Consider the following 57,222-nt stretch of genomic DNA (forward strand, 5'->3'; position numbering starts at 1 on the left):
GCCCCGCCTGACCGCCGTCTGGCCCGTCTACGACCGCTACGTGGAACGCGCGGACCGCGAGCTGAGAATCTTCCACCTGACCCCGTCCGCCGCGTCGCACCGCGGCTGAGCTTTCAGCCTGCGCGACGCCCGTGCCGGGTCTCCCGGCACGGGCGTTCTTCTCCGCGTGATGTCTCAGCCGCCGCGGACGGTCTTGGAGAGGCGCCGGCCCAGGAGGAGATAGGTGATGACGACGCCGGTGACGTTGAGGATGACGTCGTCGATGTCGAAGGCGCGGCCCATGACGAGGGCGCCCTGAACCATCTCGATGGCGAAGGAGAACATCCCGGTCAGGAGAGCCAGGCGAATCGGGCCGCGGAGGGTCGTCCAGACGACGGGGAGCAGCACGCCCAGGGGCGCCAGGAGCGCGAGGTTGCCGCCGATCTGGAGGAACGCCTCCTTGGTGGGACGGTCCAGGTAGAAGCGGAGCGAGCGGCCCGGCTCGGTGTTCCCGCCTGCCTGGCCGTTGTCCTGGACGGGCGTCAACGTCATCCTGAAGGCGAAATAGAAGAAGACGCCGAGGGCGCCCAACGCGATGGTCACAACGACCACGCGCAGGACCATGACGTACCAGGGGGCCTTCTCGCCCGGCGCGGGCTGCCACATCTGCGTCAACACCCGGCGCATGGTCCCCGGCCCGTCATCGACCATGCGCAACCGGCGATACGACATGACCGAAACACGGGTTGACGTCGAAACGCCCGCGCCGGGCGAACCCGGCGCGGGCGTTCTCGAAGGGGTCAGACCGCCACCGGCATGGTGGCCGGCTCCAGGGCCAGGTCCAGTACCTCGCGGACGTCGCTCACGGCGAAGACCGTCAGGTTCTCCAGTACTTCGGCCGGGACGTCCTCAAGGTCCGGCTCGTTGCGCTTCGGGACGATCGCGGTGGTGATGCCGAGCCGGGACGCGGCCAGCAGCTTCTGCTTCAGGCCGCCGATCGGCAGCACCCTCCCGGTCAGCGACACCTCGCCGGTCATCGCCACGTCCGAGCGGACCGGCCGCCCCGACAGCAGCGACGCCAGCGCCGTCGTCATCGTGATGCCCGCGCTCGGGCCGTCCTTCGGGATCGCGCCCGCTGGCACGTGGACGTGCACGCCGCGGTCCTTCAGGTCACCGACCGGCAGCTCCAGCTCCGCCCCGCGCGAACGCAGGTAGCTGAGCGCGATCCGCGCCGACTCCTTCATGACGTCGCCGAGCTGCCCGGTGAGCGTCACGCCCGTGTCGCCGGTCTCCTTGTCGGCCAGCGACGCCTCGATGTAGAGCACGTCGCCGCCCGCGCCGGTGACCGCCAGGCCCGTCGCGACGCCCGGCACGCCCGTCCGCCGCTCGTTCCGGCTCAGCTCGACCTCCGGCGTGTACCTGGGCCGTCCCAGGTACTCCTTCAGGTCGTCCGCGCCGATCGACACCGGCAGCTCCGCCTTCTCCATCGCCACGTTCGCGGCGACCTTCCGCAGCACCCGCGCGATCGACCTGTCCAGCGACCGGACGCCCGCCTCGCGGGTGTACTCGGCCGCCAGCAGCCGCAGCGCGTCGTCGCCGAAGCCCACCTCGGACGCCTCCAGCCCCGCCTTGTCGAGCTGGCGCGGCAGCAGGTGGTCGCGGGCGATCGTGACCTTCTCGTGCTCGGTGTAGCCGTCCAGCTCGACGAGCTCCATGCGGTCGAGCAGCGGCGCGGGGATCGCCTCCACCACGTTCGCCGTGGCGAGGAACAGCACGTCGCTCAGGTCGAGCTCCACCTCCAGGTAGTGGTCCCTGAACGTGTGGTTCTGCTCGGGATCCAGGACCTCCAGCAGCGCCGCCGTCGGGTCGCCCCGGTAGTCGGCGCCGACCTTGTCGACCTCGTCCAGCAGGACGACGGGGTTCATCGAGCCGGCCTCGCGGATGGCGCGGACGATCCGTCCCGGAAGCGCGCCCACGTACGTACGGCGGTGGCCACGGATCTCGGCCTCGTCCCTGACGCCGCCCAGGGCGACCCGGACGAACTCGCGTCCCATGGCCCGCGCGACCGACTCGCCAAGCGACGTCTTACCGACGCCAGGAGGGCCGGTGAGCGCCAGAACCGCACCGCTTCTGCGTCCGCCCACAACGCCCAGGCCCCGGTCCTCACGCCGCTTACGCACGGCCAGGTACTCGACGATGCGCTCCTTCACGTCGTCGAGCCCCGCGTGGTCGGCGTCCAGGATCTCCCGCGCGCCCGCGATGTCGTAGGCGTCCTCGGTCCGGTCGTTCCACGGAATGTCCAGCACCGTGTCCAGCCAGGTGCGGATCCAGCCGCCCTCGGGCGAGGCGTCGGACGACCGCTCCAGCTTGTCGACCTCCTTCAGCGCCGCCTCGCGCACCTTCTCGGGCAGGTTCGCCGCCTCGATCCGGGCCCGGTAGTCGTCCTCCTCGTCGGCGGGGTCGCCGTTCAGCTCGGCCAGTTCCTTGCGGATGGCCTCCTGCTGCTGCCGCAGCAGGAACTCCCGCTGCGTCTTCTCCATGCCCTCCTGGACGTCCTTGCGGATCGTCTCCGCGACGTCCAGCTCGGCCAGATGGTCACGCGCCCACCCGATCACCAGGGTGAGCCGCTCCACCACGTCCGGCGTCTCCAGGACCTCGATCTTCTGCTCGTCGGACAGGTACGGCGCGTACCCGGCGTTGTCGGCCAGGGTGGACGGGTCGTCGATCTGCTGCACGACGTCCACGACCTGCCACGCGCCCCGCTTCTGCAGGATCGCGCTGACCAGGCCCTTGTACTCCTTCGCCAGTTCCTGCGCGCGCCCGGACGCCGGCGGCGTCTCGATCGCGGTGCCCTCGACCCACAGCGCCGCGCCCGGCCCGGTCGTCCCGGTCCCGATCCGCACCCGCTGCACGCCGCGGACCACCGCACCCGGCTCACCGCCGGGCAGCCGCCCCTCCTGCTCGATGACGCCGAGCGTCCCGATACCGGCGTACTGCCCGTTCAGCCTGGGCACCAGCAGCACCCGCGGCTTGCTCACCGACCGGATGCCCGGCCCCTTGGACTGGGCCGCCGCCCGCGCGGCCTCGATGGCGGCCCGCACCTCACCGCTCTCGGACAGGTCAAGGGGCACCACCATGCCCGGCAGAACGGCCCCGTCGTCCAGGGGCAGCACCGGCAGCGTCAGGGTCTCGCTCATGCTCAGCTCCAAGTCCGTACGTCCACCCAACATCAAGTTGAGTCATACACACTCAATAAAACGGAGCAGCATTTTGTTTCCTCAGCAACGTTCGCCCAGAGCGATCACCGCGCTTCCTCTGGAAGGTGAGAACCATTCGCCGAGAGCGCTGGATCTGGGAAGCGGGCTGCGCCTCGCCGCAGTTCCGGCAGTGGCCGTCACCGGCGGTGACCGTCCCTTCGCGTGAGACGCGGGCCGTCATGGCGCCGGGATGCCGCGAAAACGGGGTTGCCGGGGGTACGGGCGGCGTGCGATCTTCGGCGGGATGTTCCGGCTCCGGTTCGGGAGGCAGATCGTGTACACGGGTCTCGGCAAGGCCACGACCGGCGCCTCGGCGGCGGAGCGCAGCACGGCCTGACCGGCACCGCGCTCCTCGACGCCGAGGCGAGTCCACGCGGGGTCCGCCCCGCCGACCTTGCCGCGTCGAATCGATGGAGCATCCGTGTCCTCGCATGTCCCACCGCCCGGCCTCAGCCGTCGGGTGATCTTCCTTCTTTCTCTGACCTGCGGCGTCGCCGTGGGGAACATCTACTTTCCGCAGGCGATCAGCCCGCTGGTCGCGTCCGGCCTGGACGTGTCGCCGGGTACGGCCGCGCTGGTGGTGACCGCGGCGCAGTTCGGGTACGCGGCGGGGAACTTCCTGCTGGTGCCGCTCGGGGACCGGTTCCCGCACCGGCCGCTGATCGTGGTGATGCTCGGCGTCACCGGGATCGGGCTGCTGGGCGCGGCGGGCGCCCTCGGGCTGCCGGCACTGGCCGGCGCGAGCGCCCTGGTCGGGATCACCACCGTGGTCGCGCAGGTCATCGCGCCGATGGCGGCCGGGCTTGTGGCCGACGACCGGCGCGGCGCGGTCATGGGGACGCTGCTGTCGGGGTCGATCGGCGGCATCCTGCTGGCCCGCACGTTCGGCGGGATGATCGGCGAGTGGCTCGGCTGGCGGGCACCGTACCTGGTCTCCGCGGCGGTCGCCCTGTGCCTGGCGACGGCGCTCGCGTTCGTGCTGCCCACGACCGTCCCGTCGTCGAAGCAGAGCTATCCCGCGCTGCTGGCCGAGCCGCTGCGGCTGCTGCGCCGGGAGCCGGAGCTGCGGCGGACGTGCTTCTACCAGGCGACGATCTTCGGCGGGTTCCAGGCCGTGTGGACGGGTGTCGCGCTGCTGCTCACCGGTCCGGTGTACGGCCTCGGCGCGCAGGCGGTGGGGGTTCTGGCCCTGGTCAGCGCGGGCACCATGGCCGCCGCGCCCCTCGCCGGGCGGCAGGTGGACCGGCGGGGCTCCGATCCGGTCAACCTCGTCGCCGTCCTCGGGACGATCGCGGCCGCCGGGGTGCTGGCCGCCGGCGCCGCGGGCGGCGTGGCCGGGCTGGTGGCGCTCGCCGTCGGGACGCTCCTGCTGGACGTCGCGATGCAGTCCGGCATGGTCGCGAACCAGTCCCGGATCTTCGCACTGCGGCCGGAAGCCCGGAGCCGGGTCAACACGGCTTATATGACCTGCTCCTTCCTGGGCGGGAGCACCGGTTCCTGGCTGGGGGCCGCCGCCTACTCCCGGGTCGGCTGGACGGGCGTCTGCGCGCTCGTGACGTTCCTGGCCGTCCTCGCCCTGGCCCGGCACGTCCTGCGCCGCCGTCCCGCCGCGGCGGAGCGGGCGCCGGGCAATGCGGAGGCAAAGTCCGCTTCGCGATCTTGATTCTTTGTACCGGGGCCGGTTTACGCCCGCATGACGCGGGGGTACCTAACGCAACGAGATCGTGACACAGGGTGAACGATAAAGCCTCGGGGCGGCAAAGCCCCAGGTCGGGAAGCAGGAGGGATCCGGATGCACCGCACAGAGCGTGAGGCCCGGCCCGTTCCCGCGTCCCCGTCCGGGCACGGCCCGGTCCATGCGGCCGAGGGCGGCCGCGGCGCGCTCCACCGCGGCGGGCACCGTCCCCCAACGGATGCCGCGGCCGGAGCGCGCGGCGGTACACCTCGGGTCCTCGGCCGTACCGGACCGGCCGGGCCGATCGACCATCCCCGGACGCCGGTGCCGCACGCCCCCGCGGCACCGGCGTCCCCCACGAGCCGGGCCGGCGGCATCACCCGAGCCGTGCCGCCGGCCCGGCCTCCGTCATCGGGGCGCCGTGGCGGCGTCCTCCCCCGAGCGCCGGACGGGTCCACCGGCCGGCCGGAGCGGAAGGGAGGTGGGAACCAGTCCCGAGCCGAACCGGCGTGACGCCGGTGAACAGACAGGCGGCCGGAACTCCGTCCGACCCCCGTCCCGGCCGCCGCCGCAGTTGAACATCTTTCGTCCGGCCCGGCGCAAGGCCCGTTACCTGAAGCCGGGCCACCGAGGACGAAAGGCGTTCAGTCAGGGATCACTGCGGATCCGGGCCCGTGGAGGCGTCACGCCCCACGGGCCCGGTTCACAGTTTCCTGCGCCACACCTGCCCGTGGACGACGTCGCCGAAGCGTTCGGCCGGGGGCTCTTCCTCGTCGAGGAAGAATCCGGCCTGTTCGTAGACGCGGTGCGCCGGGCGCTGCAGCGCCGTCGTCCACAGCATGATCTCGGAGTATCCGGCTTCGGTCGCGAAGCGGACGCACTCGCCGGCCAGCGCGGCCCCGATGCCCATGCCGCGGGCGTCCGGCTCGACGTGCAGCAGCCGGAGCTGCGCGACGTCGTCGGTGCGGCGGACGCAGAAGACGCCGCCCACCCGGGCACCGCCGGATTCGGCGATCCAGGCGTTCTCCCGTTCCGGGTCATGGTTCCGCACGTAGTCGGCGACGACCGTGGCGACGAGGGCCTCGTACGTGCGGTCCCAGCCGCACTCCTCGTCGTAGAGGGCGCCGTTGCGTTCCACGACCCAGCCGAGGTCGCCGGGACGCGGCGGGCGCAGGACGAAGCCGTCGCCGCGCGGGCGGTCGCCGAGGATGCCGTGGATGGCGCGCATCGCGGCCAGGAGGCGGTGCCGGTCGCCCGCGGGCAGCCCGCCCAGCAGATCGCGGATCTCGGCGACGGACCGCTCGTCGAGCATGGCGAACACCTCGCGGCCCCGCGGAGTGAGCCGGACGATCTGCCGGCGGGCGTCGCCGGCGGCCCGCTCGCGCTCGACCAGCCCGTCGGTCTCGAACCGGGCCAGCATCCGGCTGAGGTAGCCGGGGTCGAGGTCGAGGGTGCGGCGCAGGGCGAGGACCTCGGTGTCGTCCCGCTGCGCCAGCTCGAAGATCACCCGTGCCTCGGTCAGGGAGTACGGCGTCTGGACGAGCCCCTCGCCGAGCACGCCGATCACCCCGGTGTAGAACCGGTTGAACGACCGGACCGTGCCGATGTCCCCTTCGTTCACCCCCATGTCCGTCCTCCTAACGTTTGACTGAGTCAAACATTAGTGGACGCGGCGGCGGTCATCCAGTGCCGGGGGGACGGCCCGTCAGGCGCTCGCCTCGGCGTTCGCGCCGCCCAGCGCCCGCGCGTCCTGCACGATCCGGCGCTCGACGAAGAACGTCATCAGCGGGACGATGCCGCCGAGCACGATCAGCACCATCTTGCTCAGCGGCCAGCCGGTGCGCCGCCACAGGTCGTACGCGGCCGCCAGGTAGACCATGTAGAGGAAGCCGTGGATGGGCGCCGTGATGCCCGCCAGCTCCGGCATGTCGGTCGGCCCGTACTTCAGGACCATGCCGATCGTGAGCAGCACCAGAAGCGTCCCGACCACCAGGGCCAGGATCCGGTACCTGGTCACCGCGCCTTCCACAGATCACACCTTTCGTCGGCGGCCGGCACGCGGCGGCCCGGCCGTGTCAGCGGCGTCCGCCGCTCTCGGAGTTGAGACGCGCGAGGTAGCGGTTGTAGGCGGCGAGGGCGGGGTCCTCTTCCTCCTGCCGCCGGATGATGTTCCGCGTGATCTCGGCCTCCGCGGGCTCCTCGATCACCTTGGGCGCCGGGGTCGTGCCCGCCCGCTCGTCGCGGATCATCTTGACCCACATCACGATCACGAAGAGCGCGAAGATCGGCCACTCGAAGGTGTAGGCCCAGCTGCGGTCGTTGCCGCTCTGGGCGCGGTCGTACTGCCACCAGCCGAAACCGAGGAACGCGCCGCACAGAACGATCGCGATCAGGTGCAGCGCGAGCCAACCTGGGGTGAGGAACCGTCGCACGACCCCGAGCCTACCCCCGGCCCCTCCGAACGCGGCCACGACCCCGTCCCGGACGCCCCGCGAGCCGGTCACCCGGCGGAAAGCGGCGGCCCGGTGCAGAGGGCGCGGGGACGCCCTCGGGATCGAGGTGGTGGCGCAGCGGGTCGGCCGCGGCGAGCGCGGTGGTTCACGGTCCGGCGCATTGTCGGCGGGGGGGTTGGACTCCGCCCGGCCGCACCGCACCCTCGCAACGTGAGGAGGCACGGCGGTGTTGAAGGAAATGACGGACCCGCATGGGACGCTGAAACACGCTGGGAAGGAGCGCCGCACGATGACCGAGACCCTCGCGTTCGGCACGGTCGACACCGTGCTCGGCCGCCTGCTCATCGCCGAGACCGAGACGGGAGTCGTCTCGCTGCACTTCCACGACACCCCCGCCGCCCGCGCCCGCACGGCCAAGGCGACCGGCCTGCCCGTCGTGGACGCCCCCGGCCGCCCGGCCCCGGCCCTGTCGGCCCTCCGCGACTACTTCGCCGGCGACCTGAAGCGGTTCGAGGTCCCGATCGACTGGCGTCTCACCTCCGACGTCCAGCGGCAGGTCCTCTCGACGCTGTACGAGTCCGTCCCGTACGGGCGGGTCATCACCTACGGCGACCTCGGCGACCGCAGCGGCACCGGCGTCCACGCTCAGGTCATCGGTCAGGTGATGGGAAGCAACCCGATCCCGCTGATCGTCCCCTGCCACCGCGTCGTCGCCTCGAACGGCCTGGGCGGCTACAGCGGCGGCTCCGGCGTCGAGGTCAAGCGCTGGCTCCTCACCCTGGAGGGCGCGCTCCCCGCCACCCTCGACTGGGACCTCACCCGGGGCCCGTGAGCACCCGGGAACTTACCTACGGGTAGTCGGGAATCGTAGGATGGGGCCGTGCCGAGGATCAGTGAGGCGACCGTCGCGGCGCATCGCGCACGGCAGTTGCGGACGCTGCTGGACGCCGCGCGGGCGCTCGTGGCGGAGGAGGGCATCGAGGCGCTGTCGCTCGCGGCGCTGGCGAGGCGGGTCGGGCTGTCGCGGCCGGGCCTGTACGAGTACTTCCGGTCGAAGGACGATCTCGTCGCGGCGATCGTCGAGGAGGAACTGCCCCGGTGGGCGTCGCTCGTCGAGGACGCGCTGACGGATCCCGGTGACCTGGACGGCAAGGTCGAGGCCTACATCCGGGTCCAGCTCGGGGTCATGACCGACGGGCGGCACGCCGCCGCGGTCGCGCTGGCGGAGCACGCGCTCGCGGAACCGGCACTCGAACGCATCCGGGTGGGGCACGCGCAGTTGCTGCGTCCGCTCGTCAAAGCGTTGGAGGACGGCGGCGTCGCCGAGCCCGCGCTGCGGGCCGAGCTGATCCAGGGGCTGGTCGATACGGCCGCTCGTCTCGCGCAGCGTGCGCCGTCGGACGCCGAGACCGTCATCGCGGCGACGCTGGCTCAGGCCACCGTGGGGCTTCGCTAAGGCGTGGCCGCCGCGTAGGTGACGTCCGTGAGGGTTTCGGAGATCTCCCAGAGGCGTCCGGCCTGGGCGGGACGGTTCGCCTGCGGGGGCGTGACCACCTCGGTCGGGGCACCGCGGTACTGAAGCAGGCGGGGGCCGTAGCAGGCGCCGCCGTGGACGTCCGGGGCGGTGGCGGCGTAGAGGGACGGCAGGGCGCCCGCGGCCGCGGACTGGGCCACCAGGGCGTTGCCCATGCCGGCGGCCTTCTCCATGAGCGTGCTGCCCTGCATCCTGGGGCCGGTCTGCTGGAGGTTGGTGGCGGCGTAGCCCGGGTGGGCGGCGACGCTGGTGACCTCGGGGACGCGGCGGTCCAGTTCCCTGGCGAAGACCAGGTTGGCGAGCTTGGCCTGGCCGTAGGCGGACCACTTGCGGTAGCGGCGCTCGCCCTGCAGGTCGTCGAAGTTGAGGCGGCCGGACCAGGCGAACGTCGAGGTGACGGTGACCACGCGGGGGGACGGCGCGGACCGCAGCGCGGGCAGCAGGAGGCCGGTGAGGGCGAAGTGGCCGAGATGGTTGGTGCCGAACTGCATCTCGAAACCGTCGGCGGTGGAGCGGCGCGGGATGGCCATGACGCCGGCGTTGTTGACCAGGATGTCGGCGGGCGCGTCGCCGTACCGGGCCGCGAACTCCCGGACCGACGCCAGATCGGCGAGGTCGAGGGAGCCGAGGACGAGGTCGGCGTCCGGCGCGGCGGCCTTGATCCGGTCGAAGGCGGCCTGGCCGCGTTCGGCGCTGCGGCAGGCCAGCACGACGGACGCGCCGTGCCGGGCGAGCTGCAGCGCGGTGTGGTAGCCGATGCCGCTGTTGGCGCCGGTGACGATCGCCCGCCGGCCGTGCAGATCGGGGATGTCGCCCGTCGTCCATCCGCGCATGAGGCACCTCCACGTCATATCGCGACTTCAAAGTTAGACGTGTGCTCGAATAGAGGACAACAGGTTCGGGATGTGGGGCAATTCACAACGGCCGGGCGCGCCCTCCGGGTGCGGAGGACGCGCCCGTTCTTCGGGCCGGCGGGTTCAGGCCGGCAGGTTCTTCTCGATGGCGGCGACGACCTCGTCCGCCTCGGGCTCGGCCTGGGGCGCGAAGCGCGCCGCGACCGTGCCGCCGGGGGTGATCAGGAACTTCTCGAAGTTCCAGCGGATGTCGCCGGTGTGGCCCTCGGCGTCGGGCACGCCGACCAGGTCCTGGTACAGCGGGTGCCGCCCGTCGCCGTTGACCTCGATCTTCTCGGTCATCGGGAACGTGACCCCGTAGGTCGCCGAGCAGAACTCCGCGATCTCGTCCGCGGTGCCGGGCTCCTGGCCCATGAACTGGTTGCAGGGGACCCCGAGGACGGTGAAGCCGCGTCCCGCGTACCTCTCCTGCAGCCGCTCCAGGCCGGAGTACTGCGGGGTGAGGCCGCACTTGGAGGCGACGTTGACAATGAGCACGGCTTTGCCCCGGTACTGGCCGAGGTCGGCGGGTCCGCCCCGCAGGCCGTCGATCTCTACGTCGAAGACAGACATGAGGCCGATCCTAGGAGATCTCCCTCCGCGACCGGCCATGCCCTCGTTCGATCACCCGCCGGCGCCGCCGGGCCCGCGGCCCGCACCGCCGGCGCACCCTCACGTGCCCAAGGCGTTCACGAAGGCGGCCAACTGGTTGCCCGCCTCGCCGAGCTGGCTGAAGGCGTTGTTGACCACCCCTGCCGCGTCGGTGGGTGAGCTCAGCAAATAGAAGATGACGAACGCGATCGCCACATAGCGGAGGTTCTTCTTCATCCGTACGCCGTCCCTGGTTGTAGCGCAGCGACACAACTGACCCGATCCAATTGTGCCCAGGCGCGTCTGCCCGCAAAGCGCGATTTTACTGTGACGCGGAGGCAACCGCTTGCTGGCCGCGCGCGAAGAAGCCCCGCACCACCCGGGGTACGGGGCCAGGGACCCGCCGCTCAGCTCGGGATGGCGCTCATGAACTGCGACAACGACTCGGCGGCGGTGCCGAGCCCGCTCAGGGCGTTGTTGACGAGACTCGCCGCTCCCTCGGGCCTGCTGATGACGTACCACGCCACGAAGGCGATGGCGGCGATCTTCATGTGCTTCTTGTTCACTTCAACCACCCTCTGCAGTCAATTGACTACGGAGAGTGTTTCCCAGTGACGGCCGAACAGAGATCAACACCGGGCAAAGAGACCGTCAGGTCCCGTTGGCGTGCGCGGTGAGGTACTCGATGTAGAGGGGGCGGAGCGCGTCCGCCATCTCCCCCTCCCCCGCGTGCGTGAACTCCTCCAGCAGCGACAGGCCGTGCAGCAGGTCGAACTCGGCGCGGCCGACCTCCCCCATGGACGCCGCCGCGGGGGGGATCGCGCGCAGCAGGTCCCACAGGAAACCGACGTCGCGCCGCTCCCTCGCGAGGCTCATCGCACGCTCGTACAGCTCCTTGGACGGCAGCTCGTCCAGCTCGGCGGCGCCGCCCGGCGTCACATCGGACATGCTCCGACTCTAACCAGGCGGGCGGGCGCCAATCCCCGTCACTTCTTCTGGATGACGTCCTTCGGGATCGGCTGGTCCTGCTTGAGCGCGTCGAAGAGCTTGGACGCCTTGGCCTTGTCCCAGCTGATGTACGAGCCGACGCCCGCCGCGCTGCCGCCGCCGCCGATCGGGACGGTGGTCGTCACGCCGTCGCCGCCGCTGACGCCCTTCATCGCCCACATCATGCGGACCAGGTGGTGCAGATGGTCGCCGTCGTCCACCAGGAAGTTGCTGGTCGCGTTCTTCGCGAGCGGGAAGCTCTTGAACGGGTTGAGGAGCGTCCCCGGGCTCGCCGCCTTCTTCATCAGCGCGGCGAAGAACTGCCGCTGATTCTCGACCCGTTCGAGGTCGGCGCGCGCGTAGGCGCGGGTGCGCACGTAGCCGAGCGCCTGGCCGCCGTCCAGCGTCTGGCAGCCGGCCTTGAGGTCGAGCCCCGCCTTGGGGTCCTTGATGTCGTCCTTGACGCACATCTCCACGCCGCCGATGGCGTCCACCACGCCGACGAAGCCGCCGAAGCCGATCTCGGCGTAGTGGTCGATGCGGATCCCCGTGGCCTCCTCCACGGTCTGGACGAGCAGCTGGGGCCCGCCGAACGCGAACGCCGCGTTCAGCTTGTTGCGGCCCTTTCCGGGGATCGGGACATAGGAGTCGCGCGGGAGGCTGATCAGCGACGACCCGCCCGAGCCGTAGTGCAGCAGCATCATCGAGTCGGTGCGCCGCCCCGAGGCGAAGCCGGTCTTGAGCTCGCGCTGCTCGGCCTTCGACAGGCCCTCGCGGCTGTCGGAGCCGACGATCAGCCAGTTCGTCCCCGGCGTGTCGGCGACCCGCCCCGGGTAGTCGACCAGCACGGCCTCGCGGTTGAGCCGCGAGTCCAGGTAGAAGTAGGCGCCGGCGACGACCAGCAGCAGGACGACGAGGATGGCGCCGAACACCCGCGGCCCGCGCCGGCGGCGGCGCCGCCTCGGACGGCCCCCGGCATACGGGTCGCCGCCCTGGTCGAAGCCGCCTCCGCGGAGCTGGTCGCCGGCATGCGGGTCGTCGTACGGGTCATAGGAATCGCCGTACGTCTCCCGCCCGTAGGCGGGCTGGTGATGCTCCGCCCGGGCGGAGTGGTGCCTGCTGCGAGCCACGCGGTCGCCCTCCTTGCGTGCCCGGCCTTCCGTCCGGCCGGCGCTCATGCCGTAGACCCTAGACTTCCCGGGCGTCCGCCGCGTCCTTCTCCTGCATGATTGTCCATACGACCAAATCACCGCGCTATGTGACACATGAAGCGGAAACCGTCGTCCTAAGGACGCACACTGCCCTTGGCACGCAGGACGCGCGGAGGGCGGCGCATGGGTACACGACGGCGTTTTTCCCGGCGATTCAGGCTCCGCAGGGCAAACCGGCGCCGCCGCGAGGGCCGTCCCGCGCTCGATCTTCCGGAACTGACCGCGCACACCTGGCACGCGAAGGACCGGGAACTCGCCGAGACAGGTCTGGGCACGGTGGCGCGGCGGCTCCCGGCGGTGATCGTCCAGGCGGCGCGGCTGGCCTGGCGGGCGAGCCCGGCCGACACGGTCGCGACGATCTCCCTCAACCTCCTCGCGGGGATCTTCACGGCGTTCTGGCTGCTGGCGACGACCGGCGTGCTCACCGCGCTGTTCAGCGCCGGGCCCACGCCCGACCGGGTCCGCGACGCGCTGCCCTCGCTCGCGCTGGTGGCGGGCGCGGTGGCGCTGCGGGCCGGGCTGCAGGCGTGCGCGGGCTGGTCGCAGTCACGGCTGGAGCCGCAGGTCCGGCGGCTCGCCGAGCTCCGGCTGTACGAGGCGACGACCTCCGTGCACCTGGCCGCGCTCGACGACTCCGACTTCCTGGACGAGCTGCAACGCGCCCAGACCCGGGGCATGGTGTCGGCGCCGCGCGTCGTCCAGCAGGCGGTGGACGTGCTCACCGGCGTCGTGGGCATGGTCGCGGCGGCCGGGACGCTCGGTGTGCTGCATCCGCTGCTGCTGCCGCTGCTTCTGCTGACGGCCGTCCCGGAGGGCTGGGCGTCCGTGCGCAGCGCGCGGATGCAGTACCTGACGATGCTGACCCTGGTCGAGGTCGCGCGCCGCAAGTGGATCCTGTCGGACCTGATGGTCGAGCGGGAGCACGCCGCCGAGGTGCGGTCGTTCACGATGCGGAGGTTCCTGCTGGACCAGTACGACCGGCAGGCCGCGTACCAGCGGACCGTCGAACTCGACCTCGCCCGGAGGCAGACCATCGCGCGGGTCACCGGGGACATGCTGAAGGGCGTCGCCACGGCGGCCGTCTACATCGCACTGGGGCTCATGCTGTGGAAGGGCGCTGTGCCGCTGGCGGTGGCGGGCACGGCGGTCCTGGCGATCCGGTCGGGCCAGTCCTCCCTGGCCAACCTGGTGTTCGCGGTCAACCAGTGCTACGAGGAGGGCCTCTACTTCGGCGACTACCTGTCGTTCTGCGCGAAGGCGGAGAAGCGGATCCCGCGCCGCGCGCTGCCGCCCGGGGCAGCGCCCCCTCAGATCCCCCTCGGGGACCACTTCGGCCGCATCCGCGTCCGCGACGTCACGTTCACCTACCCGGGGGCGGAAGCACCGTCCCTCAACGGCATCTCACTGGACGTCCGCAAGGGCGAGGTGGTCGCGCTCGTCGGCGAGAACGGCTCCGGCAAGACGACCCTCGCGAAGATCATGGCCGGCCTGTACGACCCGGACGAGGGCGAGGTCCTCTGGGACGACGTGCCGCTGACGAAGGTGGCGCCCCACGACGTGTGGGAACGCATCGCCGTCATCGCGCAGCAGTACACGCACTGGCCGATGACCGCCCGGCAGAACATCACGATGGGACGCGGCCGCGAGCACGCCGAAGGGGACGGCGAGGACCCGGCGATGCTCGCCGCCGCCCGCGCCGCCGGTGCCGACGAGGTCGTCGGCGACCTCGCCCGCGGATACGGCACGCTGCTGGACCGCCGGTTCAAGGGCGGCGCCGAACTGTCGGGCGGCCAGTGGCAGCGCCTCGCCGTCGCCCGCGGCTTCTTCCGCGACGCGCCGCTGCTGATCTGCGACGAGCCGACCGCCGCCCTCGACGCGCGGGCCGAGCACCAGCTCTTCGAACGGATCCGCACGCACGCCGACGGCCGGACCGTCCTGCTCATCACGCACCGGCTCGCCAGCGTCCGCTACGCCGACCGCATCTACGTCCTGGAGCACGGCACGGTCATCGAGGAGGGCGACCACGCCGCCCTGATGGCCCGGGGCGGCCTGTACGCCGACCTGTACTCCCTCCAGGCCGCCGCCTACGGGGACGGCGACGCGCACGCGCGGGTGGGCTAGAGGCTAGAGGTAGGCGCCGAAGCCGAACCCGCCGCGTTCGGGCGGCGGGGCGTCGGGCAGGTCCTCCGGGCGGAGCGTCCCCACCTCGGCGGCCTCGACGCCGCCCGGCCCCTCGTCGTCCTTCGCGGTGATGCGCTGCGCCTGCCGGGAGATCGCCGCCTCCAGCAGGTTGCGGACGAGCCTCGCGTTCCCGAACGAGGAGCCCCGCGGCTGCGCGTCGACCAGGTCCCGGACCGCGCCGACGGTGCCGGGCGCAAGCGCGAACCCCGCCTCCGCCGCCATGAACTCGAAGATCGTGACCAGCTCGTCGCCCGAGTAGTCGGGGAAGCGCAGCACCTTCGGGAACCGGGACTTCAGCCCCGGGTTGGCGTTCAGGAACTGCTCCATCTCGGCGTCGTACCCGGCGACGATGACGACCAGGTCGCCGCGGTGCTCCTCCATCAGCCGCAGCAGCTCGGCGATCGCCTCGTGGCCGAAGTCGCGCCGGTCGCCGCCCGAGGACGACAGCGCGTACGCCTCGTCCACGAACAGCACGCCGCCGAGGGCGCGCTCGACCGCGCCCCGCACCCGCGGCGCGGTCTGCCCGACGAACTCGGCGACGAGGTCGGCGCGGGTCACCTCCACCAGGTGGCCCGACGACAGCAGTCCGAGCCGCGCGTACACGGCGGCGATCAGCCGCGCGATCGTCGTCTTGGCCGTGCCCGGGTTGCCCATGAACACCATGTGCCGGGACGGGGACGCCGGGGACAGCTTGGCGTCGCGCCGCAGCTGCTCGGCGCGGACCTCGGCGACCAGCGAGGACACCTCCCGCTTGATGTCGGCCAGCCCGATCAGCCGGTCGATCTCGGCCAGCGGGTCGCCTGGGACGTCGTCGCGGCCGCGGGTGAGCGTGTCGGGGACGTCCTCCAGCAGGATCTCGTCGAGCGACTCGGTCTCGTCGACGATGCCGTCGGCCAGGACGCGGCGTCCCTGCATCGCGACCGCCCGGTCCAGCAGGTGGATCATCGCGCGGGCGTTGCCGAACCCGCGTTCGCGCGGCGCCGCCTCGGCCAGTTCGCGGACCTTGCCCAGCACCCCGGGCGCCAGCTCGAACCCCGAGTCGGCGGCCTTGGCGGCGAACACCTCGACCAGCTCGTCCTCGTCGAGGTCGGGGAACCGGACGGTGCGGGGGAAGTGCGCGGCCAGGTCGGGATGCGACTTCAGCAGGCCGTTCAGCTCCGCCTCCGGCCCGGTCAGCACCACGACGAGGTCCTCGGTGTGCGCCTGGACGCCGGTGAGCAGCACGTCCAGGACCTCGCGTCCCCGGGCGGCGTCCGCGGCGGCCGACACCAGGGCGTGCGCGTCACGGACGACCAGGACGCCGCCGTGGGCCTGCTCCACCGCCCGGCGGACCCGCAGGACGCTCTCGGTCGCGTACTCGCCGAGCAGGTCGGCGCGCTCCACCTCGACCAGGTGGCCGGACGTCAGCACGCCGAGGTCGGCGTAGAGGCGGCCGAGGATCCCCGCGACCTTGCTCTTGCCGGTGCCGGGGTTCCCGATGAACACCAGATGCCGGGGCCGGGTCCTGGCCGTCATGCCCGCCTCGCGGCGCAACCGCGCGGCCCTGGCCTCGGCGACCAGCGCGTCCACCTCGCGCTTGGCGGGCTCGATGCCGGCGCACGCGGCCAGCTCGGCGAGCGGGTCGGTGTCGGCGGAGCGGCCCGGGACGAGCCGCTGCGGCAGGTCCGCCACCGTGACCTCCGGCGGCCCGGCCGGCGCGGCGGCGTCCGCGCGCCCGGCCTCCTCGCCGGCGCGGCGGGCCGCGGCGGCGACGGCCTCGCCCGCCATGTGCTCCACCAGCCGCGCGCCGCGCAGGTTCAGCAGCGGCGGGGTACGGCGCAGCATCCCCGCGGCGGCCGCGGCCACCTCCGGTTCGACGCGGGCGCCGCGCCGCACGACGGCCAGCGTGAACAGCTCCGCGAAGTCGTCCTCGGCGAAGTCGCGCGTGCGGGCCACGTCGAACGCCCGGACGAGCGCCGGGTTGGCGTCGAACAGCCGCCGGTCGCCGCCGGGGCGGCACAGCGCGACGACGTTGAGCGACGGCGAGCGGGCCATGAGCCGCCGCAGCTCCTCGACGGCGGCGGCGCCGCACCGCTCGTGCGCGGCGAGCTTCTCCAGGTCGTCCACCACCAGCAGCATCCGCGCCTCCAGGCAGTCGCGGACGCGGGACTGCAGCCACAGGACGGCGTCGCTCACCCCCAGCGACGCGAACACCTGGTCGGAGATCCACATCGCCTCGCGGACCGCGCCGCGCTCGGCGAGCCGGCTCTCCACGGCCTCGGCGGCGGTGCCCTTGCCGGTGCCCTCCGGGCCGGCGATCAGCAGCCGGACGGGCCGCTCGCCGGCCAGCCGCGCCGCCACCGCGTCCTGGAGCACCCGGGACAGCTCCGGCTGCCCGACCAGCACGTCCGCGTCAGCCGCGCCGGCCGCTGCGGCCGCGGTGCGCCCGGGACGCGTCTCCCCGCTCTCCGCGCCGTTGCGGGCCGCGCCCAGCGAGACGCCGAGCGTGTTGAGGACCCGCCGCGCGGTGAACAGCCGCCGCATATCGGCCTGGAACGCGCGCACGGGCACACGGCAGCGCGGGCTGACCGGCGACTCCGGCAGCCCCTGCGCGGCGCCCGTGATGCGCACGGCCATGTCCAGCCACGCACGGGCCGCGTCGGCCTCCCCCGCGACCAGTCCCCGGGCCAGCCACGACCGCACGTCCTGCTGCCACGCCTCGGCGGAGAAGCCCTCACGCGCCGCGCGGAACCGCTCCTCCAGGTTCTCGTATCGCGTCGTGCCCAGCACCACCGCCAGCTCCGCGGGGACGACCGGAGCCTCGGCCGCCAGCAGCAGCCGGGCCAGCGCGACGCCGGGCTCATCTCCGTCCGCGACGGCCCCGGCCAGGCACTCGTGGGCGGCGTCCAACCCGGCGCACGCCCATCCCAGATACCCGACGGGCCCCGCCAGCTCGGGCAGGACGGCCAGTTCCCCATCGGTCAGCTCGGCGGCCCACGCGTCCTCCAGCCGCGCGTTGGGGACGCTCATGTCCGCCTCGCGCAGCTCCGGATCGGCCGCGCGCCGGTCGAACAGGTCCATCAGCGCCCGCCGGCGCCGCTCCACCGGCTCCAGCCCCTCGAAGACGTCCAGCCCGGCACGCGCCAGCTCGAACATCACCGTGCGCCGCTCGCGGTCGTTCCCGGCCGGCTCGGGCAGCCACAGGCCCGGCGGACGCCACCGCCCGCCCTGCGTGAACCACGCCAGCGGGTCCCGGACGGCCGACTCGGGCGTCGCGAGGAACGCCGACAGCAGCTCGTAGTCCACGTCCCCGCGCGACCCGCCGCGGACCGCAGACGCGCCGAGCAGGAACGTCAGCAGCGACCACTGCTCGGCCCCGGCCGCGCTGGTGTCGCCCCCGTAGAAGTCGCTGAGCTGCCGGGTCAGCACCACCGCGCGCGGATCCCGGTTGTACTCCACGGCGCGTTCGCGCATCTCCCCGAACAGACCGTCGGGCACGCGCCAGGGACCGTACGCGTACACGTCCAGCACGGGCTCCTCGGTGAGCAGCACTTCGAGATGATCCGGCAGCCGGGGGGAACTCACCTGGGGGTCCTTCTCCTACCTGGGATCGGGCATGGCGTCCGACAGCACCCTATGACCCGGCTCGATCACGCACACCCCCGTCGCGCGGCGGGTTGGCAGGAGGGCCGTCCTCCGCGATAGTTGTCACGTGGAAACCATTCACCGGACCAACGTGTGCGGACACGAGGAGATCCCCCCTTGCCGCTCCTGGAAGTGACCGTGCGGCCACACGGCGGACGCACCGTCGTGCGGCTGCGCGGAGAACTCGATATCGCCTGCTCGGAGGACCTGCGCAGGCATCTGGGCGACGCCCGCCGCCGGCACGGCGAGCATCTGGTCCTCGACCTCGCCGACCTGGAGTTCATGGACTCCGGCGGCCTCTCGGTCATCGTCGCCTGCTACAAGGCGGCCACGGCCGCCGGCGGCAGCCTCACCCTCGCCGCCCCCCGCCCCCTCATCCGCCGCACCCTGGAGATCACCGGCCTCCACCGCCGGATCCCGGTGGTCCCGACCCTGGAGGACGCGCTGCCCGACCCCGAACCCGACCCGGGCCGCGCCTAGCTCCGGCCGGCTAGAGCGGGAGGGCGGTGGGGCGTTTGGGGCCCCGGCCGTCGCCGGTCGAGCGGCCCGTCGCCCGGCGGCCTATCCAGGGAAGGAGGTAGGTGCGGGCCCAGCGGACGTCTTCGCGGCGCATGGTGAGCCAGTCGGCACGGTCCAAGGGCGGCCAGGGCTCGCGCCAGTCGCCGTTGACGGGGACGCCGATGACCTCGGCGACGAAGAGGGCCATGCGGCGGTGGCCCTCGGGCGACAGGTGGAGGCGGTCCTCGTACCAGGCGCGCGGGTCGTGGAAGATGCGCTGGGGCCACAGGTCGACGACGGTGCAGCCGCGGCGGTCGGCGATGGCGCGCAGGTGCATGTTGTAGGTGGCGGCCCTGCCGCGGATGCGGCTGCCGCTGCGCAGGCCGCGGGTGTCGAACCCGGTGAAGACGACGACGCGGGAGCCGGTGGCGCGCAGCCGGCGGACGGCGTCGTCGAAGACGACGGCGAGGGCGTCGGGGTCGGCCCCGGGGCGGATGATGTCGTTGCCGCCGGCGCACAGCGTGACGAGGTCGGGGTCCAGCTCGACGGCGCGCGGCACCTGGTCGTCCACGATCTGGCGGACCAGCTTGCCGCGGATCGCGAGGTTGGCGTACCGCAGGCCGGGGCTCCGCTCGGCGAGATGCTCCGCGAGCCGGTCGGCCCAGCCGCGGAAACGGTCCTCCTCGCCCGGGTAGGGATCGTTCAGGCCCTCGGTGAAGCTGTCGCCCAGGGCCACGTACGTCCGGATCTGCCTCATTTCACCCATCGCTAGCCCCATCACCGGTTCATGGTCGATCACGTAGATGAATGATGCATCGTGCACACGACCTACGCGACCGTAGCCCGGCCGGTTTGCGAGGGACGCGACATCCGCGCCGGCGTCAGGTCCAGCTGGGCGACGCGCTGCCCAGCTGGCCGCCGGACGCGGCGGGCGGCGCGGAGGCGCCCGCGGGCGGCGCGGCGTGCACCGACATCGCGTGCTGGACGAGCGTGATCAGCACCTGCTTGGTGGACTCGCGGCTCCGCGCGTCGCACTGGACGATCGGCACGTGCGCGCTGATCGACAGGGCGTCGCGGATGTCGTCGACGGCGTACTGGAACTCGCCGTGGAACCCGTTGACGCCCACCACGAACGGCAGGCCGAGCTCCTCGAAGTAGTCCACCGCGGCGAAGCAGTCCTCCAGCCGACGGGTGTCGACCAGCACGACGGCTCCGATCGCGCCGCGGACCAGGTCGTCCCACATGAACCAGAAGCGGTGCTGCCCGGGCGTGCCGAACAGGTAGAGGATCAGCTCGCTGTCGAGCGACACGCGGCCGAAGTCCATCGCGACCGTGGTGGTCGTCTTGTCGGGCACGGCCGACAGGTCGTCCACGTCGGCGCTGGCCGCGGTCATCACCGCCTCGGTGGTGAGCGGCATGATCTCCGAGACCGACCCGACGAAGGTGGTCTTGCCGACACCGAACCCGCCGCCAACGACGATCTTGACCGAGGTCAGCTCGGCCTCTCCGCCGTGCGGCCCCGGGACCGGAACCTGGTCAGAGCTTCCGAAGGCCACTGAGCACCCTTTCTAGCAAGCGGAGGTCCGGCTGTCCGCCGGCGGTGGTGGCGGGCTGGGACTGGTGCAGCCTCAGCAGCCCTTCGACGGCCATGTCGGCGACGAGCACCCGCGCCACCCCCAGCGGCAGGCGCAGGAGGGCCGAGACCTCGGCCACCGAGCGGGCCGACCGGCACAGGTCCATGATCGCCCGGTACTCCGGCGTCAGCACGGCCACGTCCCGCGGCGGGTACGGCGCCGCCGTGACCAGGGCCTCGATGGCCAGGTCGTAGCGGGGCTTGGTCCGCCCGCCGGTCACGGCGTACGGGCGCACCAGCGAGCTGCCGTCGCCCTCGGGCCGTTCGGGGGGCCGTCCCTGGGCCGGTACCCGCCCCTGATCACCCGGCCAGCGCCCGGGGACCCCGGGACTGCCTCCGAAGCTGCCTCGATCCATGTCGCCGACCTCCGTCAGAGTCAGTCACGGTCAATAGCGGGCGGGGCCGGCGCCCATCTCCGTCACCGGAGGCCCCGAGTACGGAGGCTGCTGCTCCTGGGCGCGCAGCGCGGGCGTCAGCACCCGGCCCACGCGCTCCACCAGCAGCGTCATCTCGTACGCGACGAGTCCGAGGTCGCAGTCCGGCGCCGCCAGCACCGCGAACACCGACCCGTTCGTGATGGACATGACGAACAGCAGGCCGCGGTCCATCTCGACGACGGTCTGGTTCACCCCGCCCGCGTCGAAGATCTTCGCCGCGCCCTGGGTCAGGCTCATCAACCCCGAGGCGATCGCCGAAAGCTGGTCCGCACGCTCGGGCGGGAAGCCCGACGAGTACGCCATCGGCAATCCGTCCGAGGAGACCACGACGGCGTGCGCGACCTTCGCGACACGGTCCGCGAAGTTCGTCACCAACCAGTTGAGATCCTGCCCGCTCACCGGGTGCCTCCTGTCTCGCCGTCACCCTGTGACGGCGCCTCACCTGACGTGCCTGCGCCGCGAGCCTCGTGGCGTCCCCGATGGACGCCGCGCTGCAGGCTCGCGAAGCGGTTGCGTACGACGTCGGCCGTCTGGCCGTATCCCTGCTGCTGGCCCGGTCCCTGACCCTCCGGTGCCGGCCGGCCCTGCACAGCCTGCCCCTGCGCGGGGCCCTGGGGCAATGCCCGGCCCGGTGCCGGAACCGGACCCGCGGCGGGCTGCGTGTTCCCGGCCGGCGCCGCGCGGCCGACCGCCCCCGGCACCCGGTTCTTGCCCGGCACCCGCTTGGGCAGCCCGACGCTGGTGCGCGTGGTGGCGACGGGCTCGCGGGCGGCCTCGGCGGCGCGGAAGCCCGCGTCCGCCGGGGACTCCCAGCCCCGCACGGGATCCTCCCCCGAGTTCTCTCCCCTCCGCATGAACCACTCCGATTGCATCGCGTCGAAGATGGGCGAACGCTCGGGAACCCGCGGCGGCGCCTTCGGCTCCGGCGGCGCCTGCGCCGGAGGGGCCTGGGGCGCCCGCATGGACGGTTCGGGGACATGCGGCTCCGGAACCGGCTCCGGCGGATGCGGCATGGACATCGCGCCCGGGCGCGCCTGCTCCGGCGCCGGCATCTCGCCGGTCTCCCACCGGGCCCCGCGCGGCCGGGGCGGGCCGCCGGCCGGCGGGCCGTCCCCGTACGGGTCCGGCGGGGCCTGCCCGGAGTCGCCTCCCACCTGCTCCAGCGGTCCGGTCTCCCACGGGATCTGCCGCGACGCGCCGGGCTCGGGCACCATCGGCTGGGCCTCGGGGACGACCGACTGCGGGCCGCCCTGGCGGTAGGTGCCGTTGCTTCCGGCGCCGCCGTCCTGCGGCCGCTCGCTGCGCGGCTGGAAGAGGCCGTTGGACTGGCCGTCGTCGGCCGGGCGTCCCGGCAGCTGCGCGCCGGGCCGGCGGATGGGCAGCTCGCCGGGCCTGCGCGGCGGCTGCCGGTCGCCGGGCTGGTACGGGTCGTCGCCGGGCGGCCCCTGCTCGTCGCGCGGGACGGCGGGCAGCGGCCCCGTGTTCGGGAACGCGGCGTGGGCGCCGGTGCCGGCGGCGGGGATCGGGCCGGTCTCGTTCATGGCCGGCTGGGGACCGGTGGCGCCGCGGAGGGACCGCAGCGGCCCGGTGCCGCCGGCCATGGGATGGGAGCCGGTTCCGCCGACGACCGGCGCGCCGCCCGGCCCGCCGGGGACGCCGTAGTCGTCCTGCCGGAACGCGCCGCCGGAGCCGATGGCGGGCGGCTCGGCGGCGGTGGTCAGCGCGGCGAGCTGCTGGCCGTCGGTCTCGCGGGGGCCGAGGCCGCGGGTGCCGATCGGGCCGGCCTCGCCCGGAGTGATCACCGCGTCGGGCAGCACCACGAACGCGGTGAGGCCGCCGCCCTGGGCGGCGCGCAGCTCCACCCGGATCCCGTGCCGGACGGCCAGGCGGCCGACCACGAACAGGCCCATGCGGCGCGCCGCGGAGAAGTCGATGACGGGCGGGTTCGCCAGCCGCCAGTTGGCCTGCTCCAGGTCCTCCCCCGACATGCCGACGCCGTTGTCGGTGATCTGGAGCATGGAACCGCCGCCGCTCAGCATTTGGCCGGATACGGTCACCTTCGTGTGCTCGGACGAGAAGACCGTGGCGTTCTCCACCAGCTCGGCCAGGAGGTGGACGAGGTCGTTGACGACGGGACCGGCGACCGTCATGTCGCCTTGAACCCGCAGCGCGACCCGCTCGTACTGCTCAACCTCGGACAGCGACGCGCGGACGACGTCGATCAGCGGGACGGCCTGGTTCCACCGGCGCACCTGCTCCTGCCCACCGAGGACGAGGAGGTTCTCACAGTTGCGGCGCATGCGGGTTGCCAGGTGGTCCAGCCGGAACAGGTTCCCGAGCTGCTCCTCGTCGCGTTCGCTCTGCTCCAGCTCCTCGATCAGGCGCAGCTGGCGCTCGATCAGGGACTGGCTGCGGCGGGAGAGGTTGACGAACATCGCGTTGATGTTGCCGCGCAGGACCGCCTCGTCGGCCGCCAGCCGGACCGCCTCGCGGTGGACCTCGTCGAAGGCCCGCGCGACCTGGCCGATCTCGTCGGTGGAGTCGATCTCGATCGGCTCGACCTCGATGCCGCCGGCGGCGGCCTCGGGATCGCGGAGCCGGTCGACCAGGCCGGGCAGCCGGGTGCCGGCCACGTCGAGCGCGCCGGACTGCAGCCGCAGCAGCGGCCGCACGAGCGAGCGGGCCACGATGATGACGGTCGCCAGGACGATCGCGAGGATGAGGAACAGCAGCGCCGCGTCGCGGAACGCGTCCGTCTGGGCGTCGGACTTGGCGTCGTTGGCCGTGTCGGCGAGTTCGGCGGCGATGTTCTGCTCGACCGTCCGGAGCTTGTTGACCCGGGCGCTGGAGTCGGCCGTCCAGTTGCGGGCGACGCCGTTGCCGAGCCTGACCCGCAGGCTCGGGGACGCGTCGGCGACGGCGAGCGTCCGCAGCCGGGTGACCTCGGCGCGGTCCAGCTCGGGGCCGGTGACGGTGTCCTCGAAGAGCTGCAGCTGGACCGCCGTGGCCGAGCTGCGGAACGCCGCGATGCTGGTGTTCAGGTCGGCGCGGGCGTCGTCGACGTCGGCGCGGCCGAGCGGTGTGAAGCGCCCCTCCCAGAGGGCCGCGGCGAGGAGGGCCCGCTCGCGGGACGCGGCCTCCTTGGCGCTCGCGAGGTCGGCGAGCGCCAGCGCGCCCTGCGCGAGTTCGGGTGTCGGGGCGTCCTGCGAGACCAGCAGGTGGTATCCGCTGAAGTCGTCGATGAACTCGCCGTACTTGTCGATGATCGGGCCGGGCGCGAGGCGCGCGGACAGGGCCCGCAGCGCGGGCAGGTCGCTGACCCGGTCGAGGACGTTGCCGAGCGCCAGCTCCAGGCCGGGCGATTTGACCTCGACGTCGTCGGCCGCGTCCTGCACCTTGCGGGCGGCGGCGTCCACCGCCTCCTGGCGCGCCGTGAGCTCGTCGGCGTCGATGGCTCGCTGGCCGCCTGCGGCCCGGCCCGCCATGGCGTCGCGCTCGTTCTCCACTTCGTGCGCGAGCGCAGTCAGTTCCTTACCGAGCGTAGCCATCTCGCCCGTCCGGGCAAAGGCGTCGGCGTCGTCCATGGAAACCTGGACGCGGTAGCCCGCAAGGAGTGCGGCCACGATCGTGGGCACCGCGATGAGGGCGAACAGGCGCGTCCGCACGCGCCAGTTGCGCAGCTTGAGCCGGCCTCCCAGGAAGCCTCGCTTGGGGGCGTCTCCACTGGCAGACGGGCCTGGCTGAGGGGACTGCGGGGCCATCTCGGCCCCTTCGGCTTTCCGCACTGCCCTCCGCTACCTCTCAATGGGTCGATCGCTCGCGGCGCACAGTGACCCTGAACGAGATCCGGGTCGCGTCGCCTGCCCGCACCACTGTGGGCAAGCGCCGAACATTGCAACACAGAGCAACCATCATGGCCAACCCGAATGATCACACAGGTCTAGACTTGTGATGCAGAAGATGCGAATGTCACAGCTTGTTCACGTGTGTTCACATAAGTGCACGTAAAGCTGGCATCTTCCCCATGGCGCGCCCCTGGTGCGCTACGCTCCCGGCTCGTTGAAAGATCAGCTTTCAACCAGCTTCCCCCGCAAATGGAGCGTTGTTCATGTCTGCTTCCCACCGCCGCACAGTCATCGGCGGCGCACTCGCCATCGGGCTCGCGCTCTCCGGGGCCGCCGCCTGCGGCGACTCCGAAGAGAGCCCCTCGGCCAACGGCCTGGAGAAGTCCGAGATCACCCTCGGCACGATGACCATCGCCGACACCGCGCCCGTCCAGATCGCCATCACGAAGGGTCTGTTCAAGGCCGAGGGCCTGACGGTGAAGACGCAGGTCATCCAGGGCGGCGCGGCCGGCATCCCGCTGCTGAAGAGCGGGCGGCTGGACTTCAGCTTCGGCAACTACGTCTCGCTGCTCACCGCCGGCGTCAAGGACCCCGGCTTCAAGCCGAAGATCGTCGCCGAGGGCTTCCAGGGCGCCCCGAAGACCCACACGCTGATGGTGCGCAAGGACTCCCCGTACCAGACGATCGAGGACCTCAAGGGCAAGAAGGTCGGCGTCAACACCCGCCGCAACATCAGCACGCTGATGATCCGCGCCGCCGGCAAGCCCGTGGGCGTGGAATTCGACGAGGACAAGAACTTCGTCGAGGTCGCCCCGCCGGCCATGGAGCAGGCCCTGAAGTCCGAGAGCGTTGAGGCCGTCCAGGCGATCGAGCCGTTCGGCACCCAGATGCAGCAGTCGATCGGCGCCAGGATGGTCGCGGACCTGTCCAGCGGCCCGACCGCGGACTTCCCGATCGCCGGCTACGCCGCCACCGAAGAGTTCATCAAGGAGCACCCGAAGACCACCGCCGCCTTCCAGCGCGCGCTCCAGAAGGCCCAGGGCATGGCGGCCGACCGCAAGCTCGTGCAGGACATCCTGCCGACCTACGCCAAGGGCATCGACGCCAAGGTCGCCTCGACGATGAGCTACGGCAGCTTCCCGACCACGCTGAACGCGACGCGTCTGCAGCGCGTGGCGGACGTGATGCTCCAGTTCGGGTACGTGGAAGAGAAGATCGACGTCAAGAACTTCATCGCCACTTCCGCCGCATGAATTCTCGCCGTATCGCTTTCGGCGCCGCCGGGGTGGCCGGGGTGGTCGTCGTCATCGAGGTCGTAAGCCGTACGGGCCTCATCGACGCGTCCGCCCTGCCCCCGGCGTCGACCGTTCTGTGGGAGGCCGCGAAACTGGCCGTCGACGGGGAGTTCCTCGTCGACGTCGGCGCCACGCTCAAGGCGTGGTTCGGCGGGCTCGCGCTGGCGGTGCTGGTGGCGGTACCGCTGGGCGTCCTGCTCGGCTCGGTTCCGCTGCTGGGCACCGCCGCCCGCGCCCTAGTCGAACTGCTGCGCCCCATCCCCTCGGTCGCGCTGATCCCGCTCGCCATCATCCTGTTCGCCGACCCCACGCAGATGAAGATGTCGCTGATCTTCTACGCCTGCCTGTGGCCGATTCTCATCAACACCCTGTACGCGCTCCGCGACGTCGACCCGGTCGCCAAGGAGAGCCTGCGCGCCTTCGGGTTCGGGACGCCGTCGGTGCTGTGGCGCGTCTCGCTGCCGAGCGCCGCCCCGTTCATCACCACCGGCGTCCGGATCGCCGCCTCCGTCGCCCTCATCGTCGTGGTCAGCACCGAGCTGTTGGCCGGCGGGGTCAACGGAGTGGGAATCTATCTCAGCTCCACCCAGGCCGGCGGCGGCCAGACCGACCTGCTGCTTGCCGGGGCCGTCTGGGCCGGTGTCCTCGGACTGCTGGCCAACATGGGCCTTCTCGGGCTAGAACGGATTGCGTTCCGCTGGCACACCGCCCAGGTGGAGGGGATCGCATGAGCGGAGCGAACCGAGGTGCGCTGGGAGCCGCCTCCCCGCAAGGAGCAGGCGTGAAGGCCCTGAAGGCGCTGCGCGCGTTCGTCGAGCGCGCCTGGCTGGTCGTCGTCTTCGTCATCCTGTGGGAGCTGATCACCCGCGCGGTGAACGAGACCTACTTCCCGCCGCCCACCAAGATCCTCGGAGCGCTGCACGAACTGTGGTTCTCCGGCCCCGCGTCCCGGTTGTTCCTCACGGACAACGCGACGGACGACTTCTCCACCAGCCTGACCCACCTGTTCATCGGGTGGGCCGCCGCCGGCGCCGCCGGCGTCGTGATCGGCGCGGCGGTCGGGCGGTCGAAGGCCCTGTACGACATGCTGACCCCGGTGCTGGAGTTCCTGCGCGCGGTGCCGCCGCCGACGCTGCTGCCGTTCTTCATCATCGTGTTCCAGCTCGGCGCGACCATGCAGATCGTCACGATCGCGTTCGGCGTCGTGTGGCCGGTGCTGCTCAACACCTGCGACGGCGTCCGCACCGTTGAGTCCCTGCAGCTGGAGACGGCCCGGGTGTTCGGGATCGGCCGGCTCCGCCGGATGGTGACCATCATCCTCCCGGCGGCGGCGCCGAAGATCTTCGCGGGCCTGCGGGTGGCGCTGTCGTTCGCGCTGATCCTCATGGTCATCTCCGAGCTGTTCGGCAGCACCGCGGGCATCGGCTCCGAGCTCATCGGCGCCCAGCGCTCGTTCGAGCTGCCCCGGATGTGGGCCGGCATCGTCATGCTGGGCATCCTCGGCTTCCTGTTCAACGCCGTCTTCATGCTGCTGGAACGCCGCCTGCTGGCCTGGCACATCGGCGCGCAGCGGCTCGCGAACTGACCGATGCCCCCCACGCTGACCCTCACGACGTACACACAGAAAAGGCGGCCGTGATGCTCCAGATAACCGGCCTCACGCACTCCTACGCCGACGGCCACCTGGCCCTCGACGGCCTCGACCTCACCGTCCCGGACGGGCAGATGGTCAGCATCGTCGGCCCGTCCGGCTGCGGCAAGTCCACCCTGCTGCGCTGCATCGCCGGGCTGATCCGTCCGACCGGCGGGACCCTCACCCTGGACGGGGCGCCGATCGACGGCGTGCCCGACGACCTCGCGGTGGTGTTCCAGGACTACAGCCGCTCGCTGTTCCCCTGGCTGACCGTCCGCGACAACGTCGCGCTGCCGCTGCGCCGGCGCGGGAAGTCACGCTCGGAGCGGCGCGCCGGGGCGGAGGAGGCCCTGGAGTCGGTGGGCCTCCACGACGCGGGGCGCAAGTACCCGTGGCAGCTGTCCGGCGGCATGCAGCAGCGCGTGTCGATCGCGCGGGCGCTGGCGTACCGTCCCTCGCTGATGCTGATGGACGAGCCGTTCGGGTCCGTGGACGCGCAGACCCGGGAGGACCTCGAGGACCTCGTCCTGGAGGTGCACCGGACCCAGAAGATGACGATCCTGCTGGTCACGCACGACATCGACGAGAGCGTCTACGTCGGTGACCGGGTGATCGTGCTGAACCGCTCGCCCGCCCGCGTGCACGCCGACCTGCCCGTCGGGCTGCCGTCCGTCCGCGACCAGATCGACACCCGGGGCCTCCCGGAGTTCGTCCAGCTCCGCGCCGAGGTCGGCCGGCTGGTCCGCGGCGGCGCGAAGGTGCCCGGCGCGGTGCCCTCCGGCTCCCCGCCCGCGGACGAGCCGGAGGCGGCCGCGGCGGAGACCGCGAAGAAGTCCGGCGCGAGCTCGGGCACGAAACCGGCTCGCTGAGAACCGCCGCCCTGAGCGGCGGCAGGGAACGAGACCGGGGCGGACGGGGCCGCCACCATACCGGCCCCGCCTGCCCGGGAACGAACGGGAGGGCGATTCATGCGCGTACTCATCGTGGGTGCGGGGATCGGCGGGCTCACCACCGCGTTGAGCCTGCACGAGGCCGGTGTCGAGGCGCTCGTCGTCGACTCGGCCGTCCGGCTGCGGCCGCTCGGCGTCGGCATCAACCTGCTCCCGCACGCCGTCCGGGAGCTCACCGAGCTCGGGTTCGGCGACGAACTGGCCGAGATCGGCATCCCCACCGCGGAGACCGTGCACTTCGACCGGTACGGCGGCCGGATCTGGGGGGAGCCGCGGGGACGCGCGCTCGGCTACCACTGGCCGCAGTACTCGATTCACCGCGGTGAACTGCAGATGATGCTGCTGGACGCCGTCCTGGCGCGGCTCGGCAAGGACGCCGTCCGCACCGGAACCGTCTTCGAGGGCTTCGAGCAGGACGGTGAGGAAGTACGGGCGCGGCTGCTCGACCGGGCGTCCGGCACCGCCGGCACCGCCGCGGCCGACGTGCTGATCGGTGCGGACGGCCTGCACTCCGCCGTCCGCGCGCAGCTCAACCCGGGCGAGTCGGCGCCGCTGTGGAACGGCATCAGGATGTGGCGCGGCGTCACCGAGGGAGAGCCGTTCCTGAGCGGGCGGACACTGGCCATCGCGGGCAGCAACGCCGCGTCCAAGATGGTCGTCTACCCGATCTCCATGCGCGCCGAGCGGCGGGGCAAGGCGCTGCTGAACTGGGTGGCGGAGGTGAGGCTCGCCGACGACCAGCTGGACCGCACCGCCGACTGGAACCGGACGGGCCGCCTGGAGGACGTGCTTCCCTACTTCGCGGAGTGGAGGTTCGACTGGCTCGACGTCCCGGCGCTGCTGTCGGGCTCGGCGGAGATCCTGGAGTACCCGATGGTCGACCGGGATCCCCTGGACCGCTGGACGTCCGGCCGCGTGACCCTGCTCGGCGACGCCGCCCACCCGATGTACCCGATCGGCTCCAACGGCGGATCCCAGGCCGTCCTCGACGCCCGTGTCGTGGCGCACGAGCTGGCCGGGGCCGCCGATCCGGCCGAGGCGCTCCTCGCCTACGAGCGGGAACGCCGGGAGACGGTCAACGCCATCGTGCTGGCTTGCCGCGACATGCCCGCCGACCGCATCCTGCAGACCGTCAGCGAGCGCGCCCCGCAGGGGTTCGACGCCATCGAGGACGTCCTGGCGCCGGACGAGCTGAGCACCATCGCCGGCGCCTACCGCCGGACGTCGTTCTCCGACGTCGAGACCCTCAACAGCCGGCCGTCGTACACGGTCTCCGGCTGAGGACTCCGGCGCGGAGCGCGGTGGGGCCCGGCCTCGCCGCGCTCCGCGCTCACGTCGCCGTCGTTCAGGCGGTGGAGGTCGCGACGGCGGCCAGGCGGGCGTTCATCGCGCGGGCCGCGCGGTCGTAGAAGGCCGGGTCGTCGTGGAGGAGCGCGTGGGCCGATCCGGTGCGGCAGACGGCGTCCAGTTCGAACGTCAGCTGGGGGATGTCGGCGGACGCGTCGATCTCGCCGAGGTCCCGCGCCTCGCGCATGCAGCGTTCCATGAAGTCGCGCCAGTCGCGCTGTGAGGCGGCGATGGCGTCGCGGACGCGGCCCGGGCGGGCGTCGAACTCGGCCATCGTGGAGTGGAAGAAGCATCCGCCGGGGAAGACGGGTTCGCGCTGGTAGCGCTGCCAGGCGTCCAGGAGCACACGGACGCGGCCGAGGCCCTTGGGGACGGCGAGGGCGGGCTCGACGACGTGCTCGCGGTAGACGTCGACGGCCTTGCGGACGGTCGCGAGCTGCAGTTCCTCCTTGGAGCCGAAGTGCGTGAACACGCCGCTCTTGCTGGCCCCCAGTTCGGTGGCGAGCCGGCCGATCGACAGCCCCTCCAGGCCCTCCGCCGAGGCGATGTCGGCGGCGCGGCAGAGGATGGTCCTGCGCGTCTGCTCGCCCTTGAGAAGGCGTCCGTCGGTGCTCACGGCCTCTAATCTGCACGACCGTTCGTACAAAGTCAATGCGCCGAACCCTTGACGGAGCCCGTGTCCATAGAAGATTGTACGATCGTTCGTTTAATTTTCTGGAGGCCTGCCCATGACCGCCGAGACCACCGCGCCGCCCGCCGCCGCGGGCCCCGCCGCGCGGCGCGACGTGCCCTGGCTCGCCGCCGGGGCGACGTTCCTGGCGATGCTCGACGCCACCGTCGCCAACCTGGCCGTCCCCGACCTGCGCGCCGACTTCCCCGGCTCCTCGCTGTCCGGGCTGACCTGGATGATCACCCTGTACGCCGTGCTGTTCGCGGCGCTGCTCGCCCCCGCCGGGCGGCTCGCCGACCTCCTCGGCCGGCGGACGCTGTACCAGTGGGGCGTCGGGCTGTTCACGCTGGCCTCACTGGGCTGCGCCCTCGCGCCGAACGTGCCCGTCCTGCTGGCGACGCGCGGCGTTCAGGGCGCCGCCGCGGCCGCGATGATCCCCGCGTCCCTGGCTCTGCTGCTGCGCGACACGCCCGCCGGGCGGCGCGCCGGCGCCATCGGGCTGTGGAGCGCGGCGGGCGCGTTCGCCGCCGCCATCGGCCCCAGCCTGGGCGGCGTCCTCGTCGACCAGTTCAGCTGGCGGTCGCTGTTCATCATCAACGTGCCGTTCGGGCTGGCCATGCTGCTCGGCGGGCTGCGCCTCCCCCGCGCCGAGGGCGGTCACGGCCGGCTTCCCGACCTGATCGGCACGGTCCTGCTCGGCGGCGGCGTCGGCGGGGTCGCGCTCGGCGTCACCCAGACCCGCGACTGGGCCTGGACGGACACCCGCACGCTCGCCCTGCTGATCGGCGGCGCGGCCATGGTCGCCTTGGCGCTGTGGCGGTCGGCGCGGCACCCGGTTCCCGCGCTGGAGATCTCACTGTGGCGCAGCCGCCGGTTCGCCTTCGCCAACGCCGCCTCGTTCCTGTACGGGACGGCCCTGTACTCGTGGCTGCTGCTCGGCGTCCTCTACCTCACCGCCCAGTGGGACTACTCGATCCTCAAGGCGGGCCTCGCCTCGACGCCCGGGGCCCTCACCGCCACCGCGGCGGCGATCGTCATGGGCCGCCTGACCGGCCGCATCGGCGTGCGGCCCGCCGTGACGGGAGGCGCGCTCATCATGGTCGCGTCCGGGACGTGGGCGTTCGCGTCGCTACCGTCCGAGCCGCACTTCCTCACCTTCTGGCTCCCCGTCGGGCTGCTGGTCGGGACGGGCATGGGGATGCTCAGCACCGGCACCGCGTCCGCCGCCGCGCTGTCGGTCGACCCGCAGCGGTTCGCCGGCGCCACCGGCCTCAACACGACGGCGCGCCAACTCGGCGGCGCGCTCGGCATCGCCGTCCTCGCCGCGCTGCTGCCCGCCCACGCCGTGCACGGCGACTTCACCGCCATCTACCTGTTCTGCACACTCGCCGCCGGCGGCGCGGCCCTCGCCGGGCTGCCGCTGACCGTCCGGCCCGCCAAGTCCTGATGGGAGACGAGATGACCGAGACGACCCTGTCCGAATGGACGGACCCGGCCGTCCTGCCCGCCGCCGAGGCCGCCGCGCTGCTGGCCGGCGCGCCCTGGACGCGGATGGTGACGATCGGCGACAGCGTCGCCGAAGGCGTCCGCGAACCCGTGCCCGGCTACCGCGACATGTCGTGGGCCGACCGGGTCGAGGAGGCCCTCGGCGCGGTGACGCCCGGCTTCACCGCGCTCAACCTCGGCCGCCGCGACCTCGTCGCCGCGCAGATCGCGGCCGAGCAGCTGAACCCGGCGCTCGCGTTCGGCCCCGACCTGGCGGTCGTCGCCGCCGGCGGCAACGACATGCTCCGCCCGCACTTCGACGTGGACGAGGTGCGGCGCGAACTGGCCGCGATGGTCTCCGCGTTCCGCGCCGCCGGCGCCGACGTCGTCACGATCGGGCTGCTGGACATCACCGTCGCCGGGCTCGGCCCGTCCCGCTACCGGGAGGTCATGTCGTCCCGGACGCGGCGGCTGAACGCCGTGGCCGCCGACGTCGCCGCCGAGCACGGCGCCTGCCACGTCGCCAACCCTTACGACCACCCGGTCGCCGCCGACCCCGGCATCTACGGCGGCGACCAGCTGCACCTCAACGCCCGGGGGCACGCCTTCGCCGCCGCCAACACCATCCGTGCCATGGCCGATCACTTGGCGTCGGCGTAACGGTCCACCACCGCGATCTCCATGGGGAACACGACCGGGGTGTCGCCGAACAGCAGCCGCCGCGCCTCGTCCGCCGAGGCGTGGACGGCGGCGACGACGTCCGCGGCCAGCTCGGCGGGGGTGTGCACGATGACCTCGTCATGCTGGAAGAACACCAGCCGGGGCGTGCCGAGCGGAGCTAGTCCGTTGGATGGTGGTGGGAGGGGGCCGGAGGACGGTGGGAGGGGGCCGGAGGACGGTGGGCCGAGTGTGGTGAGGCGGCGGCGCAGCGAGCCGAGGAGGGCGAGTGCCCAGTCGGCGGCGGTGGCCTGGACGACGAAGTTGCGGGTGAAGCGGCCCCGGCTGCGCAGCGCCTGCGCGGCCGGGCCCTGGCGCGGCTCGGCGGCCTCGTCGTCGCCCGCCGAGGTCAGCTCGCGCCAGCCCGCGGACGGCGGCGGGCAGGTGCGGCCGAGCCGGGACCGGACGAGCCCCCCGCGCTCCCCGGCCCGCGCGGCGGCCTCCACGTACTCGAACGCGTCCGGGAACCGGTTCTTCAGGACGGCGAGGAGCTGCACCGCCTCGCCCGTCCCGCCGCCGTACATGGCGGACAACAGCGCGAGCTTCGCCTTGTCCCGCGCGCTCAGCCCACCGTCCTCCAGCCCCCTCCCACCGTCCTCCGGCCCCCACCCACCACCATCCAATCGACGAGCTCCGCTCGGCTCGCTCTTGTCCGTCTGGAAGGCGTCGGAGAGGGCCTCGTAAAGGTCACCGTGGGCCGCCGCCTCGGTGAAAGCGCGGTCGCCCGCCAGGGCCGCCAGCACGCGGGGTTCGAGCTGGGCCGCGTCCGCGACGACGAGGGACCAGCCGGGATCGGCGACGACGGCCTTCCGCAGGACGCGCGGGATCTGCAGGGCGCCCCCGCCGCTCGTCGCCCACCGGCCGGACACCACGCCGCCGACCACGTAATCGGCACGGAACCGTCCACCGCTCACCCAGGTGTCCAGCCACGCCCAGCCGTGCGCGGTGTGCAGGCGCGCCAGCTCCTTGTACTCCAGCAGCAGCGGCACCGCCGGGTGGTCGAGCCGTTTCAGGACGTGCGCGCGCGTCGACGGGATCGGCAGCCCCGCCGCCGCGAACGCCTTCAGGATCTGCGCCGGGGAGTCGGGGTTGACGTGCATGCGCGGCCCGAACGCCGCGCTGATCCGGTCGGCGAGATCCTGGAGCCTGCGGGGCCGGAGCCCGCCGGAGGGACGCGGCCCCAGCAGCTCGGTGAGGAGCGCGTCGTGCTCTTGCGCCGACCACGGCAGCCCGTCGTGGCCCATCTCGGCCGCCACCAGCGACCCGGCCGACTCCGCCGCCGCGAGCAGCGCGAACCCGTCCAGCCCGGCGATGGCGCGCTGCTGCTCCGCGTGCACCGCGACGACCTGCTCGATGTCGTCGGCGCCCCCGTCCCCTTCGTCGGCATCGTCGAACAGCGACGCCTGCGCCGACTCCTCGTGCGGCGGACGGTCCGCGGGCACCGGCTCCCCGCGCGACCGAGCCCACGCCGCCCGGACGGAGCGCGGCTCCCCGTACCGTCCCGCGTGGCCGAGCAGGAGACTTTCGACCAGCTCCAGGTCATGGCACCGCCCCACCCGCACGCCCGCGTTCAGCAGCGGGGGATAGATCCGCGCCGTTGACGACCACACCCACCGCGGCGCCTCGTCCCGCTCCCGCTCGACGACGGCCGCCACCAGATCGGGGACGACCTGGACCGGCCCGGCGGGCATCCCGTCCTCGCCGAGCGGCCGCAGCACTCCCCCGCCCCGCGCCCCGGCGGCCACCGCGATCCTCACACCGCCGATTCTCGCCCCGGCCACCGACATTCCCCGCCTGGGGGTGCACGCGAAGACCCCTCCGCGACGGGTGGTGGCGGAGGGGTCCGGTGCGGGTCTCGTGCGGGGCCAGGGCCGTAGCCCCTAGGTGATCATGCGACCAGGGAGACCTGCTGGCCTGCGGGGGTGTCGCCGTAGCGGTCGGCGACCTTGTTGAGCTGGATCTGGTAGTAGAGGACGCCGAAGCCGAGGATGCCGAGCAGGAAGCCCATGCCTCCGCTGCAGGTCGCGGGCAGGCCTGCGGCGCGCTGGGCCGCGGCGATGCGGCCGGCGAGCTTGACCCACATGATCAGGGGCCAGATGCCGAGGGTGATCGCGCCGAACAGCATGGACAGCAGCGCGTTCACGGCGGCGTTGTCGATGCGGCGGTCGTACGCGTGCAGCTCGTTGTGGACCTTGAAGAACCACACGAGGCCGTAGATCCCGAAGGTGATGATGGGCAGGCCGAGCCAGGCGCCGACCGGGTTGCGGCGCTTCATGTTGGCGCCGGCGCCGACGGCGACGGGGGCCTGCTGTTGCTGCTGTTTCTGGGCGGGCGCGTAACCGCCCTGGTAGGCCTGCTGCTGTTGCTGCTGTGGCTGGCCCTGACCCTGCTGGGGGTAGCTCATTGAGTTGCTCTCCTGAGGACGCGGTCGATCTGCGGCCGACCGCCCGTTACCGGTCACCCGTCTGGTGAGCCAAGACTGTAACCGCGTCCGCGCACGTCGTGGGGCAGGCTCGCCGCCTTTGTCGACTTTTCTGGTGGATTCTCCAATGCGCCGGGGCTAGCGCAACGGAATCGTGACCTCATCCTCGCACGGCGGAGCCTTCTCGTGGTCGCCGCAGCCCGTGGCCGCGTAGCAGCGGATCCGCAGCCGCGACTCCGTCACGTCCACGCGCAGGAAGCTCTTGAAGAACGGCGGGTCGTCCCAGTCCGCCAGCTCCGAGCGGAAGCGCTGCGGCAGTTTGCGCACGGGAACCCGCAGCATCCGGGGGCGGCGCCGGTCCCCGCGCGGGACGCCCAGGAGCGACGCGACGAGGCGGGCGCGGAAGGACGGCTCGGGGCTCTTGTAGCCGCGGCCCGGTCTGATGCCGAGCCGGTGCCGGACGGCGGCCGTGGCCTCCTCGGGAGTGAGTTCGAAGAACCGGGGCAGGCGCAGCCACCGGCCGTACAGCCTGCTGTAGCGGGAGAGGGAGTCGCCGCGCAGGGGGTAGCAGCGGAACACGTCCTCCTCCACCACGCGCGTCCGCGGGATCGTGTGGGTCGCGTGCATGAACGCACCGCCGCCGCCGGCGACGACGTACTGGATCGTCCGCCCGTCGCCGGCCGCCAGCGGGTAGCGCTGGTAGTTGTGGATGTCGCCGCCGATCGCCGCCACGTAGTTGTGCGCCGGGTCCCGGACGACCTCGTCGACCGTCCCGCCGCCCTGGATCTTGCCGGGACGGTGCTCGCCGTCCACGTACAGCGGTTTTCCGGTCACGAGCAGCTTGGGTTTCGGGCCGGCGGACACCTCCCGCAGCCAGCGGCCCTGGCCGCGGTCGACGGTGCCGGTGATCCCGGTGTCGATGCCGATGATGCGCAGCGACGGCGTGTCGATCGCCCAGTACGGTCCGGGCTGGACGGACTGCTGGCCCGGCGCGCCCCGGTGCCGTCGGCGGGCCTCCCCGAGCATGTGCGAGTCGACGTCGCCCGGGTGGCGCCAGAGCAGGCGGGGCACGAATGAGAGGGGGCCGCGCCACGGCGGCGGCGAGCAGTCCACGTCCAGTTCGCAGAAGACGTGGAGGAAGCCGCGCAGACCGTCGTACCAGTCGTGGTTGCCGGGAACGGCGTAGATGGGGGCCGGATAGTCCTTGTAGGGGCGGAAGAACTTGTCCGGGTACTCGTCCGCGTCCCCGGCCGGGTAGATCACATCGCTGGCGATGATCATGAAGTCGGTGCCGGCGGCGGCCTGCAGCAGGGGCGGAACCACCGCGTACTGCGACCGGTCGCCCTCGCCGGTGTCGCCGAGCAGGGCGAACGAGAACTCCGGCTCCGAGCGGTGGACGGTGAACGCGGCCGGCGCCCCCCGCTCGCGCAGCGCGTCGACGCAGCGGCGGCGGATCGCGTTCGAGGGATCGCCGAACAGGCTCGCGAGGACGTCGTTGCGGGACCGCCACAGCACCCTCGGGCGGCGCCAGGAGAAATCGGTGACGCGCTCGGGAAGCAGGTCGTTGAAGGTGCCGGGTTTCTGGCAGGCCCACCCGGCGCCCGCCTCAGAGGTGCGCGAGTTGTCGGGACCGGAATTCTCCTCGGCACACACAGAACGCCTCCGGGCAGGACGAGCCCTCTCGTCCCGGCGTCACTCGGGCCGGCTTCCGATGGCCCGCCGGGGACGAAAAGGTTCGGATAGGGGGTGCCCACAGCCTGTCCGGAGGCGATCTCGGCAGTCAAGCGGACTTGCCGTAACCCGGCGTGTGATGTTCCCCGGTGCGGAGAGGCGCGGTCAGCGCGTGCGCGTGGTGGACGCCGGCGCCACCCCCAGAGACGCCGGCGCCACCACGACGAGGGCGCCTGCGTTCATCATGAGTCCCCCCAGAACGGCGAGCTCAGTCGCCTTCTCATGATGCCTCCGCAGACGGCCCCAACGGTCCCTTAGCGGGACGTAATTGACGCTATCCGAGAGACCGTAATGCTGGCGTAAACTGTCCCAAACTTCGGGCCAAACCCTGGGACACCGATGAACCCGCTGGTCAGGGCGCCAGGACGTGGAGAGCGCCCGGCATCACCCGGGCCGTGACGGGCAGCGTCCCCGGCAGCTCGCCGTCCGCACCGTACGGGAGCGTCCGGCCGGGCGGGCCGGTCAGCTCGATCCGCACCTCCCGGCCGCGCATGACCTCGACCTCGGGCCGCCGCACGTGCGAGCCGTCCTCCAGTTCCCGCATGACCGAGAAGAAGAGCCTCTTGGGCGCGTGCCGGATGAGGATCACGTCCAGCAGCCCGTCGTCCACCCTCGCGTCGGGCGCGATGTGCTTGCCGAACCCGTAGTAGCCGGAGTTGGCGGCGACGACGGTGTAGCCCTGCCGCTCGCGCGACTCGCCGTCGACGGTGATGCGGTAGTCGGCGGGCCGCCACGAGATGATCGCGCGGAGCGCCCCGAAGTAGTAGGCGGCGGAACCGCGCAGCAGCCGCGTCCTGTTCGCGTTGTCGTTGGCGACGGCGTCCACGCCCGCGTAGACGCTGCCGAGGACGGCCGTGCCGTTGGCGTCGATGGTGTCCACGGCGCGCGGCTCGCCCTCCAGCAGCAGCTTGGCCAGCTCCTCCGGACCGGACGGGATGCCGAGCTGCCGCGCGAAGTCGTTGCCGCGGCCCGCCGGGACGATACCGAAGACCGCGCCCGTCCCGGCGTCCATTCCGGCCAGGGCGCCGCCGACGCAGCCGACCATGCCGTCGCCGCCCACGCCGAGCACCACCCGCCCGGTCCCGGCGGCGGCGCGGGCGACGTCCGTGGCGTGCTCCAGTCCGCGGCTGTACTCGACGGCGACGTCGGCGCCCGCCTCGCGCAGCAGCCGGGCCAGCGTGATCAGCGACGAGGCGGACGCGGAGCCGCCCGCCGCCGGGTTGACGATCGCGGTGAACGAACGCGGGCCCCCGTCACCGGCGCCCTCCCGGTTCGCTTTGCTCATGGGTCACTCCCCTGCGGCCGGCGGGACGAGGACGCCCGGGTTGAGGATCCCGGCCGGATCCACCCGGTCCTTGACGGCGCGGAGCACCGCGGCGCCCAGCGGCCCGATCTCCCGGGCGTACCAGTCGCGATGGTCGGTGCCCACACCGTGATGATGGCTGATCGTGCCGCCCGCGTCGATGATCGCCTCGTTGGCGGCGCGCTTGGCCACCTCCCAGTGCCCGACCGGATCCTTACCCTGCGCGGACACGACGGTGAAGTAGAGGGACGCGCCTGACGGGTACACGTGCGAGATGTGGCACATCACCAGCGGCGGCGTCCCGGCACCGGACAGGGCGCCGATCAGCGCGGCCCGGACGCCCTGGTACAGCGCGGGGACGTCCGCCCAGAACGCGGCGGTCTCCAGCGTCTCCACGAACGCGCCCGCGTCCAGCAGCGAGTCGCGCAGGTAGGGGGCGTTGAAGCGGCCGTGCTCCCATTTCTCTCCGGGCCCGGTGCCGAGCGGTTCGCCGCCGGCGGCGCGCAGCGCGTCCGCCGCCTGGGCGCGCCGTTCGGCGACCCGCGCCCGGGTGCCCTCGAACCCGAGCACGGCCAGGCATCCGGCGGACGACCCACCGTCCTCCAGCCCCCGCCCACCACCATCCAACGGACGAGCCCCGCTCGGCGCCCCGATGGCGGTCGGGTCGGCCAGCCCGACCATGGTCTCGGTCTCGTCGGAGAGTCTCAGCACCGCGGGCATCGGCCCGTCCTGGGCGAGCCGGCGCAGCGCGGCGGCGCCCTCGTCGAACGACGCGAACCGCCAGCCCTCGTACTCCCTGGCCTCCGGGACGGGATGGATCCGGACGGTCACGGAGGTGATCACGCCGAACGCGCCCTCCGAGCCGAGGACGAGCTGCCGCAGGTCGGGCCCGGCGGCGGACTTCGGCGCGCGGCCGAGTTCGAGCGGGCCCTCCGGGGTGGCGACGGTCAGCCCGACGACCATGTCGTCGAAACGGCCGTATCCGGCGGACGCCTGCCCGCTGGACCGCGCCGCCGCGAACCCGCCGATCGACGCCCACTCGTACGACTGCGGGAAGTGCCCGAGGGTGTAGCCGCGCTCGGCCAGCAGCGCCTCGGCGCCGGGGGCGCGCAGGCCGGGCTGCAGGACGGCGGTCCGGGTGACCTCGTCGACCGAGACCAGGGCGTCCATGCGGCGCAGGTCGAGGGCGATGAACGCGTCGACGCCGGCCGGCGCCAGGCCGCCGACGACCGAGGTGCCGCCGCCGAACGGGACGACCGCGACGCGGCGCCCGGCGCAGGCCCGGAGCACCCGCAGGACCTCTTCGTGGGTGCCGGGCAGGACGACCGCGTCCGGCGCGTCCGCGGTGTCGCCGGCGCGGATGCGCAGCAGGTCGGGCGTCGACTTGCCCCGCGTGTGCCGGACGCGCGTCTCGGTGTCGGCGCGGACGTTCCGGTCACCCACGATCTTCGCCAGCGCGGTCAGGTCGCCGGCGGACAGCCGGGTGTCGCGGACTTCGATGTCGGCGAGGGCGACCGGGGGCCGCTCGGCGGGCCGGACGCCGAGCATGTCGTGCAGCAGGCCCACGACCTGCTCCGGCAGGGGCGCGGCCCGGCCGGGGTCGCCCCAGCCGCTCCACAGCATGTCCCGCGTCTCCACCCGCGCCTCCCGTCGTCGGCCTGCCGCCGGCCTCGATTCTGTGCTTACACTGTGACACATGACGTCGAATCGTCACAACAAGGTGGGGCGCGACACGCCGGAGCGCAACGGGCCGGGCGGCCGGACCGCGGACGACACCGTCCTCGACGCCGCCCGCGACTGCGTGCTGGCCGTCGGGGTGCGCCGGACGACCCTGACCGACATCGCCCGCCGCGCCGGCGTGTCGCGGATGACGCTCTACCGCCGATGGCCGGACGTCCGCACGATCGTCGCCGACCTGATGACCCGCGAATGGGTCGGGCTCGGCGACACGCTGCAGCCGCCCGACGACGGCCGCCCCGTCCGGCCCCGGATGGTGGACGGGCTGGTCACCGGCGTGCGGGCGTTCCGCGACCACCCACTGCTCCGCAAGATCATCGAGGTGGATCCGGAGCTGCTGCTCCCCTACGTCCTGGACCGCTGCGGCGCCAGCCAGCTGGTGTTCCTGGAGCTGTTCGAGGAGGCGCTCCGGGCCGGGCACGCCGACGGCACCATCCGCCCCGACCACCCGGTCCGGCAGGCGCGCTCGGTGCTGCTGGTCGTCCAGTCCTTCGTGCTGTCGGCGCCGACGATGCTCGACGACGCCGACCCCGACCTCGATTCCGACGCCTTCGACGCCGAACTCCGCCACATCCTGGAAAGGATGCTCGCGCCTTGAACACACCAGAATTCGACGCACGGACCTCCCAGGTCCCCCGGACCTCGCTCAACGCGGCGCGCAGGGAACGCGAGCTCGCCGCCCTGCCGGACGAGGTGGTGGACGTCCTGGTCGTCGGCCTCGGCGCGACGGGGGCGGGCGCCGCGCTGGACGCCGCGTCCCGGGGCCTGTCGGTCGCCGCGATCGACGCCCACGACCTGGCGTTCGGCACGTCCCGGTGGAGCTCCAAGCTGATCCACGGCGGGCTGCGCTACCTCGCGTCCGCGCAGGTGGACGTGGCGCACGAGAGCGCGGTCGAGCGCGGCGCGCTGATGCGGCACACGGCCCCGCACCTCGTCCGCGCGCTGCCGTTCGTGATGCCGCTGACCCCGCTGGTGTCCCGCTCCCGCGCGCTGGCCGTCGGCGCCGCGCTGCACGCCGGGGACGCGCTGCGGCTCGCCGCGCGCACGCCGCGCTCGGTGCTGCCGGGCCCGCGCCGCCTGTCGGCGGTCGAGACGCTGCGGCTCGCGCCCGCGCTGCGGCCCTACGGGCTGCGCGGCGGGCTGCTGTCGTGGGACGGCCAGCTCGCCGACGACGCGCGCCTGGTCACCGCGCTCGCCCGGACCGCCGCCGGGTACGGCGCCCGCATCCTCACCCGCTGCCGCGCGGTCACCCTCGCCGGCGACGGCGCGCTCGTCCGCGACGAACTGACCGGCCGGGAGATCACCGTCCGGGCGCGTTCGGTGGTGAACGCGGCCGGCGTCTGGGCGGGCGGCCTGGTGGAGGGGGTGCGGCTGAACCCGTCGCGCGGCACCCACATCGTGCTCGGGGCGGAGACGCTGCGCGGCCTGTCGGCCGGGATGCAGATCCCGATCCCGGGTGCGGTCAGCCGGTACCTGCTGGTGCTGCCGCAGGGCGACGGCCGCGTCTACGTCGGCCTCACCGACGAGCCCGCGGAAGGGCCGATCCCGGACGTGCCCGAGCCGACGGCGGGCGAGATCGGGTTCCTGCTCGACATCCTCGGCTCGGCGCTGGACGTCCCGGTGCGGCGCGGGGACGTGCTCGGCGCGTTCGCCGGTCTGCGCCCCCTGCTGGATCTCGGGCACGGCCGCGACACCGCCGACATCTCCCGGCGGCACGCCGTGCTCGCCTCGCGGGACGGCGTCGTCACGATCGTCGGCGGCAAGCTCACCACCTACCGGCGGATGGCGCAGGACGCCGTCGACGCGGCGGCGCGGGTCCGGGGGCTCGACACGGCGCCGAGCCGGACCGCGCGGCTGCCGCTCGTCGGCGCCGCGTCGCGGGACCGGCTGGACGCGCTGGACGCGCCGTCCCGCCTCGTCCAGCGGTACGGGGCCGAGGCGCCGCTGCTGGCCGCGCTCGCGAAGGACGACCCGGCGCTGCTGGAACCGGTCGCCCCGGGGCTGCCGGTGCTCGGCGTGGAGCTGGCCTGGGCGGTGCGGCACGAGGGCGCCCTCGACGCGGGCGATCTGCTGGACCGCCGCACCCGGATCGGGCTCGTCGCGGCCGACCGGGAGGCCGCGCTGCCCGCCGCGGAGGCGCTGCTGCCCCGCGCCGCGCTGCGCTGATCTACCCCACCCGCCCCCGGCTGCCCCGTCCGACCCCGCCGTGCTGGTTTGGACGGGATACGTTAGGTTACCCTTACCTAAGCGATCGAAGATCTACGGGGGTCTCCTTTTGACGCGCGGCACCGGCTGCGGGCACTGCCCCGGCAGCCACACCGGCGAGCGGCCGTGCCTGGCGAGCGCGACGGCGAAGGCGCGCGCCTGGCTGCTCGTCGAGCATCCCGGCCCCTGGCCCGAGCGGGTCGAGGACCTCGCGAGGCCCGCGCCGGTCGCCGAGGCCGTGCGCGCCGCCCAGGAGGCGGGCGTCCGGCCCCAGCTGATCCGCCGGGCGGGACGCCGCCGCGGCACCCCGCCCCTCCAGGTCTACGCCGCGTTCTCGCGCGGGAGCGAGGTCTGGATCGAGGGACGCGAACTCGCCGACCCGGCGGAGCTGGCGGGGGTCGATCTGGACGCCCTCGCGGCCGGCCGGTCGCCGGGCCTCGGGGAGCAGGTGACCGAGCCGGTCCTGCTGGTCTGCACCCACGGTCGCCGCAATGTCTGCTGCGCCCGCAGCGGGGGGCCGCTGGCCCGTGCCCTCACCGCGCGTTTCGATCGCCTCGTGTGGGAAACCACCCATGTCGGCGGTGACCGATTTGCGGCGAATTTGGTATGTCTTCCACACGGGCTCTACTACGGCGACCTCGGCGAGACCCAGGCCATGACGGCGGCGGACGCCTACCTGCGGGGCGAGGTCGTCCTGGACAGGCTGCGCGGACGCGCCGGGACGCCCGAGCCCGCCCAGGCGGCCGAGCACTTCGTCCGCGCCCACACCGGCCGCCTCGGGCTGGACGACGTGACCGTACGCTCGATCACGGGAACATCTCGGTACGAAGCGGTCGTTGCAGTACAGGAGAGCCGTTACCGGGTCGTCGTGGAGGCCGTCGAGCAGACGGCCCCGTGCGGGCCCGACTGCGGGGAGAACCTGAAAACCTACCTTGTTAGGGAACTCACCCTTCTCAACGAGGCGGCCCTCGTGTAATCTCTCTGAGGCCCCATTCGAGGGTCTCTGTGTCGCACGTCCCCAGGTTTCCGGCTTAACCGGACGGGGAACAGAGCGGCAACTCTGGACGTTGGACCATTCGGCGCTTCTGACTTCATGTCGCCTGAAGCATGTCGAGCGTCCATGTCCTGAAATTGTTCGAAACCAATCAAGGTGGGTGTTCCATGGCTCAGGTACGTCGGCAGGCAAACCTCCCTCGTCCCAGCTGGGGCTGGCAGGACGCCGCGGCGTGCCGGGGGGAAGACCTCGTCCTCTTCTTCGGTCCCGACGGCGAGCGTCAGCCCGAGCGGGAGATCCGCGAGCGCAAGGCGAAGCAGATCTGCATGGGCTGCCCCGTCCGCACGGATTGCCTGGACTACGCGGTGTCCAGGCCCGAGAAGTACGGCACGTGGGGCGGTCTGAACGAAGACGAGCGCGCGTCCGAGCGCCGCCGCCGGATGCGTCGCGCCAACGCCGCCTAGCCGAGTACGCAGGCCGCCAAAACGCTCCCATCGCGAACCCCGGCACGCCACCGAAAACGACACGGCCCCGCCCCGCGGGGCCGTTTGCGTTGCCCGGGCCCGGTCCACACGGACCGGGTCCGGGCGCTTCGTCACATGTGCGTCACATGTGAGTCACGCCGCACCCGACTTTCCGCGGAACCGCGCTTTTACCGCAACCGTCCTCGCGGCGCGGCCATTTTTCAGAAAGTCGCCGCACCATTTTCACCGCCGCCCCGCCCGGAGGCCCGGCCGGGCGGCGCCGGTCAGCCCGTCTCCCGGTCCCGCGCCGCCCGGTCCAGCCAGGCGATCACGTCGTCGTCGGTGAGCTGCTCGAAGTCGCGGTACCACTGGCCGACCGCGCGGAACTCCCACGGCGCGGCCGGCACCACCATGTCGTCCACCTCGGCCTCCAGGCCGCGGACGGTCTCGGCGGCGCCCACCGGCACCGCGAGGACCAGCCGGGACGGCCCGCGCTCGCGCATCGCCCGCACGGCGGCCCGCGCGGTCCCGCCGGTGGCGAGGCCGTCGTCCACGACGATCACCGGCCGGCCCGCCGTCTCCGGCAGCGGCCGCCCGCGCCGGTAGACCTCGACCCGGCGGCCCAGCTCGGCGCGTTCGGCCGCCACCGTGGCCTCCAGGTCCTCCTCGCGCAGCCCCAGCCGGCGCAGCAGATCGGCGTCGAACACGGGCGAGCCGCCCTCGGCGATCGCCCCGACGCCCAGCTCCGGCTGCGGCGGGTATCCGATCTTGCGGGTCACCAGGACTTCGAGCCGGGACCGCAGCCGCCGCGCGACCTCATGCCCGACGGGGACGCCGCCCCTCGGCAGCGCGAGGACGGACGCGCCGTCCAGCCCCATCGGCGCGAGCCGCTCGGCGAGCACCCGGCCCGCCTCGGCACGGTCGGTGTAGGGGAGCCGGACGGTCTCGGTCTGCTGGAGGTCTTCGCGTGCGGATCTGTTCCAGGACATCGGCTCCACCCCCTTCCGGGGACACCCCTACCCACTCCCGCCGCGCCCACAGACCCCGGGAACGCCGACTTGCGGCGTTTCACCTCAAGGGCACCCCGACAAGGCCGCCCCGCCGCAGGTGAACGCGCTCAGGAACCGGTGAACGTGCTCAGGAACCGGTGAGCCAGCGCAGCGGGTTGTCGTGCAGGATCGCGTCGAGGGTGGCGTCGTCGGCCCCGGCGGCGCGCAGGGCGGGCAGGAACGTGTCGAACAGGTACCCGAAGCCGGCGCCGCCGTACCGGGTGACCTGGGCCATCCGGGAGACGCCGGTGCTCAGCAGCACCCGGGAGGCGTGCCCGGCCTCCAGCAGGCCCATGACGCAGCGGACGCGCGCGCCGATGGCCGCGTGGTCCTCGCCCGCGAGACCCAGCGTGCCGAACGAGACATAGCCGCCCGTCTCGGCGATCTTGCGGTGCTGGCCGAGATCGTCCACCCGGTCCTGCTGGCCGACCGCGACACGGTCCGGGGACAGCCCGGCGGCGGTGAGGATCTCCAGCTGGGCGAGGCCCGCACGGCCGTAGGTGGCCACCGACAGCCCGGAGTAGCGGGCGGCGCGGGCGGCGGCGCGCAGGCACAGCTCCTCGGTCTCGGTGGGCGCCTCGCCCCAGGTGCCGATCTCGCCGATGACGCCCGGCAGGGAGTTGGTGCCGTCCATGCCGAAGCCGACCTCGGCGAGCAGCCGCTCGGCGAGCCGCTCGACACCGGACGGGCCGTACGGCTCTTGCCGGGAGGCCGTCCCCGCGGAATGACTCGGCGACTCCGCCGCGAGGGTCTCGCGGACCCACGCGGGATGGAACGGCTCGGTGAACACGCCCGTCCCCGCGACCACGGCCACCCGGGCGCCCGCGCTGATCCGGGCGAGCGCGGCGGCGTTGCGTCCCATGCCGGAACAGGTGAGGTCGACGACGAGGCCGAGGCCGTGCTCCTTGCGCAGCCCGGTCAGCTCCCGCTGGACGGCCTTCTCCTCGTCCAGCCAGCGGCCCGGGTCGGACTCGACCAGCTGCGGGCGCTGCGGCCAGCGCAGGTCCATCTGCAGGTGCTCGTGGGAGAGCACCGGCCCGGTGATGTCGGACGTCGCGATCATGCCGGTCACGGTCCGGAGCCGGCCGGTCTCCTCACGGGGGGTCATGTCAGGCGAGGTTACGACATGTTTTGCCTTATCAGGACCTCATCCGGGGTTGTTTTTACTCTCCGTGTCCCCGTCCGCCTCCGGCTCCCCGGCCTCCTCATCGCGGACGGCCCGCGCCCGCGCGGTGTCGGCGGTCGGCCACAGCCGGTCGATCTCGGCGTTCAGCGCGGCGCCGATCAGCACCGCGAGCGCCGCCACGTACAGCCAGGCGAGGACCGCGATCGCGGCGGACAGCGACCCGTACACCGACACCCCGCTGAGCGACCCGGCAAGGAAGAGCCGCAGGCCGAAACTGCCGATGATCCAGATGAGCAGCGCCAGCACGGCGCCGGGCAGATCACGCCGCCAGGGCGTCCGCACCGGGACGCTCAGGTGGTACAGCGTCGCGAGGAAGACGATCGACAGGCTCACCACGACCGGCCAGTACAGCGCCTGGACGAACTCGGCGCTCTCCGGCAGCACCTGCCGCACCAGCGCGGGCCCCGCCACCAGCAGCGGGATGACGACCAGCATGACGAGCAGGCCGATCAGGTAGAGGAAGAACGCGCGCAGCCGGGTGCGGATCACGCCGCGGATGCCGGACAGCCCGTAGGCGATGCTGATCGTGTCGATGTAGACGTTCGTCGCCCGCGATCCCGCCCACAGCGAGATCAGGAAGCTGACCGACACGATGTCGGGGCTGCCGCCCCGGATCACGTCGTTGAGCAGCGGGACGACGACCGTGTCGACCGCCGGTCCCGTCAGCACGGTGCGGGCCTGCTCGATCACCCAGGTGCGGACCTCGGTGACGGTGCCGGGGCCGAACAGCCCGCGCAGGTGGCCCATCGTGCCGATCAGCCCGATGACGAGCGGCGGCAGCGACAGCAGCGCGAAGAACGCGGCCTCGGCGGCCAGGCCCGTCACCCGGTAGCGGAACGCGCCGGCGGCGGTGCCCTTGGTCAGCGCCCAGGCGACTCCCGGCGCCGCGCCCACGCCCGCGCGGACGCGGGCGCGCAGCGGGGCCCGGTCGCGCGGGCCGGGGTCGTCCGGCCCGTCGCCGGGCTCGGGGCCGGGCGGCTCGGGGCCGGGCGCGGCATCGGGGCCGGGCGCGGCATCGGGGCCGGGCGCGGCATCGGGGCCGCTCGGGCTCCCGTCCGGATCGGAGTCCCCGGCCGAGGGGACGCCCTCGGCGTCGGAGACGGTGGTCACACCGCCCCACCGTAAAGCGTGACGGGTCCGGAACATGCCGCATCGCCCATTTCAGTGGTCCGCTTTGCGCGTCGCGTCCCGATCGCCTCCCCCGCCCGATCGTCGCACCGGCGTGTGGCGCGTCCCCCACACATCCCTTGGCTCATACCCGCTTCGACGACTCGGAACGTCATCCGGATCATGATCGTTTCCACCGTCCGCCGGTGAACCGGGCACCGGCGTTCATCGGTGACAATGGAAGACGTGATATGCCAGTCATGCCGGGAGCGCCGCCACGAGAAGTGCCGCGGTGGATCCTGGTGCGACTGCCAGCACCAGCCGGTCTCCCCACCGCCCGAGGACGGACGACGCGAGGCCGGAACGGATGCCGCCCCATCCGCGGAGCCTCCCGTGAACTGGAGGAGGCAGGGTTGACCTCTTCTCCCGGCCCGCCCGGCGGCGAGGCGACTCCTCACTCTCCGCACCCTAGTGCAGCGGACGGTGACCCGTGCGGCCGGCCGGGCTCGGGAATGACGCATCTCACCCGTCCGCATGCCGGACGGAACTGGACAGCCCACGAGACCACGTGTCAGAGTTCAGGTATGACTGCTGCGGATCCGTTGCTGGCCAAGCGCCGGCACGTGGACTTCCTGCGCGTCCGCAGCGCGATCTGTCGGTGACGCCCCGACCACGCCCCTGCTCAGCGGGCCGCGTGGCGCATCGGCGTCATCTTTGACCTCACCCTGCTCAGTGTCGAGCCGGCTGCCTCAGACTGCCGGTGCGCTACGCGTCCCTCACGACCACAGATGAGGACGCGCGCCGTGCCACCCGCGATCAAGCGCAAGAAGGCCGAGGGCCAATGGGCCCTGGGCTACCGCGAACCGCTCAACAAGAACGAAGAGAACAAGAAGAACGACGACGGCCTGAACGTCCGTCGCCGCATCATCGACATCTACTCCAAGCGCGGCTTCGACTCGATCGACCCGGCCGACCTGCGCGGCCGGTTCCGCTGGATGGGCCTGTACACCCAGCGCAAGCCCGGCATCGACGGCGGCAAGACCGGCGCGCTGGAGGACGAGGAGCTCGAGGACCGCTACTTCATGATGCGGGTGCGGATCGACGGCGGGCAGCTGAGCGGCCCGCAGCTCCGCACCATCGCCGACATCTCCACCCGGTACGCCCGCGGCACCGCCGACATCACCGACCGGCAGAACGTCCAGCTGCACTGGGTGCGGATCGAGGACGTCCCGGCGATCTGGGAGGCTCTCGAAGCGGTCGGGCTGCACACGATGGAGGCGTGCGGGGACGTCCCGCGCACCATCCTCGGCTGCCCGCTGGCCGGGATCGCGGCCGACGAGGTCATCGACGCGACCCGCGACCTGCGCGAGATCCACGACCGCTACATCGGCTCCCCCGAGTTCTCCAACCTGCCGCGCAAGTACAAGACCGCGCTGTCGGGCTGCACCTCGCACTGCACCGTCCACGAGATCAACGACATCGCGTTCGTGGGCGTGGTGAACGAGCTGGGCGAGACCGGCTACCAGCTGTTCGTCGGCGGCGGGCTGTCCACCAACCCGATGTTCGCGCAGAGCCTCGGCGTGTTCGTCAAGCCGGAGCAGACGAGCGAGGTCTGGCACGGCGTCACCTCGATCTTCCGCGACTACGGCTACCGGCGGCTGCGCAGCCGCGCCCGGCTGAAGTTCCTGATGAAGGACTGGGGCGCGGCGAAGTTCCGCGAGGTGCTGGAGAAGGAGTACCTCGGGTACGCGCTGCCGGACGGCCCCGAGCCCGCCGCGCCGCGCTCCCGCCGCGACCACGTCGGGATCCACCCGCAGAAGGGCGGCGGCTTCTACGTCGGGTTCGCCCCGCGCGTGGGCCGCGTGGACGGTGAGCTGCTCGGCGTCATCGGCGAGCTGGCCGACCGGTACGGCTCCGGCCGGGTGCGCACGACCATCGAGCAGAAGATGGTGATCCTCGACGTCCCGGAGGAGAACACCGAGGCGCTCGCCGACGAGCTGGCCGAGCACGACCTGCAGGTCCGTCCGTCCACGTTCCGGCGCCAGACGATGGCGTGCACCGGCATCGAGTACTGCAAGCTCGCGATCGTCGACACCAAGCAGCGCTCCATGGACCTGATCGACGAGCTGGAGGAGCGGCTCCCGGACTTCGACCAGCCGCTCACCATCAACGTCAACGGCTGCCCGAACGCCTGCGCCCGCATCCAGGTCGGCGACATCGGCCTGAAGGGCCAGCTCGTCGTGGACGAGAACGGCGACCAGGTCGAGGGGTTCCAGATCCACCTGGGCGGGCAGCTCGGCGCCTCGTTCGGCAAGAAGGTCCGCGGGCTGAAGACCACCTCTGCGGGGCTGACCGACTACATCGAGCGGGTCGTCCGCAATTACGATAAGCAGCGCGACGAGGGCGAGACCTTCGCCGAATGGGTGCGTCGCGCGGACGAAGCGGACCTCAAGTGATGAGCGGAGCGAACCCGGGCGCCGGTCCCCCGCACGCGGGCGGAGGCGAGCGGATGGCGCCCTTCTACTGCCCTTACTGTGGCGAAGAGCATCTCGAACCGCGCGAAGAGCACGGTTCGTGGTTCTGCCCCGACTGTGTCCGTTCCTTCACGTTGAAATTCCTCGGTGTCGGCGCTCCCCACACCGCGAGCAAGGAGATCCCTCGGTGACTCTTCTGGAGACCGACAGACCTAACCTTGACCTCGAAGACATCGTCGAATCGGCCGCCGTCGCGCTGGACGGCGCGCCCACGCTGGAGGTCATCCGCTGGGCCGTCGCCACGTTCGGCGACCGCATCTGCCTCACCTCGTCCATGTCGGACGCGTCGCTGATCCATCTGGTGTCGAAGGTCAAGCCCGGCATCGACGTGCTGTTCGTCGACACCGGCTACCACTTCGCCGAGACGATCGGCACCCGGGACGCGGTCGAGGCCGTCTACCCGGTGAACGTCATCAACGTCACCCCGTCCCGCACGGTCGAGGAGCAGGAGGCCTCGCTCGGCCCCCGGCTGTTCGGCCGCAACCCGGACCTGTGCTGCCACCTGCGCAAGGTGGAGCCGCTCGGCCGCGCGCTGGAGGGCTACATGGCCTGGTTCAGCGGCATCCGCCGGGACGAGACCGCCAGCCGCCGCGACCGCCGCGTCGTCGAGTGGGACCGCAAGCGCGGCATGGTCAAGGTGAACCCGATCCTGGACTGGTCCCAGGAGGACATGGACAACTACATGGAGGACAACGGGGTGCTCGTCAACCCCCTGCACTATGACGGCTATCCATCGATCGGCTGCGCGCCGTGCACCCGTCCGGTCGCGCCCGGCGAGGACCCGCGCAGCGGCCGCTGGGCCGGATCGGGCAAGACCGAATGCGGTATCCACCTGTGAGCAGGCCGATGGTGGCGGTGGCGCACGGGAGCCGTGACCCGCGTGCCGCCGCGACCGTCGCCGAGCTGCTCGACGCCGTGCGGGACCGCCGCCCCGACGTCCCCGTCCACGCGTCGTTCCTGGATCACGCGGCGCCGGCGCCCGACCGCGTCCTGGACGGTCTCGCCCGGGACGGCGCGGCCGGCGCGGTCGTGCTGCCGCTGCTGCTCACCGCCGCGTACCACAGCCGGACCGACATCCCCGGCGTCCTGAACCGGGTGCGCGGCCTGCACCCCCGGATGCGCCTGCGCACCGCCGGGACGCTCGGCCCGCACCCGCTGCTGGCGGACGCCCTGGAACGCCGCCTGTCCGACGCCGGCGTGGCGCCCGGCGACCCCGACACGGCGGTCGTGCTGGTGTCGGCGGGGTCCAGCCACGCCTCCGCCAACGCCACCATCGCGCGGCTCGCGCGCGAGTGGCGGCCGCGCGGCTGGCGGGACGTGGTCCCGGCCTACGCGTCGGCGGCCCGGCCGGGGCCGGCCGAGGCGGTGACGGCTCTGCTGGACGCGGGTGCCCCGCGCGTGGCGGTCGCGTCGTACTTCCTGGCCCCGGGGCACTTCGCCGACAAGGTCCGGACGGCGGCGCTGGCCGCCGGCGCCGCCGCGGTCTCCCCCGCCCTCGGCGCGGCCCCGGAGGTCGCCGACCTGATCGTCCACCGCTACGACGAGGCCCTGGAGACGGCCCGTACGGCCGCGGCCGTCTGATCGCGGCGTTCGGCGCCCGGCTGGGCGGGTATGGGGGCCGCCATGAAGCGTGAGGATCTCGGACACGAGCCAGAAGAGACGCACGACCGCGACTTCGCTCCGGTCAACGAGGACTCCGACGCTCGCGGCCGGACCGTCCGCCAGCCCCCACCCGCCACCAATCAAACGACGAGCTCCGCTCGGCCTACCGTCCTCCCGCCCTCACCCGCCCCGATCGGCGCGGCACCAGCGGCACGGGCACGCCCGGCGTGCAGAGCGAGCACCCGGACACGCTTCCGCCCGACGAAGAGGGCGTCGAGGAGGCCGAACGCCACGACGACTCCCGCCGCCGGTAGCTACTTCTTGTCGCGCCACCACGAGGCGATGGCGCGGCGGAGCGGGGCGTGGTGCTCATCGTCGACGATCTTGACGTCGCCCATGACGGCGTGGGCGGTGACGTGGACGACCGGGACGGGGGCGCCGGGCTGGGGTTCGCGGACGGCGATCTTGCGGTCGCCGAGGAAGGCGTGACCGGACAGCTCGACGCTGACGCCGTCCGGGACGATGATCTTGACGTCGCCCATCACGGCGGTGGCGGAGATGTGGATCTCGCCGGTGGGGACCTGGGCGCCGCGCAGGTCGAGCACGACGTCGCCCATCACCGAGACGGCCTCCAGCGGCCCGTCGATGCGGCCGACGATGCTCTCCTTGCAGTCCCCCATGATGGCGCTGAACTTGCGCTTGACCTGGCGGGGCGCGGGGTTGGCGCCGGGGGCGCCCATGCCGGGCAGGTCGTCGGTGATGTGCTCCAGGTCGCCGCGGGTGACGGCCGCGTAGGCGGCCTCGCTGCGCTCGGTCAGTTCCTCGAAGGTGAGCCGTCCTTCGACGGAGGCGATCCGCAACCGCTCGACGACCGCCTCCCGCTCGGCGTCGGACGCCCGTATCGCGTCGGGGCCCGGGTCGAGGGCGTCGGTGGCGGGCCGGTCGGGGTGCGGGCCCTGCCGCCGGTCCCGCGGGCGGCATGAGGGGGGCCGCTCCGGCTGCGGACTGGACTGACTCATGATTTCGAAGGTATGCCCCTGCGGCCGCGGGACAATCCGCCGCGCGGACGAGATCGCCCCACCACTTGAGGAGGATGGACGTCCGGGCACGCTGACGGCAGGATCAATGGTTGCCCGAACGGGGTTCTGTATCCTGCGTGGCAATGGTGTGAACGTTGTGGGAGCAGCACGTGGGAGCGGCACGGTGACGCACGAGGTGTTCAATCAGGTTCCCCCGCTCGCCGGGCACGATGTCGCCGACGAGGCGGTCCTGCTGGACGGGCTGGAACGCGAGGGCGCCGGGTGGGCCGAGGCCGAGGTGCGCGAACTCGGCCGGCTGGCGGGCACGGAGCGGGCGCAGGAGCTGGGGCGCCTCGCGAACGAGAACCCGCCGGTTCTGCGCACCCACGACCGGTACGGGCACCGGATCGACGAGGTCGAGTTCCACCCGGCGTGGCACGAGCTGATGACCGTCGCGGTGACGCACGGGCTGCACGGTTCCGCCTGGACCGACCAGCGTGCGGGCGCCCATGTCGCGCGGGCCGCCAAGTTCTACGCGTGGCGGGTGGACGCGGGCCACGGCTGCCCGATCTCGATGACGTACGCCGCCGTGCCCGCGCTGCGGCAGTCCCCCGAGCTGGCGGCCCGGTACGAGCCGCTGCTCGCCGAGCGGGAGTACGACTTCGGCCTGCGCGCCCCGCTCACGAAGAACGCGCTGCTCGCGGGCATGTCGATGACCGAGAAGCAGGGCGGGTCGGACGTGCGGGCCAACACCACCCAGGCGGCCCCGCAGCCGGACGGGACGTACCGGCTCACCGGCCACAAGTGGTTCACCAGCGCCCCGATGTGCGACGTGTTCCTGACGCTGGCCCAGGCCCCCGGCGGCCTCACCTGCTTCCTCGTCCCGCGCGTCCTGCCGGACGGCGAGCTGAACCCGATGCGGCTGATGCGGCTGAAGGACAAGCTCGGCAACAGGTCCAACGCGTCCTCGGAGGTGGAGTACGACAACGCGGTCGCCCGGCGGGTCGGGGACGAGGGCCGAGGGGTCCGCACCATCATCGAGATGGTCAACATGACCCGGCTGGACTGCGTGATCGGCGCGGCGTCGGGGATGCGGCAGGGCGTGACGACCGCCGTCCACCACGCGGCGCACCGCAAGGCGTTCGGCGCGTACCTCGTCGACCGGCCCCTGATGCGCAACGTCCTGGCGGACCTGGCGATCGAGTCGGAGGCCGCCACGATCACGATGATGCGGCTGGCGGGCGCGACGGACCGCTCGGTGCGCGGGGACGAGACGGAGTCGGCGTTCAAGCGGCTCGGGCTCGCGGTCAGCAAGTACTGGATCACCAAGCGGTGGCCCGCGCACGCCGCCGAGGCCCTCGAATGCCTGGGCGGCAACGGCTACGTGGAGGAGTCGGGCATGCCCCGCCTGTTCCGGGAGTCGCCGCTGAACTCGATCTGGGAGGGATCCGGCAACATCGCGGCGCTGGACGTCCTGCGGGCGATGGCGAAGGAGCCGCAGACGGTCGAGGCGGTGTTCACCGAGATCGATCGGGCGGCCGGCGCCGACGCCCGGCTGGACGCGGCCGTCCGGGAGGTCAAGACGTCCCTCGGGGACCTCGCGACGATCGAGGTCCGCGCCCGGCGCGTCGTCGAGCGGCTGGCGCTGACGCTGCAGGGTTCGCTGCTGGTCCGCTACGGTCACCCGGCGGTCGCGGACGCCTTCTGCGCGACGCGGCTGGCCGGTGACTGGGGCAGCGCCTTCGGCACCCTGCCCGCCGGCGTGGACCTCGCCCCGATCATCGACCGGGCGACACCGAAGCCCGGCGCCGCGGCAGCCGGTCGAGGGTGACGGCGGCCAGGATCAGCAGCCCCTCGATCACCTGTTTGTAGGTGGGGTCCCAGCCCAGCAGGTTGAACCCGTTGGAGATGAGGGTCAGGATCGCGACGCCGACGAGGCAGCGCCACAGGGCGCCCTCGCCGCCGAGGATGCTCGTCCCGCCGATGACGACCGCGGCGATCGCGGTCAGCTCCAGGAGGGTGCCGAGGCCGGCCTGCGCGGACCCGGCGCGGGTCGTCATGACGAGGCCGGCCGTCCCGGCGCACGCCCCGCTGACCGCGAACACGGCGACGCGGACCGGCGCGATCCTGACACCGGACAGGCGGGCGGCTTCGGGGTTGCCGCCGACGGCGTAGACGGCGCGGCCGAGCGTCGTCCCGGCGAGCAGCAGCCAGCAGGCGGCGGCGACGCCCGCCAGGATCAGCGTGGGCGCGGTGACGCCGCCGAGCACGGTCGGCAGGCTCAGCGTCTGGAACGCGTCCAGCTGGTGCGCGTGGGGGTAGACGATGGCGCCGCCGGTGATGACGACGGCGAGCCCCCGGTACACGATGCTGAGCGCCAGCGTCGCGATGAAGGAGTGCACGCGCGACAACGCGACGACGAGGCCGGTCGCGGTGCCCATCAGCGTGCCGGTCGCGATGCCGGCGGCGTAGCCGGCGGGCACCCCGGCGGAGCGGGTGACCAGGACGGCCACGACGGCGCTGACGGCCAGGACGGCGCTGACCGACAGGTCGAACACGCCGCAGACGATGCACAGCGTCATGCCGCACGCCAGCAGCCCGACGACGACGGCCTGGTCGAGGACGTTGACGAGGTTGCCCGTGGTGAGGAACGTCCCGGTCGACACCGACAGCGCCGCGGCGAGCCCGGCGAGGGCCACGACGATGCCGTGGTCGCGGACCGCGGCGTACCTCACCGCAGGCCCGCCGACGCGAGGACGTCCTCGGCGGCCGCGCCGCGGGGGAACTCCGCGGCGACCCGGCCGTCCCGCATCACCAGGACACGGTGGGCGAGGCCGAGCACCTCCGCCGCCTCGGACGACGCCAGGAGCACGGCGACGCCCCGGGCGGCCAGGCCGATGATCAGCCGGTGGATCTCGATCTTGGCGGCGACGTCGACCCCGCGCGTCGGCTCGTCCACCAGCAGCACCCGGGGTGAGCGGACGAGCCACTTGCCGAACACAGACCGCTGCTGGTTGCCGCCGGACAGCGTCCAGGCGGGGCGGTCGAGGCCCGCGCCGCGGATGCCGAGCGTGTCCGCGGCGGCGCGCACGGCGCGGCGTTCCGCGCGGCGCCGCACGAAACCGAGGCGGCTGCGGTCCGGCAGGCTCGCCAGAGCGAGGTTCTCGGCGGTGGAACGGACAAGGACGAGTCCCTGATCGGCCCGTGACTCCGGTACCAGGCCCGCCCCCAGGGCCATCGCGCGGGACGGCGCCCCGCCGGTGACCGGGCGGCCCGCGATCGTCACCTCGCCGCCGTCCGGGCGGTCGGCGCCGAAGACCAGCCGCAGCGTCTCGGTCCGGCCGCTGCCGGCCAGCCCGGCCAGCCCGACGATCTCCCCCGCCCGCACATCGAGGCCGACGCCGCGCACCGCGGCGCCCCGCGACAACCCCCGCACGGCGAGCACCACGGGCGCGTCGTCCGGGACGGGCTCGGGTTCGGGGTACAGCATCTCGACGGGACGGCCCACCATGGCGCGCAGCAGCTCCTGCGGCGTCAGCTCGGCGGCGGGCGCGGTGGCGACGTGCCGCCCGTCGCGCAGGACGGTGACGGTGTCGCAGGCGGCCAGCACCTCCTCCAGCCGGTGCGAGATGAGGACGATCGCGATGCCGTCGCGTTCGGCCAGGTCCCGGGTCAGGCGGAGCAGGCGGCCGGCGGCGGGGGCGGGAAGCAGCGCGGTCGGCTCGTCCAGGGCGATCAGCCGTGCGCCGCGCGCGAGTGCGCGCAGGATCTCGATCTGCTGGCGGTGGACGAACGGGAGGTCGCCCGCGCGCGCCGCCGGGTCGAGCGTGAACCCCGCCCGGCCGGCGAGGTCGGCGAAGCGCCGCCGGTCCCCCGCCGGGTCGCGCAGGCCGCGCGGGCGGTGCGGGCGGTGCGGGCCGCCCGTGCGGGACCTCCCGGTGCGGGCGCCGAGGAACACGTTGTCGGCCACGCTGAGGCCGGGCACGATCGCGCCCTCCTGGGTGACGAGCGCGATGCCGTGCCGCAGCGCGTCGCGCGGTGAGCGGATCGCGACCGGCTCGCCGTCCACGACGACGCGCCCGGAGTCGGCCGGGACGGCGCCGCACAGCACGCGGGCCAGGGTGCTCTTCCCCGCGCCGTTCTCCCCGACGAGGCCGTGCACACGCCCGCCGCGCAGGGTGAGGGACACCTCGTGCAGGACGGTGATCCCGCCGTAGCTCTTGCGGAGGCCCTCGACCGCGACGTCCACGCGGCTACTCGTCGTACTCGCCGGTGATTCCGGACGAGGCGATCAGGTCCTTGGTGAGCACGCCGTCGTTCGGGGCGAGGGAGGATATCTCGGTCGACGCGGCGACGTCCTCGCCGCGCGCCTTGGCCAGCCCCAGTTCGGCCGCCTTCGCTCCGGCGGTGCGGACCGGCAGGTAGGGGATGCCGTGCCAGCGGCCTTCGCGGACGGCGGTCACCGCCTGCCGCGACGCCCCGTTCCCGACGTAGAGGATGTCCTTGCCCTTCGCCACGTTCTCCGCGCCGAACAGGGCCTGCGACGATCCGATGACGACGTCCACGTCCGGGTGGGCCTGCAGGAGGTCCTGCATCGCCTTGCGGCCCGAGTCGCGGGTGTAGCCGCCTTCGATCTGCGCCACGACCTTCACGTCGGGCGCCTTCTCCAGGGCCGCTACGACGGCCTTCGTGCGCGCGTTGTCCAGCGGCAGGGTCTTCAGGCCCTCCAGGTAGGCGACCTGGCAGGGCTCGGCCTTGACGGCCTCGCAGGCGCCGGCGCCGAGGCGGCCGAGGCGCTCGCCGTTGCGGGTCGGGACGTCCACCAGCGAGATCGTGCCCGGCACCTGCGGCTCGGCGGTGTCGTAGCGCGTCCCGACGGGGGTGAACTGGACCACCACCGCGATCCCGTTCCGGACGGCCTCGCGCACGGCGGGGACGACGGCGGCGCCGTCGTTGGCCTGCAGGACGAACACG

General features: G+C 72.9%; 51 protein-coding genes (2 of these 51 only partly in view). 21 read left to right on the forward strand and 30 right to left on the reverse strand.

The window, feature by feature from the left end; all coding sequences use genetic code 11:
* Positions 1-109, forward strand: the 3' portion of a protein-coding gene (locus ACTWPP_RS08290; RefSeq protein ID WP_443103526.1) for a nitroreductase/quinone reductase family protein. It extends 1,424 nt beyond the left edge of the window; only the last 109 of its 1,533 coding nucleotides appear in the window; the start codon falls outside the window, past its left edge; its stop codon occupies positions 107-109.
* A 65-nt stretch (positions 110-174) separates the two neighbouring features.
* Here the strand turns inward: ACTWPP_RS08290 and ACTWPP_RS08295 are convergent, their stop codons facing one another.
* Together ACTWPP_RS08295 and lon are read right to left on the reverse strand one after the other, a co-directional pair.
* Entirely contained in the window at positions 175-657 is a 483-nt protein-coding gene (locus ACTWPP_RS08295; RefSeq protein ID WP_443103527.1) for a VanZ family protein, read from the reverse strand.
* 122 nt (positions 658-779) lie between these two features.
* Positions 780-3,176: an endopeptidase La gene (gene lon / locus ACTWPP_RS08300; protein WP_443103528.1), complete on the reverse strand. Its 2,397-nt coding sequence runs from the start codon at positions 3,174-3,176 to the stop codon at positions 780-782.
* A 481-nt stretch (positions 3,177-3,657) separates the two neighbouring features.
* On the opposite strand from lon, the gene ACTWPP_RS08305 reads away from it, so the two are divergent.
* Entirely contained in the window at positions 3,658-4,899 is a 1,242-nt protein-coding gene (locus tag ACTWPP_RS08305; protein ID WP_443103529.1) for an MFS transporter, read from the forward strand.
* Between the two features lie 715 nt (positions 4,900-5,614).
* Here the strand turns inward: ACTWPP_RS08305 and ACTWPP_RS08310 are convergent.
* From ACTWPP_RS08310 to ACTWPP_RS08320, 3 genes are all read right to left on the reverse strand, one after another.
* The gene (locus ACTWPP_RS08310) at positions 5,615-6,538 is read right to left on the reverse strand and encodes a bifunctional helix-turn-helix transcriptional regulator/GNAT family N-acetyltransferase (RefSeq protein ID WP_443103530.1); all 924 of its coding nucleotides are present in this window, start codon (positions 6,536-6,538) and stop codon (positions 5,615-5,617) included.
* 78 nt (positions 6,539-6,616) lie between these two features.
* Positions 6,617-6,940 carry a DUF3817 domain-containing protein gene (locus ACTWPP_RS08315; RefSeq protein ID WP_443103531.1) on the reverse strand — a complete coding sequence of 108 codons (324 nt, stop codon included), beginning with the start codon at positions 6,938-6,940 and terminating at the stop codon, positions 6,617-6,619.
* Positions 6,941-6,986: 46 nt separating this feature from the next.
* Positions 6,987-7,343, reverse strand: coding sequence for a hypothetical protein (locus ACTWPP_RS08320; protein WP_443103533.1), 357 nt, complete (start codon positions 7,341-7,343; stop codon positions 6,987-6,989).
* Between the two features lie 310 nt (positions 7,344-7,653).
* On the opposite strand from ACTWPP_RS08320, the gene ACTWPP_RS08325 reads away from it, so the two are divergent.
* Both ACTWPP_RS08325 and ACTWPP_RS08330 read left to right on the forward strand, forming a co-directional pair.
* Complete coding sequence (locus tag ACTWPP_RS08325; RefSeq protein WP_443103534.1) at positions 7,654-8,196, forward strand: methylated-DNA--[protein]-cysteine S-methyltransferase; 543 nt, start codon at positions 7,654-7,656, stop codon at positions 8,194-8,196.
* Between the two features lie 48 nt (positions 8,197-8,244).
* A complete protein-coding gene (locus ACTWPP_RS08330; RefSeq protein WP_443103536.1) occupies positions 8,245-8,820 on the forward strand; it encodes a TetR/AcrR family transcriptional regulator in 576 nt (191 codons plus the stop codon).
* On the opposite strand, the gene ACTWPP_RS08335 is transcribed toward ACTWPP_RS08330, so the two are convergent.
* The 6 genes from ACTWPP_RS08335 to ACTWPP_RS08360 all read right to left on the reverse strand — a co-directional run bounded on the left by ACTWPP_RS08335 (position 8,817) and on the right by ACTWPP_RS08360 (position 12,547).
* On the reverse strand, positions 8,817-9,731 hold the full coding sequence (locus ACTWPP_RS08335; protein ID WP_443103537.1) for an oxidoreductase: 915 nt from the start codon (positions 9,729-9,731) through the stop codon (positions 8,817-8,819). The genes ACTWPP_RS08330 and ACTWPP_RS08335 overlap by 4 nt on opposite strands.
* Before the next feature lie 144 nt (positions 9,732-9,875).
* Positions 9,876-10,364: a glutathione peroxidase gene (locus ACTWPP_RS08340; protein WP_443103538.1), complete on the reverse strand. Its 489-nt coding sequence runs from the start codon at positions 10,362-10,364 to the stop codon at positions 9,876-9,878.
* Between the two features lie 99 nt (positions 10,365-10,463).
* Positions 10,464-10,619 (reverse strand): hypothetical protein, encoded by a 156-nt coding sequence (locus ACTWPP_RS08345; RefSeq protein WP_392898424.1) that lies wholly within the window; start codon positions 10,617-10,619, stop codon positions 10,464-10,466.
* Between the two features lie 170 nt (positions 10,620-10,789).
* Positions 10,790-10,948 carry a hypothetical protein gene (locus ACTWPP_RS08350; RefSeq protein WP_443103539.1) on the reverse strand — a complete coding sequence of 53 codons (159 nt, stop codon included), beginning with the start codon at positions 10,946-10,948 and terminating at the stop codon, positions 10,790-10,792.
* A gap of 85 nt (positions 10,949-11,033) precedes the next feature.
* Positions 11,034-11,330: a hypothetical protein gene (locus ACTWPP_RS08355; protein WP_443103540.1), complete on the reverse strand. Its 297-nt coding sequence runs from the start codon at positions 11,328-11,330 to the stop codon at positions 11,034-11,036.
* Positions 11,331-11,368: 38 nt separating this feature from the next.
* Complete coding sequence (locus ACTWPP_RS08360) at positions 11,369-12,547, reverse strand: LCP family protein (RefSeq protein ID WP_443103541.1); 1,179 nt, start codon at positions 12,545-12,547, stop codon at positions 11,369-11,371.
* Positions 12,548-12,703: 156 nt separating this feature from the next.
* Here ACTWPP_RS08360 and ACTWPP_RS08365 point away from each other — a divergent pair, with 156 nt between their 5' ends.
* Positions 12,704-14,701: an ABC transporter ATP-binding protein gene (locus ACTWPP_RS08365; protein ID WP_443103542.1), complete on the forward strand. Its 1,998-nt coding sequence runs from the start codon at positions 12,704-12,706 to the stop codon at positions 14,699-14,701.
* Positions 14,702-14,704: 3 nt separating this feature from the next.
* On the opposite strand, the gene ACTWPP_RS08370 is transcribed toward ACTWPP_RS08365, so the two are convergent.
* Positions 14,705-18,325: an AAA family ATPase gene (locus ACTWPP_RS08370; protein ID WP_443103543.1), complete on the reverse strand. Its 3,621-nt coding sequence runs from the start codon at positions 18,323-18,325 to the stop codon at positions 14,705-14,707.
* A gap of 177 nt (positions 18,326-18,502) precedes the next feature.
* Here ACTWPP_RS08370 and ACTWPP_RS08375 point away from each other — a divergent pair, with 177 nt between their 5' ends.
* The gene (locus tag ACTWPP_RS08375; RefSeq protein WP_443103544.1) at positions 18,503-18,865 is read left to right on the forward strand and encodes an STAS domain-containing protein; all 363 of its coding nucleotides are present in this window, start codon (positions 18,503-18,505) and stop codon (positions 18,863-18,865) included.
* Between the two features lie 10 nt (positions 18,866-18,875).
* Here ACTWPP_RS08375 and ACTWPP_RS08380 read toward each other — a convergent pair whose 3' ends face one another.
* The 5 genes from ACTWPP_RS08380 to ACTWPP_RS08400 all read right to left on the reverse strand — a co-directional run bounded on the left by ACTWPP_RS08380 (position 18,876) and on the right by ACTWPP_RS08400 (position 24,714).
* Positions 18,876-19,640: an SGNH/GDSL hydrolase family protein gene (locus tag ACTWPP_RS08380; protein WP_443103994.1), complete on the reverse strand. Its 765-nt coding sequence runs from the start codon at positions 19,638-19,640 to the stop codon at positions 18,876-18,878.
* Between the two features lie 124 nt (positions 19,641-19,764).
* Entirely contained in the window at positions 19,765-20,379 is a 615-nt protein-coding gene (locus ACTWPP_RS08385) for a GTP-binding protein (RefSeq protein WP_443103995.1), read from the reverse strand.
* 40 nt (positions 20,380-20,419) lie between these two features.
* Positions 20,420-20,872, reverse strand: coding sequence for a DUF742 domain-containing protein (locus tag ACTWPP_RS08390; protein WP_392898442.1), 453 nt, complete (start codon positions 20,870-20,872; stop codon positions 20,420-20,422).
* Between the two features lie 30 nt (positions 20,873-20,902).
* Entirely contained in the window at positions 20,903-21,352 is a 450-nt protein-coding gene (locus tag ACTWPP_RS08395; RefSeq protein ID WP_358451981.1) for a roadblock/LC7 domain-containing protein, read from the reverse strand.
* Entirely contained in the window at positions 21,349-24,714 is a 3,366-nt protein-coding gene (locus tag ACTWPP_RS08400; protein ID WP_443103545.1) for a nitrate- and nitrite sensing domain-containing protein, read from the reverse strand. The genes ACTWPP_RS08395 and ACTWPP_RS08400 overlap by 4 nt, the downstream gene beginning before the upstream one ends.
* 347 nt (positions 24,715-25,061) lie before the next feature.
* On the opposite strand from ACTWPP_RS08400, the gene ACTWPP_RS08405 reads away from it, so the two are divergent.
* From ACTWPP_RS08405 to ACTWPP_RS08425, 5 genes are all read left to right on the forward strand, one after another.
* Positions 25,062-26,051: an ABC transporter substrate-binding protein gene (locus ACTWPP_RS08405; protein ID WP_443103546.1), complete on the forward strand. Its 990-nt coding sequence runs from the start codon at positions 25,062-25,064 to the stop codon at positions 26,049-26,051.
* The gene (locus ACTWPP_RS08410; RefSeq protein ID WP_443103547.1) at positions 26,048-26,824 is read left to right on the forward strand and encodes an ABC transporter permease; all 777 of its coding nucleotides are present in this window, start codon (positions 26,048-26,050) and stop codon (positions 26,822-26,824) included. Before ACTWPP_RS08405 ends, ACTWPP_RS08410 begins: the two co-directional genes overlap by 4 nt.
* A gap of 50 nt (positions 26,825-26,874) precedes the next feature.
* A complete protein-coding gene (locus ACTWPP_RS08415; protein WP_443103548.1) occupies positions 26,875-27,678 on the forward strand; it encodes an ABC transporter permease in 804 nt (267 codons plus the stop codon).
* A 53-nt stretch (positions 27,679-27,731) separates the two neighbouring features.
* Positions 27,732-28,595, forward strand: coding sequence for an ABC transporter ATP-binding protein (locus tag ACTWPP_RS08420; protein WP_443103549.1), 864 nt, complete (start codon positions 27,732-27,734; stop codon positions 28,593-28,595).
* Between the two features lie 99 nt (positions 28,596-28,694).
* Positions 28,695-29,957, forward strand: coding sequence for a flavin-dependent oxidoreductase (locus ACTWPP_RS08425; RefSeq protein WP_443103550.1), 1,263 nt, complete (start codon positions 28,695-28,697; stop codon positions 29,955-29,957).
* A gap of 64 nt (positions 29,958-30,021) precedes the next feature.
* Here the strand turns inward: ACTWPP_RS08425 and ACTWPP_RS08430 are convergent, their stop codons facing one another.
* Complete coding sequence (locus tag ACTWPP_RS08430) at positions 30,022-30,639, reverse strand: TetR family transcriptional regulator C-terminal domain-containing protein (protein WP_443103551.1); 618 nt, start codon at positions 30,637-30,639, stop codon at positions 30,022-30,024.
* 112 nt (positions 30,640-30,751) lie between these two features.
* Here ACTWPP_RS08430 and ACTWPP_RS08435 point away from each other — a divergent pair, with 112 nt between their 5' ends.
* Together ACTWPP_RS08435 and ACTWPP_RS08440 are read left to right on the forward strand one after the other, a co-directional pair.
* Positions 30,752-32,140 (forward strand): MFS transporter, encoded by a 1,389-nt coding sequence (locus ACTWPP_RS08435; protein ID WP_443103552.1) that lies wholly within the window; start codon positions 30,752-30,754, stop codon positions 32,138-32,140.
* Positions 32,141-32,151: 11 nt separating this feature from the next.
* Positions 32,152-32,838, forward strand: coding sequence for an SGNH/GDSL hydrolase family protein (locus tag ACTWPP_RS08440; RefSeq protein WP_443103553.1), 687 nt, complete (start codon positions 32,152-32,154; stop codon positions 32,836-32,838).
* Here ACTWPP_RS08440 and ACTWPP_RS08445 read toward each other — a convergent pair.
* The 5 genes from ACTWPP_RS08445 to ACTWPP_RS08465 form a co-directional block, all read right to left on the reverse strand.
* Positions 32,820-34,652, reverse strand: coding sequence for a bifunctional 3'-5' exonuclease/DNA polymerase (locus ACTWPP_RS08445; RefSeq protein ID WP_443103554.1), 1,833 nt, complete (start codon positions 34,650-34,652; stop codon positions 32,820-32,822). The genes ACTWPP_RS08440 and ACTWPP_RS08445 overlap by 19 nt on opposite strands.
* A 131-nt stretch (positions 34,653-34,783) precedes the next feature.
* Positions 34,784-35,299 carry a DUF4234 domain-containing protein gene (locus ACTWPP_RS08450; protein ID WP_443103555.1) on the reverse strand — a complete coding sequence of 172 codons (516 nt, stop codon included), beginning with the start codon at positions 35,297-35,299 and terminating at the stop codon, positions 34,784-34,786.
* A 156-nt stretch (positions 35,300-35,455) separates the two neighbouring features.
* Complete coding sequence (locus tag ACTWPP_RS08455; protein WP_443103556.1) at positions 35,456-36,970, reverse strand: metallophosphoesterase family protein; 1,515 nt, start codon at positions 36,968-36,970, stop codon at positions 35,456-35,458.
* A gap of 430 nt (positions 36,971-37,400) precedes the next feature.
* Positions 37,401-38,333 (reverse strand): diacylglycerol/lipid kinase family protein, encoded by a 933-nt coding sequence (locus ACTWPP_RS08460; protein ID WP_443103557.1) that lies wholly within the window; start codon positions 38,331-38,333, stop codon positions 37,401-37,403.
* Between the two features lie 3 nt (positions 38,334-38,336).
* Positions 38,337-39,974 (reverse strand): FAD-binding oxidoreductase, encoded by a 1,638-nt coding sequence (locus tag ACTWPP_RS08465; RefSeq protein WP_443103996.1) that lies wholly within the window; start codon positions 39,972-39,974, stop codon positions 38,337-38,339.
* Positions 39,975-40,047: 73 nt separating this feature from the next.
* Here ACTWPP_RS08465 and ACTWPP_RS08470 point away from each other — a divergent pair, with 73 nt between their 5' ends.
* From ACTWPP_RS08470 to ACTWPP_RS08485, 4 genes are all read left to right on the forward strand, one after another.
* Entirely contained in the window at positions 40,048-40,686 is a 639-nt protein-coding gene (locus tag ACTWPP_RS08470) for a TetR/AcrR family transcriptional regulator (protein WP_443103558.1), read from the forward strand.
* Positions 40,683-42,254, forward strand: coding sequence for a glycerol-3-phosphate dehydrogenase/oxidase (locus ACTWPP_RS08475; RefSeq protein WP_443103559.1), 1,572 nt, complete (start codon positions 40,683-40,685; stop codon positions 42,252-42,254). The genes ACTWPP_RS08470 and ACTWPP_RS08475 overlap by 4 nt, the downstream gene beginning before the upstream one ends.
* Before the next feature lie 109 nt (positions 42,255-42,363).
* A complete protein-coding gene (locus ACTWPP_RS08480) occupies positions 42,364-43,269 on the forward strand; it encodes a sucrase ferredoxin (RefSeq protein WP_443103560.1) in 906 nt (301 codons plus the stop codon).
* A 185-nt stretch (positions 43,270-43,454) separates the two neighbouring features.
* Positions 43,455-43,751, forward strand: a complete 297-nt coding sequence (locus ACTWPP_RS08485) for a WhiB family transcriptional regulator (RefSeq protein WP_075901375.1) — start codon at positions 43,455-43,457, stop codon at positions 43,749-43,751.
* Positions 43,752-44,035: 284 nt separating this feature from the next.
* On the opposite strand, the gene ACTWPP_RS08490 is transcribed toward ACTWPP_RS08485, so the two are convergent.
* The 3 genes from ACTWPP_RS08490 to ACTWPP_RS08500 form a co-directional block, all read right to left on the reverse strand.
* Positions 44,036-44,740, reverse strand: coding sequence for a phosphoribosyltransferase (locus ACTWPP_RS08490; protein WP_443103561.1), 705 nt, complete (start codon positions 44,738-44,740; stop codon positions 44,036-44,038).
* A gap of 148 nt (positions 44,741-44,888) precedes the next feature.
* Positions 44,889-45,908, reverse strand: coding sequence for a phosphotriesterase family protein (locus tag ACTWPP_RS08495; protein WP_443103562.1), 1,020 nt, complete (start codon positions 45,906-45,908; stop codon positions 44,889-44,891).
* 39 nt (positions 45,909-45,947) lie between these two features.
* Positions 45,948-47,096: a YihY/virulence factor BrkB family protein gene (locus tag ACTWPP_RS08500; RefSeq protein ID WP_443103564.1), complete on the reverse strand. Its 1,149-nt coding sequence runs from the start codon at positions 47,094-47,096 to the stop codon at positions 45,948-45,950.
* A gap of 785 nt (positions 47,097-47,881) precedes the next feature.
* Here ACTWPP_RS08500 and ACTWPP_RS08505 point away from each other — a divergent pair.
* The 3 genes from ACTWPP_RS08505 (at position 47,882) to ACTWPP_RS08515 (ending at position 51,208) form a co-directional block, all read left to right on the forward strand.
* Complete coding sequence (locus tag ACTWPP_RS08505) at positions 47,882-49,549, forward strand: nitrite/sulfite reductase (protein WP_443103565.1); 1,668 nt, start codon at positions 47,882-47,884, stop codon at positions 49,547-49,549.
* A 205-nt stretch (positions 49,550-49,754) separates the two neighbouring features.
* Positions 49,755-50,465, forward strand: coding sequence for a phosphoadenylyl-sulfate reductase (locus tag ACTWPP_RS08510; protein ID WP_443103567.1), 711 nt, complete (start codon positions 49,755-49,757; stop codon positions 50,463-50,465).
* Entirely contained in the window at positions 50,447-51,208 is a 762-nt protein-coding gene (locus ACTWPP_RS08515) for a sirohydrochlorin chelatase (protein ID WP_443103568.1), read from the forward strand. Before ACTWPP_RS08510 ends, ACTWPP_RS08515 begins: the two co-directional genes overlap by 19 nt.
* 335 nt (positions 51,209-51,543) lie before the next feature.
* Here the strand turns inward: ACTWPP_RS08515 and ACTWPP_RS08520 are convergent, their stop codons facing one another.
* Complete coding sequence (locus ACTWPP_RS08520; protein ID WP_443103569.1) at positions 51,544-52,248, reverse strand: DUF1707 SHOCT-like domain-containing protein; 705 nt, start codon at positions 52,246-52,248, stop codon at positions 51,544-51,546.
* Between the two features lie 184 nt (positions 52,249-52,432).
* Between ACTWPP_RS08520 and ACTWPP_RS08525 the strand changes: the two genes are divergently transcribed.
* Positions 52,433-54,079 (forward strand): acyl-CoA dehydrogenase family protein, encoded by a 1,647-nt coding sequence (locus ACTWPP_RS08525; RefSeq protein WP_443103571.1) that lies wholly within the window; start codon positions 52,433-52,435, stop codon positions 54,077-54,079.
* Here the strand turns inward: ACTWPP_RS08525 and ACTWPP_RS08530 are convergent.
* The 3 genes in view from ACTWPP_RS08530 to ACTWPP_RS08540 are tightly spaced (at most 4 nt apart) and all read right to left on the reverse strand, a layout consistent with a single transcriptional unit that may run on beyond the window.
* Positions 54,027-54,983: an ABC transporter permease gene (locus ACTWPP_RS08530; protein WP_443103572.1), complete on the reverse strand. Its 957-nt coding sequence runs from the start codon at positions 54,981-54,983 to the stop codon at positions 54,027-54,029. The two genes, ACTWPP_RS08525 and ACTWPP_RS08530, sit on opposite strands and share 53 nt — an antisense overlap.
* On the reverse strand, positions 54,980-56,497 hold the full coding sequence (locus tag ACTWPP_RS08535; protein ID WP_443103573.1) for a sugar ABC transporter ATP-binding protein: 1,518 nt from the start codon (positions 56,495-56,497) through the stop codon (positions 54,980-54,982). The genes ACTWPP_RS08530 and ACTWPP_RS08535 overlap by 4 nt, the downstream gene beginning before the upstream one ends.
* A gap of 4 nt (positions 56,498-56,501) precedes the next feature.
* Positions 56,502-57,222, reverse strand: partial view of a sugar ABC transporter substrate-binding protein gene (locus ACTWPP_RS08540; RefSeq protein WP_443103574.1) — the 3' portion only. It continues 278 nt past the right edge of the window; only the last 721 of its 999 coding nucleotides appear in the window; its start codon lies off the right edge, out of view; its stop codon occupies positions 56,502-56,504.

Origin of the sequence: Actinomadura sp. 3N407, from assembly GCF_052245875.1 — a bacterium.
Classification (GTDB): domain Bacteria; phylum Actinomycetota; class Actinomycetes; order Streptosporangiales; family Streptosporangiaceae; genus Spirillospora.

Bases quoted from the DNA above. Each gene is read 5' to 3' on its own strand.
- ACTWPP_RS08440 (WP_443103553.1), top strand. From the start codon at position 32,152: ATGACCGAGACGACCCTGTCCGAATGGACGGACCCGGCCGTCCTGCCC.
- ACTWPP_RS08400 (WP_443103545.1), bottom strand. From the start codon at position 24,714: ATGGCCCCGCAGTCCCCTCAGCCAGGCCCGTCTGCCAGTGGAGACGCC.
- ACTWPP_RS08495 (WP_443103562.1), bottom strand. From the start codon at position 45,908: ATGACCCCCCGTGAGGAGACCGGCCGGCTCCGGACCGTGACCGGCATG.
- ACTWPP_RS08435 (WP_443103552.1), top strand. From the start codon at position 30,752: ATGACCGCCGAGACCACCGCGCCGCCCGCCGCCGCGGGCCCCGCCGCG.
- ACTWPP_RS08360 (WP_443103541.1), bottom strand. From the start codon at position 12,547: ATGAGCGCCGGCCGGACGGAAGGCCGGGCACGCAAGGAGGGCGACCGC.
- ACTWPP_RS08420 (WP_443103549.1), top strand. From the start codon at position 27,732: ATGCTCCAGATAACCGGCCTCACGCACTCCTACGCCGACGGCCACCTG.
- ACTWPP_RS08390 (WP_392898442.1), bottom strand. From the start codon at position 20,872: ATGGATCGAGGCAGCTTCGGAGGCAGTCCCGGGGTCCCCGGGCGCTGG.
- ACTWPP_RS08345 (WP_392898424.1), bottom strand. From the start codon at position 10,619: ATGAAGAAGAACCTCCGCTATGTGGCGATCGCGTTCGTCATCTTCTAT.
- ACTWPP_RS08405 (WP_443103546.1), top strand. From the start codon at position 25,062: ATGTCTGCTTCCCACCGCCGCACAGTCATCGGCGGCGCACTCGCCATC.
- ACTWPP_RS08465 (WP_443103996.1), bottom strand. From the start codon at position 39,974: ATGCTGTGGAGCGGCTGGGGCGACCCCGGCCGGGCCGCGCCCCTGCCG.
- ACTWPP_RS08505 (WP_443103565.1), top strand. From the start codon at position 47,882: ATGAGGACGCGCGCCGTGCCACCCGCGATCAAGCGCAAGAAGGCCGAG.
- ACTWPP_RS08425 (WP_443103550.1), top strand. From the start codon at position 28,695: ATGCGCGTACTCATCGTGGGTGCGGGGATCGGCGGGCTCACCACCGCG.
- ACTWPP_RS08325 (WP_443103534.1), top strand. From the start codon at position 7,654: ATGACCGAGACCCTCGCGTTCGGCACGGTCGACACCGTGCTCGGCCGC.
- ACTWPP_RS08380 (WP_443103994.1), bottom strand. From the start codon at position 19,640: ATGAGGCAGATCCGGACGTACGTGGCCCTGGGCGACAGCTTCACCGAG.
- ACTWPP_RS08340 (WP_443103538.1), bottom strand. From the start codon at position 10,364: ATGTCTGTCTTCGACGTAGAGATCGACGGCCTGCGGGGCGGACCCGCC.
- ACTWPP_RS08470 (WP_443103558.1), top strand. From the start codon at position 40,048: ATGACGTCGAATCGTCACAACAAGGTGGGGCGCGACACGCCGGAGCGC.
- ACTWPP_RS08365 (WP_443103542.1), top strand. From the start codon at position 12,704: ATGGGTACACGACGGCGTTTTTCCCGGCGATTCAGGCTCCGCAGGGCA.
- ACTWPP_RS08450 (WP_443103555.1), bottom strand. From the start codon at position 35,299: ATGAGCTACCCCCAGCAGGGTCAGGGCCAGCCACAGCAGCAACAGCAG.
- ACTWPP_RS08355 (WP_443103540.1), bottom strand. From the start codon at position 11,330: ATGTCCGATGTGACGCCGGGCGGCGCCGCCGAGCTGGACGAGCTGCCG.
- ACTWPP_RS08310 (WP_443103530.1), bottom strand. From the start codon at position 6,538: ATGGGGGTGAACGAAGGGGACATCGGCACGGTCCGGTCGTTCAACCGG.
- ACTWPP_RS08490 (WP_443103561.1), bottom strand. From the start codon at position 44,740: ATGTCCTGGAACAGATCCGCACGCGAAGACCTCCAGCAGACCGAGACC.
- ACTWPP_RS08410 (WP_443103547.1), top strand. From the start codon at position 26,048: ATGAATTCTCGCCGTATCGCTTTCGGCGCCGCCGGGGTGGCCGGGGTG.
- ACTWPP_RS08335 (WP_443103537.1), bottom strand. From the start codon at position 9,731: ATGCGCGGATGGACGACGGGCGACATCCCCGATCTGCACGGCCGGCGG.
- ACTWPP_RS08520 (WP_443103569.1), bottom strand. From the start codon at position 52,248: ATGAGTCAGTCCAGTCCGCAGCCGGAGCGGCCCCCCTCATGCCGCCCG.
- ACTWPP_RS08485 (WP_075901375.1), top strand. From the start codon at position 43,455: ATGGCTCAGGTACGTCGGCAGGCAAACCTCCCTCGTCCCAGCTGGGGC.
- ACTWPP_RS08460 (WP_443103557.1), bottom strand. From the start codon at position 38,333: ATGAGCAAAGCGAACCGGGAGGGCGCCGGTGACGGGGGCCCGCGTTCG.
- ACTWPP_RS08515 (WP_443103568.1), top strand. From the start codon at position 50,447: ATGCGGTATCCACCTGTGAGCAGGCCGATGGTGGCGGTGGCGCACGGG.
- lon (WP_443103528.1), bottom strand. From the start codon at position 3,176: ATGAGCGAGACCCTGACGCTGCCGGTGCTGCCCCTGGACGACGGGGCC.